Origin of the sequence: Nocardiopsis mangrovi, assembly GCF_042653925.1 — a bacterium.
Classification (GTDB): Bacteria; Actinomycetota; Actinomycetes; order Streptosporangiales; family Streptosporangiaceae; genus Nocardiopsis_B; species Nocardiopsis_B mangrovi.
The window spans coordinates 1-56,208 of record NZ_JBHSFQ010000033.1 but is presented as its reverse complement, the minus strand read 5'-3'; the positions used below and the strand labels follow the sequence as shown (position 1 = coordinate 56,208).

Here is a 56,208-nt window from a genome sequence, read left to right as displayed (position 1 = left end):
GGATGATGGCGCCCGAGCGCGCGACCGGATCCCCGCCGCCGCAACGGGCGCCGCTGACGCGGCGGCTCCTCCTCGGCGGTGCCGCCGCCGGAGCCGGTGCGGCGGCCCTGGTGGGGGCCGACGCGCTCATCAGCGGACGCTTCACCGCGCCGGCGGACCCCGCCGGGGGCGTCCGGCTCAACGGAGAGGAGACCGTCCCCTTCCACGGGGCCCGCCAGGCGGGGATCGAGACGCCCCCTCAGGCCCACGCGAAGTTCGTCGCGGTCGACCTCGACGACGACGCCGACGCGGAGGCGGCCCGCCGACTGCTCGGGCTGCTCAGCGATGACGCCGCGAAACTCACCCAGGGGCGGGCCGCGCTGGCCGACTCCGAACCCGAGCTCGCCGTGGTACCCGCGCGGTTGACGGTCACCTTCGGATTCGGTCCCGGCCTGGTCGAGCGCGCCTCCCCTGCGGCCGTGCCCGCGTGGCTGCGACCGCTGCCGGAGTTCGCCACCGACCGGTTGCGGGAGGAGTGGAGTGGCGGTGACCTCCTGCTCCAGATCTGCGCGGACGACCCGCTGACCGTCGCACACGCGGCGCGGATGCTGGCCAAGGACGTCCGCGCCTTCGGAGCCGTCCGCTGGGTCCAGGACGGGTTCCGCCGCGCCTACGGGTCCGAGGCGGGCGGGACGACCATGCGCAACCTCATGGGGCAGGTCGACGGGACCGTCAACCCCGAGCCCGGCACCGAGGACTTCGACCGGCTGGTGTGGAACGGGAGCGACGCCCCGGACTGGCTGCGCGGGGGCACGGGAGCGGTGGTCCGCAGGATCGCCATGGACCTGGACACATGGGACCGGCTGGACCGGCCCGGACGCGAGGACTCGGTGGGCCGCCGGCTGTCCGACGGCGCGCCCCTGACGGGAGACGACGAGCACGATGAACCCGACTTCGCCGCGCTCACCCCGCTCGGCTTCCCCCGGATCGCCGAGTACGCCCATATCCGCCGCGCCCGTTCCGAGGACCCGGCCGAGCGGATCTTCCGCCGCGCCTACAACTACGACCTCGCGGCCACCGGCGCCGAGGACCAGGACGCCGGGCTGGTCTTCGTGTCCTACCAGGCCGACGTCGACCGGCAGTTCGTACCGATCCAACGGCGCCTCGACGAGCTCGATCTGCTCAACGAGTGGATCAGCCCCATCGGGTCGGCCGTGTTCGCGATCCCGCCCGGCTGCGCCGAGGGCGGGTTCATCGGCGAGACGCTGTTCGACGGCTGACCATTTCCCGACCGGCGAAGGCCGTGACCGCCGAAGCGGTGCCACGGCCGATCGTGCCGACGAGGACACGCCCTGCCCGCGAAGCCCCATCACCGCGCGACGGTCTCCGTGCGCGGTGGGTTGCGGCCGAATACGGGCGGGTATTCAAATTCTGGTCTTTTAGTGCTTTATAGCGATAAATGCACAGGAAGCGGAACGCCCTCATGGACCAATCCCCCGAGACCACCCCCACCCCCCAGCGCACCCCTCAGTCCGCTGCCCGGAACCGCCCCCGACCCCGGACGGACTGGGCGGGGCTGAAAGCCGACCTCCGGTCCGCGGTGCCCGATGCGACCGCGGCGCTCGTCGTCACCGCGGTGATCTACGCCGTGCTCTACGTCCGCGTCGACGCCGGGACGTCGATGACCCTGGACGTGATGCCCTTCCTCGCCGACGCGGACGAGTACTGGATGTACTGGCTGTGCCAGGCATTCGGCTGGTCGGCGATGCTGTGGGCGTGGATCACCACCCTGTTCGGACTGCTCCGCTCCAGTAGCCGGTGGAGCCGGATGCCGGTCGGCCACGCCCGCATCGAACGCTGGCACCGCACGACCAGCCTGACCACGATCGGCCTGATGTTCGCCCACGCGTTCATGTTCTTCGCCGAGCTGGTCCGGCAGAACGAGGAGGGGCTCGGCCGCGCCGACCTGCTGGTCTCGGCGTTCGTCGACGTCTTCGTCCCCGGCGGGTACGCCACCGGGACCGGCCAGGTGGCGATCCTGCTCGGGCTGATCGCGTTCTACCTGGCGATCCCGCTCGGTCTCGCCTACTACTTCCGGGCGCGGACCGGGGCGCGGCTGTGGCGGGTCCTGCACCGGTTCATCCTGGTCGTCTACGTGCTGAGCGTCTGGCACACCCTGCTGTACGGCACCAACGTCTGGTTCGACGGCTGGTTCCGCACCATCGTGTGGGCGCTCCAGGTGCCCGTCGCGGCGCTGTTGCTCGCCCGGCTGCTGGCCCCCGCGCGGCCGAGCGAGCGCCTGCGGCTGCGCGACCCGGCGACCCGTCCCCGGCCGCTGCCCGCCGCGGCCCGGCTGGGCGGCCGGATCGCCGTCGCCATCGGCGTCGTGGTGCTGCTCGGTGTCACTTTCACCGGCCGCGACGGCGGCCGGACTCCGGGGGCGGAGGCCGGCGAGATGGCGGTGGGCGAGGGCATGGTCTGGGCGGGCCTGGTCCTGCTGCTGCTCGTGGTGGCGGCCGCCGTATACGTCGTCCGCCGCGACGTCCGCCCCGCCCGGAGCACCGCGGACGGATGAGGGGCCGAGCACCGGATCCCGGTCGCGCCCGACCGGCCGGCGCGGTCCGGGGGCCGCCGGTCGCGAAGGAAAAGAGGCCGTGTTCCCGGCACTCAATACGCACGTTATACCGACGTGTCCTATTTCACCTCATCCGGTGTTAAGGTCGGGCCGCTTGACGTGTCGGTCGCCACCGGCCCTGGACGATGGCGACCGATTCCGCATGCCCGGGCGCCGGCACAAGGAGCGCCCGCGGCGTGACCGACCGCGAACCGGAAGGGACGGACACCACCACCGCGCCGCGGCGCTCTCAGGGGGCGGCCGCGCGATCACCGAAGGAGCTTCCCCCGAGTGGACGCACTGAACAACGGCCTTATCGCCGTGAACGATTTGTTGTGGGCTTATCTCGTCATTCCACTGCTGGTCATTATCGCCGTCTATTTCACGATCCGCTCGAAAGCGGTCCAGATCAGGCTGTTCCCGGAGATGCTCCGGGTGCTCAAGGGCGAGCCGGAGGTGGCGGCCGACGGAAAGAAGGCGATCTCCTCCCTCCAGGCGTTCGCCATCTCCGCCGCCGCCCGGGTGGGTACCGGCAACATCGTGGGCGTGGCCACCGCCATCGCCCTCGGCGGACCCGGCGCCGTGTTCTGGATGTGGGCCATGGCCCTGGTGACCGGAGCCGCCGCGTTCGTCGAGTCGACGCTGGCCCAGCTCTACAAGGTCCGCACCTCCACCGGCTACCGCGGCGGCCCCGCGTACTACATGCGCTACGGCCTGCGCCGGCCGTGGATGGGCGTCCTCTTCGCCGTCGTCATCACCATGACGTTCGGACTCGCCTTCAACTCCGTGCAGGCCAACAGCATCGCCGACGCCTTCGTGGGCTCGGCGACCGCTTTCGGGGTCGACGGCGGCCAAGGGCTCTACTGGGGGATCGGCATCGGCCTGGTCATCGTGACCGCCCTGGTGATCTTCGGCGGTGTGCGGCGCATCGCGCACGTGTCCGAGGCCCTGGTGCCGATCATGGCCGGCCTCTACATCCTCATCGGCCTGGTCGTCGTGGTGATGAACATCGAACGCCTCCCCGGGGTCATCTCCGACATCTTCGCCAGCGCCTTCGGCCTGCGCGAGATCGTCTCGGGCGGCGTGGGCACCGCGATCCTCCAGGGCATGCGGCGCGGGATGTTCTCCAACGAGGCCGGCCTGGGGTCGGCGCCCAACGCCGGTGCCACCGCGGCGGTGAGCCACCCCGTCAAGCAGGGCCTGGTGCAGACCCTGGGCGTCTACTTCGACACCCTGATCGTCTGCTCCACCACCGCGTTCATCGTGCTGCTGTCGGACCCCACCTACGGTGAGAACCAGGGTCCGTCCATGACCCAGAACGCCCTTGAGGCCAACCTGGGCGGCTGGGCGATCCACGCGCTCACCGTCATCCTGTTCCTGCTGGCCTTCACCTCCGTGCTGGGCAACTACTACTACGGCGAGTCCAACCTGGCGTTCCTGTCGGCCAAGCCCGCCATGATGACCGGCTACCGGGTCGCGGTGCTGGCCATGGTGATGCTCGGTGCCATCGCGCCGCTGACCCTGGTGTGGACGCTGGCCGACGTGCTCATGGGCGTCATGGCGCTGATCAACTTCGCCGCCATCGCCCCGCTCGGGGGTATCGCCTTCCTGCTGTTGAAGGACTACGTGGAGCAGAAGCGGCAGGGCGCCGACCCCGTCTTCACCCGCGACCGGCTGCCCACGGCCGACGGCGTGGAGTGCTGGGAGCCCCGTGCCGAAGCCCCGACGGAGGCCGTCGACCGGGTCTGACCCGGCAAGGGAGACGACGCGGGGGCGGGGCCGTGCGGCTCCGCCCCCGCGTGTTCGGCGGCGGGACTCTGGTGCGGCGCGTCGTCGCAGGTGGGCCTGCGTGTTCAGAGCAGCGTGGACCAGTAGGTCCAGAACGCCTGGGTGATGGCGGCCGCGATCGCCAGCGCCCACACGGTCGGCACGACGGTGTGGTTGCGCGCGAGCGCGTTCAGCAGCGGGTGCACGCCGGCTGCGGCCGGCAGGGCGCGCGTCCGCAGGTTGTGCAAGGTGCCGCACGACAGTACCGGGTTGATGCTGCACGAGGGCACGTGCCCGGGGTCCTGGAGGACGCGGATCTTCTCCACGAGGAGGGCCGCGGCGGCGGCGAGGCCGATGGCGCCGCCGAGGGTCAGGACCCAGGGCAGCGCCCGGCCGATGACGGGGACGCCGGCACCGGGAGCGGTGCCGCCCGCCTGCTCCGCGACGCGGGCTCCGCTCACGGCTCCAGCTCCGCGTCGATCGCCTGCGAGAGCGCCTCATAGGTGGGCATGGACTCGGTCTGGCGCCCGTTGACGTAGATCGTGGGCGTGCCCTGGACGCCCAGCTGCCGGCCGTCGTCGAAGTCGGCGCGCACCCGGTCCAGGGTCGCCGGGTCGGCGACGGTGGCGCGGAATCGGTCCATGTCGAGGCCGAGCTCCTCGGCGAAGCCCTCGAAGACGTCGACCCGGGAGTCCTGGGATTCGCCCCATTCCTCCTGGGTCTCGTACATCTTGATGTACATCTCTTCCAGGGCGTCCTGCTCGGCCGCCGCCTCCACGGCGAGTGCGGCGGGCTCGGAGTTGGTGTGGCCCGGCAGCGGGAAGTAGCGGATCACCAGGTTGATCCGGCCGTCGTACTCCTCGCGGAGCCGCTCCATGATCGGGAATTGGGCGCGGCACGCCTCGCATTCGAAGTCGAGGAACTCCACCACGGTGACCTGGGAGTCGTCGGCGCGGCTGAGGTAGTGGCTGTTCTCCCGGACGAGCAGCTCCTCGGGTGCGGTCGAGGACGAGGCGGTCGGGTCCGCGCCGCCGCCGGCGGCGGGGGCGTTCCGGTTGTCGACGGAGTAGGCGAGGACGGCGATGCCGACAACGGCGGCGATGACGAGGGCCATGGATATGGCGAGGTTCTTGGTCATGTGACATCCAGGTCGTGGGAGGGGCGCGCAACCTGGGCGGGGACGCGGCACGCGTTCGGCGCGGGTGGCGCTGGGGCGTGGTGCGGCGCGGTTGCGGCGGAAAGGGCGGCCGGGGGCAGCCGCGCGTCAGCGCGCGGAACTGCCGGGGGGTCGGCCTAGACCCTCCGGACGCACAGGGAGGTCAGCAGCCGCGTCCCGCCGAGCACAGCGGTGCCGGTGCGCGGACGGTGCCACAGGCGGGGCCGCGGCGGGGCGGCCTGGAAGAGGACGGCGAGCGTTCCCGCCAGGGCGAGGAGCGCGAGGATCTTGCTGTCGGCCGCGCGCTGGTCCACGTGACAGGCGGACGCGCTCTCACAGACCGGCCGCTCGCCGTCGCCGGCAGCGGATGGTCCGTTGTCCGGGGCCGCCGCGTCCACGGGCACCGTCGTGGCGGCCTCCGGTGCGCCGGAGCCGGCTCCGTCGGCGGAGGCGATCGTGGCGTGGCAGACGGAGCAGGCGAGGTAGGCGAGCACCATCAGCGACAGCAGCAGCACCCGCAGGGGGTTGCGCGCATCGCGGACGGTCCTCGCGTGGCTCACGAGGGGAACATTACCCAACACCGTGCGCCCCTCGGGCGCGGGTCGGCGATCGGTGCCGGAGCACCACGGTCGTGTGCCGGGGAAGTCGCTCCACCGTGGACCGCGCCCCGCCCGCTCGCACTTCGTCGAACACTGGCGCGATGAGGCCACGGCGAACCTCTAGGCACCGCCCGGCCGCGGATTCATAGAGGACCCATGGCACCCGCACTCACCCCCACCGCCCGCGGCGGCGGCCCAGCCGTCGGAGGATCCGTACCCGGCGACCCCGAGGACACCGGGCAGTCGGAACCCGCACCCGAGACGGACGACGCCCAAGACGACAAGGACGACAAGGACGACTGACGGCACAAGGTCCGGCACCCTGTCGGTGCCGGACTCCCATCGCCGGTCGTCACGGGCGGGAAATGCTGCACGCCGCCCTTGCGTGGCTCTCGTACACACCCAGCCCGATGAGGATCGACCGGCACCGGTCCCGGTTCGGGTTCTGCCCGGCCAGCATGTTGCAGGCCCTCTGTGACTGCACACCGACGACGTAGCCCTGAGAGACCAGGTAGTCCCGGCACTGCTGGGGCGACGCCTGCGCGGGTGCCGCGGTCGCGAAGAGCAGACCGGCGGTGGTCAGGGCCGTGGCCAAGGCCGCGGTGGCGCGTCGGGGGATCCGGTTCATGGGGGTCGTCCTCTCCGTGGGATGCGCCGAGCCTAAGCACGCGGTGCTGGTCGGCGCCGCCCGCTGGCCGGTTGAGGACTGGCGCGATGAGGTCATCCGGCGCCGTCTCCGCCCATCGCCCCCGTCACCGCCCCACCCGCCGTCGGAGGACCGGCCGTCATATCCGGCCCCACCGCCAGGCGTGCTCCCGTGACCGTCCGCGTGGGTGAGGAGGTGGGCGGCGGCCATGCCGTGGAGCGGGGAAACGGTGACGCCTCCTGCCGGTGACCCGGCTGATGTCCCCTGACGGGACCCTTGCTCGAACACATCAACGTTCGTTAGTTTGTTGGTATGGCTTCCGATGAGTGCGAGTTGTTGTGTCTGGATCTGCCCCACGCGGAGGACGTGCGTCTGCGGGTGGTCGCGGAGGAGCGGGCGCGGACCGCGGCCGAGCGCGCGAAGGCGCTCGCCGACCCCACCCGGCTGCGGATCGCCAGCGCGCTACAGGCCGGCGACGAGCTGTGCGTGTGCGATCTGGCGTGGGTGTGCGGTGCGTCGAAGAACCTGGTGTCCCACCACGTGCGGCAGTTGCGGATCGCCGGGCTCGCCGCCTCGCGGCGCGACGGCAAGCTCGTGATGTACCGGCTCACCGACACCGGGACGACCCTGCTGGCCACCCTGATCGCGCCGACCGCGGTTCAAGGGGAGTAGCGGTGTCGGACATGTGCTGCGGGGACGACCCGCCCAGAAAGGCGATCCCCCTACGGACCCGGCCCGCTCCCGCCACCCCCGCCTGCGAGTGCTGCGCCCCCCCTCCCACGGTCGCGGCCCCTGCTGCGGATCCGGCCGGTCGCGGCGACCCCACCTGGGCGGACTCCGTCCCGACCCCCGAGGCGCCCCAGGCCCCCGGGAGGCCCGGTTGCGACGACCCCACCTGTGCGGACTCCGCTCCCGACGCCGACGCGTCCCAGGCGCCGCGGCCGTTGTGGCGCTCACCGGCGGCGCGCTGGGCAGGCGCGGCCGGGCTGCTGTGGCTGGCCGGACTGCTCGCCTCGGGCCTGGCCGCCGGCCCCGTCGCCGACGTCCTGTTCGCGGGCGCGATCGCGGCGGGCGGGTGGACGTTCGTCCCCGGCACCCTGCGCGCCCTGGCACGCGGCGGACTCGGCGTGGGAACGCTCATGACGGTCGCCATGGCCGGCGCCGTCCTGCTCGGCGAGGTCGGCGAAGCCGCGATGCTCGCCTTCCTGTTCTCCCTGGCCGAAGCGCTGGAGGACTTCGCCGTCGCCCGCACCCGGCACGGGCTGCGCTCCCTGCTGGCCCTGGTCCCCGCCCGCGCGACGGTCGTGCGCGACGGCCGCGAGACCGTCGTCGATCCGGCCGAACTCTCGCCCGGTGACGTGCTGGTGGTCCGGCCCGGCGAACGGATCGCCACCGACGGCGTCGTGCGCTCGGGCCGCTCCGCGGTGGACACCTCAGCGGTCACCGGTGAATCGGTTCCCGTCGAGGCGGCCGTAGGCGACGCGGTGTACGCGGGAACGGTCAACGGCGGCGGTGTCCTGGACGTCGAGGTGACCGCCCGCGTGGCCGACAACTCCCTCGCCCGCGTGGTCCACATCGTGGAAGAGGCGCAGGAGCGCAAGGGCGCTGGGCAGCGCTTGGCCGCTCGCATCGCCCGACCCCTGGTCCCGGGCGTCCTCATCGCCGCCGCGGCGATCGCCCTCCTGGGCAGCGTCTTGGGTGAGCCCGGGGTGTGGATCGAGCGCGCCCTCGTCGTCCTGGTCGCCGCCTCGCCCTGTGCCTTCGCCATCTCCGTCCCCGTCACCGTTGTGGCCGCCATCGGGGCGGCCAGCCGCTCCGGCGTGCTCATCAAGGGCGGCGCGGCGCTGGAGGCGTTCGGCACGATCCGCACCATCGCCCTCGACAAGACGGGCACGCTCACCCGCAACGAGCCCGCCGTGATCGCGGTCGCCCCCGCCGCCGGGTGGACCCGTGACGAGGTCCTGGCCCGCGCCGCCGCGCTGGAGGCCCGGAGCGAACACCCCCTGGCCGCCGCCATCCTCGCCGCCCACCCCCCGGTGCCGGCCGCCACCGGGGTGGAAGCCGTTCCCGGCAGCGGGCTCACCGGCAGCGTGGACGGGACCGTCCTGCGCCTGGGGCGCCCCGGCTACATCGATCCCGGCCCGCTCGCCGCCGCAGTGGCGGACCTCCAGGGCCAGGGCGCGACGACCGTCCTGGTCGAAGCCGGCGGACGGCTCGCCGGTGCGATCGCGATCCGCGACGAACTCCGGCCCGAGGCCGCCGAGACCATCGCGCACCTGCACCGCCAGGGCGTGCGCACGGCCATGCTCACCGGCGACAACGCCCGCACCGCACACGGCCTGGCCCTGACGGCGGGCATCGCCGAGGTGCACGCCGGACTCCGCCCGGAGGACAAGGCCGCCATCGTCACGAAGCTCGGCGCGGGCGGCCCCGTGGCCATGGTCGGCGACGGCATCAACGACGCCCCCGCGCTGGCCACCGCCGACCTCGGCATAGCCATGGGCGCCATGGGGACCGACGTGGCCATCGAGACCGCCGACGTCGCCCTCATGGGCGCTGACCTGCGCAACCTGCCCCGCGCGCTGGCCCACGCCCGCCGAGCGCGGCGGATCATGCTCCAGAGCCTGGCCCTGTCGGCGGGCATCCTGCTCGTGCTCATCCCGCTCGCGGCCCTGGGCGTACTCGGCCTGGCCGCCGTGATCCTCATCCACGAACTCGCCGAAGTCCTGGTCATCGCCAACGGCATCCGCGCCGGGCGCGTCCCCCGAACCGGCGGCCCCGCCCTGCCGGAGCCGGCGCCCGAACCGGTGCCGCAGACCGCCCGCTGACCATCCGGGCACGCCGCCTCCGCCCACGGCCTGGCGCTTCCACTCCCCGGGGCGCGGCGACAATGGCGGACCGTGAGAACGCGGTCGATGAGCGACGACCCCGCGCCCGCCCCCGCCACGACGACCCCGCGTCCAGCCGATCCCGCGCTACGACCTGGGCGACGCCGTGGTGGCCCAAGGAGCCGGACACGTGCCGGACATGGGCGGGATCAGGCGGGTAGCTCCAGCTCGGCTTCGAGGGCCCGGCGGAGCCGGCCGTAGCCGGGCGCGGCCCGGCGCAGGCCCGATGCCAGTGCCTCGTCATCCCCGGTGACCAGGGGGTGCTGGAGGGCGCCCAAGGCACGCGACTGCTCGGCCGCCTCGGCCGCGGAGCGCTCCAGGCCCAGGAGGGACAGGCAGTGGGCCGCGTCGCCGAGCCTGCGGGCGCCGAGGCGGACGCCGAACGCCGCCAGCAGGTCGCGCACCCGCGCGTCGAGTCCGCGCTCGACCTGCGCGGCCAGTGCTTCGAGGGCCGGGGCGCCGCCGAGCGTTGCGCGGGGCGCCGGCCGGTCGTCGCGCCCGGCCAGCCACCGGGCGGCGCCCGGCAGCGATCGGCGCAGCGCGGCGGCCGGGTCCACGGCGCGCGTCCGGGCGAAGGCGGCGCGCATCACGAAGGGCGCGTCGGTGTAATCGACCGAATCCGCCCGCCAGGCGTCGGCGAACGCCCCGGCCGGCAGCGTGGCGTAGGGGTGGCCGTGCGGATCGTGCAGCAGCACGGTCGCGCCGTCGAAGGCGAGGACCACGGCATAGTGGTCCCCTTCGCCGGGGGCCGGGGTGCCGGGCCGGTAGAGCAGCAGCCCCATGTCCACCGGGCCGACCAGGACGGGGCCGCGGGCGCACGCCGCACGCAACCGGGCCAGCGCCGCGTCCGCCGTCCCGCCGGCGCTGTGTTCGCAGGTCCAGCCGAGCAGGTCGATGGCGGTGTCCAGGCCGATCTCGGGATCCCAGCCGTAGGGGTCGAAGAACGGCAGCACGCCCGCGACCAGCTGGGCGCCGAACGGCGAGCCGGTCAGCGTCTCGATGACGGCCGGCGAAGGGGCGTCGGGGCCGATCACCATCCGCAGGGAGTGGGTGTAGCAGTAGGGGCCGGAACCGGTGTAGGCGAGCATGCGCGAACCCTTCGATCGGCCGGCGCACCGGAGCCGGCGCAACGCGCCGGCCGCCTCCGGGACCGCCGGCGGCGGAGATGGCGCCCCCCAGTCCAGGGCCTGCCACGGTGTCAGGGTCAAGCGGCCCGCGGGCACCCGCGCGGCGGCCGTCCGGCGGGGCCGCGGCCGGCCGGGCCTCGGAATCCCGGCGGAACCCGGCCGCACCCTCCCGCGACGGGCGCGATCTCCGCACGTACTCCGGGCCGGCCTGTGCGGCCCGCTGGGGGCGGGCCGACGATGGCGGCCATCGACCCGTTCGGCAACGAATCGCGGTTCCGCGAGCCCACCGGCGACCGCGGGGAACGGGAACGCACCCGGTGCGTTCCGGCGCGCCCGCGCCACCCCGGCGGATGACGCCGGGGGCCGTCAGGCCGGATCGCCCTCCCGGTCCCGCGACACGCAGAAGGGGTGGCCGGCCGGATCGGTGAAGACCCGCCACCCGTCGCCGCCCGGCTGGTGGTCCGGCTTGCCCGCGCCCAGTTCCAGCAGCCGGGCCTCGGCCGCGTCCACGTCCGCCACGGCGAAGTCGAGGTGGGACTGCTGGGGGACCGTCTGGTCCGGCCAGCTGGGAGCACGGTAGCCGTCGACCCGTTGGAAGCCGATGATGAGCCCGTCCCCGCGGACGAGTCCGACGAAGTGGTCGTCCGATTCCGGGTAGAGCTCGAACCCGGTGGCCTGCTGGTAGAACGACGCCAGAGCCGCCGGATCAGGGCAGTCGAGCGTGACCGCGAGCAACCTCAGCTTCAGGGGCATGGCACCTCCGTGCGATCGGCGGCCTTTCGGGGTGCACACCTTAACGGCGAGCGCCCGTCGCGGCCATGGCCCGGGTCCCCGTGTACGGGGACCCGGTGTCCGGACGGCGGGGAGTCCGGCACGCACCAGGGCCGCGGTGCGGATGGCGCGCCCGCCGTCCGCGGTCCGATCGCCCGCCGGCACCGGGCGGAGCGCAGCGCACCCCTTGCGTGACGCTGTGGCCGCGCTTACAGTCGACCCCGAACTGAAAGCGCTTTCCGATTCTCGTGGGCGCGGCCCGTCGTCGTTCCCTCCGACCGACTCCCCAAGCCGACCACGCACAGAGCGGAGCGAGCCGCATGGGCTGGGTGCAGAACTACGAACCGATCGGTGGCCTGTGGGGATCCGCGCTGCTGGCCGCGCTGCCCATCGCGGTACTGCTCGTCGCACTCGGGGTCGCCCGGCGCTCGGCGCACCTGTCGGCCGGGCTCGGGCTGGGCGCCGCGCTGGTGGTGGCGCTGGCCGTCTACCGGATGCCGGTGGACCTGCTGGCGTCCTCGACCGTGCTCGGCCTGGTCTTCGGTCTATGGCCCATCGCCTGGATCGCGTTCAACGCCGTGTACTTCCACAACGTCACGGTGGCGACCGGCCGGTTCGAGAGCATCCGTGCGGCGCTGGCCGGCTTCAGCCCGGACCGCCGGATCCAGGCGCTGCTGATCGCGTTCGGCTTCGGGGCGCTCCTCGAAGGGGTGGCGGGCGGGGGTTCTCCCATCGCCATCACGGCGGCGATGATGGCGGCGCTCGGCTTCCAGCCGGTCAAAGCGGTCGTTCTGGCGCTGCTGGCCAACACCGCGCCGGTGGCGTTCGGCGGGCTCGGCAACCCGCTCATCGTGCTGGGCACCGTGGCCGGGCCGCTCATGGACATGGATCCGGAGACCGCCACCGAGCTGTTCTCCGCGATGACCGGGCGCCAGGTGCCGCTGCTGTCGCTCATCGTCCCCGCGTTCATGGTGGTGGTCCTGGCCGGGTGGCGGCGGGCCTGGGAGGTGTGGCCGGCGGTGCTGGTCACCGGGGCGAGCTTCGCGGCCATGCAGTTCGTGGTCGCCAACTACATCAGCCCCAGCCTGGTCGACGTGGTGGCCGCGCTCACCGCCATGGGTGCGCTGTGGCTGCTGATGCGGGTGTGGCGGCCGCCGTCGGTGTGGCGGTTCGAGGGTGAGGAGAGCGAGCAGAGCGGCACGGCCCCCCAGACGGGCGCCGCCACCGCCACCGCTCCCGCAACGGCCCCCGCGCACACCGGCATCCGCGCCTGGACCCCGTACCTGATCCTCGTCGCCGTCATCCTCGTGTCGCGGATCGGCAGCCTGTTCCCCGCCCTGCCGGCGTGGGCGAACGTGACCGTGTGGCTCCAGAGCGCCACCTTGGAGATCCCGTGGCCCGGGCTGCACGAACGCGTCGTGCGGGTGGCGCCGATCACCTCGCCCGACGCGCCCTACCCGGCGGTGCTCACCATCGACCTGCTGTACTCCGCGGGCTCGGTGGCCCTCCTCGCCGCCGTCATCGCCGGCCTGTGGATGCGCGCGACGCCGGCCGTGCTGGTGCGGGTCTACTGGCAGACCTTCGTCCAGATGCGCTGGGCCCTGGCCACGATCATGATGATCCTGGCGATCGCGCACGTGATGAACTACGCCGGCGCCACCTCGACGCTGGGGCTGGCACTGGCGCAGACGGGGTTCCTGTTCCCCTTCTTCGCCGCGTTCGTCGGCTGGCTGGGCGTCTTCCTCACCGGATCGGACGCCTCCTCCAACAGCCTGTTCGGCCCCATGCAAGTGGTCTCCGCCCAGCAGCTCGGCGTGGACCCGGTGCTGGCCGGCGCCGCGAACACCTCGGGCGGTGTGATGGGCAAGATGATCTCGCCGCAGAACCTGTCGGTCGGCGCGACCGCGATCGGCCAGACCGGCCGGGAGTCGGCACTGCTGCGCGAGACGTTCTGGTGGTCGGTGGCGCTGACCGCGGTCGTCGGCCTTCTCACGCTCGCCCAAGCGCACCTGTTCACGTGGATGATCCCGGGCTGACCGCCGCCGCGCCGAGGCCGACCCGGGGCCGGCACCGCCGCGGAGGAGGCCGGCGGGCCCGGGCCTCCTCCGTCGAACGGTTCCGCCGCCGAGCGGCCCGCAGGAGGCCTCCACACGCGGGCCGGCCGGAAGGGCTCGGCGTCACACGCCCGATGGCCCCCTCGCGGGGCCCGAGCGGACGGCGCTCGGGCCCCGCGCCGTCGCTCAAGCGCGGTGGGGAGTCCCGCACTTCCGGTCCGGGCGGGGGCGGCCGGCCCGGCGCGGGGTCACGCCCGGGCGACGGCGATCGTGGCGCCCAGGCGGCTGCCCGCCTCGTAGATCATGTACCGGGTTCCGAGGTGGGTCCCGTACGAGGGTGCGGCCGAGCGCCCGTTGTCCGGCGCTCCGGCCAGGGGCCGGTGCGCGACGCCGAGGTGGCGCCGCCGCGAGAAGTCGCGCCCGACCTCGGTGACCCGGATGTCGCCCTCGCTCGTGTGGTAGGAGACGTAGGTGGTGCCGCCCTGTTCCACCACGTGCGGTCCCGACACGTCGGTGACCCCGACCGCCTCGTGGTCGATCAGCGGCCGGGGGTCGAAGTCGAAGGTGATCCCGTCGGCCGACCACCCCCAGCCGATCGAACGCCGGTTGCTCCTGTCGTTGCGCATGAACACCATCACGTAACGGGACCCGCGGTCCGACAGCGGGTGCTCGAACACGCGGGCGTAGGAGGTCTCGGTGGTTCCCGAGGGCAGCATCGACGTGTTCAGCACCACGCCCTCGTAGGTGAAGTCGATGCCGTTGCGCGAGCGGGCCAGGCGCGTGGTGGTGTTCTCGCCGTGGAAGTACAGCCACATCTCACGCTCTTGCTCGTTCCACATGACGTGCGGCGAGGAGACGTGGCTGACCGAGTAGTGCGGCGACCACACGCGCCCGACGATCGGGTTGTCGGGGTACTCGGTGTAGGGGCCCTCGGGGGTGTCGGCGTAGGCCAGGCAGATGCCGCCGGGGGCGTCGTGCGGAGCGTAGTAGAGCAGGAAGCGGCCGGGGGCGTTGGACAGCCGCCCGGCCGTCCCGCGCAGGCAGGGGAAGATGAACTCGCCCGTGGGGTTGTAGGCCAGGTTCGCGGTGTTCAGGGCCCTGCGCACGAACTTGTACTCCGGCAGCACGCCGGCCGCGGCGGTCGAGGCGCCCGCGGCGGTCGTGGCGGATGCGGTGGACGCGGCGGCAGGGGAGGCGGCGAGCCCGCCGAGTGCGCCGGCGGCGGTGGCCGCGGCGGCTCCGCGCAGCACGGCGCGGCGGTCCATTCCGTGGGTGTCGTTCGCGGGAGTCGAGGGGCGGGGCTCGGGCGGTGTCTCGGGCATGAGGCTCCCTTCCGGGGTGCGCCGGGGGGCGGCGCGCCCGGGTGTCGGAACGTGAGCTTCGACCCGTTTCGATGCCGTAGTCAAGGACCTAATACGTATTAACGAAACTTCGTCGACTTCGCCGGAAATCAGCCGGAAACTCTTGACGCGCGACTGTGACGCAGATCAAAGTCGTGAGCTAATCCGCATTAGCCCGCGAACAGAGGAGACCGCCGGTGTCCGACACCGTGCCGCGGCCGTCGAAGCCGTCGCGCCCGACCGGCCGGGCCAAGCCCCGCCAGTCCGACATCGCCCGGGCGGCGGGCGTGTCCCAGGCGACGGTCTCCCTGGTGCTCCGGGGGACGGAGAGCGGCGTGGTGCTGGCCGCCGAGACGCGCCGGCGGGTGCTGCGCGCCGCGGAGGAACTGGGCTATGTGCCCGACCCCGTCGCCACCCGGTTGGCCGCGGCGCGCAACGGCATGCTCGGCCTCTACACGTTCAGCACGACCTTCCCCACCGATGTGGCGCACTCCTACTACCCCGTGCTCGTCGGCGTCGAGGAGGAGGCCGCCGCGCAGGGCCAGGACCTGATCCTGTTCACCGGCGCCAGCCGTGCCGCCGACACCACCAGCCACGCCGCCGCGGTGCGCCGCGTCCGCGCGGCCGACGGCTGCCTGTTCTTCGGCCGCCACGTGCCCGACGACCCGATCCGCCGGCTCAGCGACGACGGGTTCCCCTTCGTCTACATCGGCCGCCGGGACGAGCCCGGTATCAGCTACGTCGGCGCCGACTACGTCGCGGCATCTGCCGAGGTGGCCGTGCGCATCGCCGAGCAGGGGCACCGCCGGGTCCGCTACCTGCGCGAGAACGACGACGCCCCCGCCTCCACCGACCGCGAGCGCGGTGTGGTCGAGGGCGCCCGCGGCGCCGGGATCGAGACCGCCGGCCTGGTCGAGCGCACCGATGGGGGCGACGTGGACGCCCGGCTCGCGCGCTGGCGCGACGCAGGGGTCACGGCGGTCATCACCGAGGAGACCGACACCGGCGCGGCGCTGTCCGGGCTCACCGCCGCCATCGCGCGCGCCGGCCTGAGCTGCCCCGGCGACCTCTCGCTCGCCCTGCTGGGCACCCCCGCCGCCCCCGCCGGAGCAGCCCTCGGGACCGCCGGGGAGATCAGCGGCTTCAGCGTGCCCATGCGCGAGATGGGGCGCGCCGCCGTGCGCCTGCTGCTCGACCTCATCGAGGGCACCCCCACCCCGCGGCGGCACCTCCTGCTGGCCTGCGCACCCGTGCCCGGTACGACCATCGGCCCGCCGCCCCCGGCGCGCTGACCCGCCGCCTCGCATCGTCGTCCCCCACCCCCGTCCTCCGCAACCCACCACGGAAAGGCGCGCAATGACGGAGAGCAGTACCGAGATCCTGGTCGTCGGAGGCGGACTCGGCGGTGTCGCCGCCGCCCTGGCCGCCGCGAGGTCCGGGCGCAGGGTCGTCCTCTCGGAGGAGACCGACTGGATCGGGGGCCAGCTCACCTCGCAGGCGGTCCCGCCCGACGAGAACCCCTGGATCGAGCGGTTCGGCTGCACGGCCTCCTACCGGCAGGTGCGCGAGGGCATCCGCGCCTACTACCGCCGCGCCTACCCCCTGCGCGCCCAAGCCGCCGCGTCGCCCCTCCTCAACCCGGGCGCCGGACGGGTCAGCAAGCTCTGCCACGAACCCCGGGTGGCCCTGGCCGTGCTGGAGGAGCTGCTGGCTCCGCACCGCGCCGCCGGCCGCATCACGCTGCTCACCGGCCACCGGCCCGTCGCCGCCCACACCGACGGCGACGAGGTGCGCGCGGTCGAGCTCGAAGACGCCCAGGGCCGGCGGCACACGGTCCAGGCGGCGTACGTGCTGGACGCCACGGAGAACGGCGACCTGCTGCCGCTGACCGGGGCCGAGTACGTGACCGGGGCCGAGTCCCACGCCGAATACGGCGAGCCGCACGCCCCCGAGACGGCCGACCCCGCCAACCTCCAGGGCATCACCTACTGCTTCGCCGTCTCCCACCACGAGGGCGAGGACCACACGATCGAGCGCCCGGCCCTCTACGACTTCTGGCGCTCCTACCGGCCGGACTTCTGGCCCGGGCCGCTGGTGGGCTTCACCGCACCCGACCCGCGCACCCTCGAACCGGTCACCCGCACGTTCGTCCCCAACCCCGATACCGACCCGCTGGACGTGGCCGCCGACCAGAGCGCCGACGCCGGCGACAAGGAGCTGTGGGGATTCCGCCGCATCCTCGCGCGCAGGCTGCACCTGGCCGGGGCGTTCGACTCCGACATCACGCTGGCCAACTGGCCGCTGAACGACTACTGGCTCAAGCCCGCCCTGGAGATCGACGGCCACGCCGACGCCGGCACCGTGCGCCAGGCCCACGAGGAGGCGCGCCAGCTGTCCCTGTCGGTGCTGTACTGGCTCCAGACCGAGGCCCCCCGCATCGACGGCGGCACCGGGTTCCCCGGCCTGCGGCCCCGCCCCGATGTCACCGGCGCCGAGCACGGCCTGGCCAAGGCCGCCTACGTGCGCGAGTCCCGCCGCATCAAGGCCGTCACGACCGTCACCGAGCACGACGTGGCGATGGACCTCGTCGGCCCCTACGGCATCACGCGCCGCCACGACTCGGTGGGGATCGGCAGCTACCGCATCGACCTGCACCCCTCCACCGGCGGCGACACCTACATCGACATCCCCAGCGTGCCCTTCGAGATCCCACTGGGCGCACTGCTCCCGGTGCGCATGCGCAACCTGCTGCCCGCCGGCAAGAACGCCGGCACCACCCACATCACCAACGGCTGCTTCCGGCTGCACCCCGTCGAGTGGAACATCGGCGAGAGCGCCGGGCTCCTCGCCGCCTTCTCCCTGGACAACGGCACCCGCCCGCACGCGGTGCGCGAGAAGGAGGACCTGCTGGAGCGGTTCGGCTCCCTCCTCGACCGCACCGGCGTCGAACGCCACTGGCCCGACGTGCACGGCTACTGACAGCCCTCCGGGGGAGGAGCCCGCGGCCTCCCCCGCCACCCTCCCACCCCCGCCCTATGAAAGGCGCGGATATGACGACCGAACCCCATCCCCCTTCCGGACCGGCCGAAGCCGCCGGACCGGAAGGCGCGGCCGTACGCATCGGCATCGACGTCGGCGGCACCTTCACCGACGCCGTCGCCGTCAGCGCGAACACCTTCGAGCTGCTCGGCCAGGCGAAGGTGCCGACCAGCCACGACCACGCCGACGGCGTCGCCCACGGCATCATGGCCGCTCTGGAGCGCCTGCTCGCCGACATCGGCGTCGGCGCCGGCGACGTCACCTTCCTCGCCCACGGCACCACCCAGGCCACCAACGCGCTGCTCGAAGGCGACGTCGCCACGGTCGGGATCGTCGGCATCGGCACCGGCTACGACGCCTTCGCCACGGGCCGGCTGCGGTCGCTGGCCCGGCTCAAGCTCGACTCCGGCCGCCCCCTGCCCATCCGCTACGCCGGCCTCAAGCACCCCGAACGGCCGGGCGAGGCGCGCGCCGCCGTCGACCGGCTGCGCGGCGAAGGCGCCGATGTCCTGGTGGCGGTCGAGCCGTTCAGCGTCGACTCCCCCGAAGGGGAGGACGCGGTGGTGGCGGCGGCCGGGCAGGCGGGCATGCCCGTCACCGCCACCCACGAGATCACCCGGCTCTACGGGCTCGGCAAGCGCGCCCGCACCGCGGTCCTCAACGCCGGGGTGATGCCGCGCATGCTGGAGACGGCCGACCTGGTCGAGAGCAGCATCACCAAGGCCGGTGTCAGCGCGCCCCTCATGGTGATGCGCTGCGACGGCGGGGTCATGTCGCTGGCCGAGATGCGCTCCCGGCCGCTGCTGACCGTGCTCTCCGGCCCGGCCGCCGGGGTGGCCGGCGCGCTGATGGGCGAGAAGGTCAGCGAGGGCGTGTTCCTGGAGACCGGCGGCACCTCCACCGACATCAGCGTCATCCGCCGCGGCCGGGTGCAGATCCGGCACGCGCGCCTCGGCGGCAAGGAGACTTACCTGTCGGCGCTGGACGTGCGCACCGTCGGCGTCGGCGGCGGGTCGCTGGTGCGGCTGGGCACGGCGCGCGGGGGCGGGGCCAAGGTCGACGACGTGGGCCCGCGCAGCGCGCACATCGCCGGACTGTCCTACGCCTGCTTCGCCGCGGCCGACGACCTGCGCGACGCGCGCCTCGTCCGCATCAGCCCGCGGGAGGGCGATCCCGCCGACTACGCCGTCATCGAGGCCGCCGGAGGGCGCTTCGCGCTCACCCTCACCTGCGCGGCCAACGCCGCCGCCCTCGTCGCCGAAGACGACTACGCCCGAGCCGATCCCGCCACCGCCCGCGCCGCGCTGGAGCCGCTGGCACGCGAACTGGGCACGGACGTCGAGAGCGCCGCCCAGGCCGTGCTGCGGCGGGCGACCGACCGGATCGAGTCCACGGTCGCCGGACTCATCGCCGACCACGGGCTCGACCGGGACGTGTGCACCCTGGTGGGCGGGGGCGGCGGCGCGGCCACCGTCACCCCCTACCTGGGCGCGCGCATGCGGCTGGAGGCGCGCATCGCCGCGCACAGCGAGGTCATCAGCCCGCTGGGGGTGGCCCTGGCGCTGGTGCGCGAATCGGTGGAGCGCATCATCCCCGGCGCCGGCCACTCCGACGTCCTGGCGGTGCGCACCGAGGCCGAGCAGGCCGTCCTGCGCCAGGGGGCCGACCCCGCCACGGTCGAGGTGGACGTCACGGTCGACCCGCAGCGCAACCTCGTCTCCGCGGTGGCCACCGGCGCCACCGAGCTGCGCACCAAGGACCGCGCGCGTGCCATCGGCACCGAGGAGGCCCGCCGGAGGGCGGCCGAGAGCCTCGGAGTGGCGCCCGGGGACGTGCGGGAACTGGCCGCGACCGCCCAGTACCGCGTACTCGGCCACACCCACCGCCCCACCGGGCTGGCGCGCCGCTTCGCCCGCGAGCGCACCCGCGTCCGCGTGGTCGACACCGAGGGCGTGGTGCGGCTGCACAGCGCCGACGCCCGCGTCGACACCATGACCGCGGGCACGGCCGACGCGCGGCTCAAGGAGCTGGTGGAGGAACGCACCTCCTACGGCGACGGCGGCTCCCGCGCCCCGGCCGTGTGGCTGCTGGTGGGCCCCAAGCTCGTGGACCTGTCCGGGGTGCTCGACGCCGGCCACCTGATCGCGCTGGCCGCGACCGAGACGAACGGGCGCATGCCCGGCGAGGAACTGGTCGCGATCATGGAGGAGCGACGGTGAGCGCGCCGACCCCCGCACCCGCCGGACGCGCCGCGCCGCGCCGCTACGCCCCGGCGGAGCGCTACGCCGAGCTCGCCGCGCTGGACGACGTCGAACTCGCGGCCCGGCTGCTCGCCGCCACGCCCACCCACGAAGGCAGGAGCCCCGAGCGGCTGCGCGAGTGGGCGCGCACCGCCCTCGCGGTCGGCGCGGAGATGGCCGACGACACCGACGCGGCCGACGGCGGCACCGACCTCCAGGTCACCGAGTCCGCCGGCGGGCTCCGCCGCGACGAGGTGCTGCTCGCGGAGTACCGCCACCGGGCGCGCGGCGGCACGGTCGTCCTCTACACCGACGCCCTCGACTACGCGCACGGGGTCGCCGAGGCCGCGGGCTGGGCGGCGGACTTCCCGCGGGAGGCCGTCCGCGCCGCGGCCCTGCACCACGAGCGCGCGCACCGGCTGCTGCACGGCGCCCGCGGCCGCGAGCTGCGGCGCCGGCTCGACCACACCGCGGCCGCGGTGGGGCGGCTGCGCATCCGCGGGCACGTGGTCGGCGCCGACGAGATCGCCGCGCACGCCTACGCCCGCCGGCGCGGCCGGATGCGGCGAAGCCCGCTGCTGCTCACCGCCGCCCTCACCACGACCCTCGCCCATGCCGGTCCCCCTGCCTCGGCGGCGCCGGCGTCCGTCCCCTTCCCCGGAGGCCCAGCATGACCGCGTTCGCGATCCTCGCGGTGATGGCGGTGGGCGTGGGGCTGATGCTCACACGCCGCCTGCCGACCGCCTTCGCCCTGATCCTGATGTCCGTCGCCATCGCGCTGATCGCGGGCGCGCCGCTGACGGGCGAGGAGGGCAGCGTCACCGGCACCGTCCTCCAGGAGGGCGCCGCGAGGCTGGCGCCCACCATGGTCGCCATCCTGCTCGGCTGCTGGCTGGGCACGCTGATGTCGGAGGCCGGCATCGCCTCCACGCTCGTCCGCAAGATCGTGGAGTTCGGCGGAGAGCGGCCGTCGGTGGTCGCCGTCGGCGTGTTCGCCGTCGCGATCCTGTGCGGCAGCATCACCGGTTCGGCCCCCGCGGCGATGCTCGCCGGGGTGGTGGGCATCCCCGCGATGATCGCGGTCGGGGTGCCGCCGGTGGTGGCCGCGGGAACCGTGCTGGTCGGCATCGCGGCGGGGCTGCCGCTGGAGCTGATCAACTGGCAGTTCCTCTCCGACGCCATCGGCGTGCCCGTCTCGACCGTGCAGCACTTCCAGCTGCGGATGTTCCCGATCGCGGTGGCCGGCGGCCTGGCCTACATCCTGATCGAGATGCGCCGCCGCGGCGCCCGCCACACCTGGGCGGTGCGCGTCCCGGCGGGCGCCTCGGGGGCGGACGGCGGCGGCAGCGGGCCGGAGACCGGCCCGGACGGGCCCGGCGCCCGGGGCCGCGCGGCCCGCCGCCGCGAGCGCCGCGGCGACGCCCCCTGGTACGCGCTGCTCACGCCCGTCGTGCCGATCGCGCTCGCCCTGGGCCTGGAGATCCCCATCATCCCGGCGCTGCTGACCGGCCTGGTGTTCGCGCTGGTCACGGCGGTGCGCTGGCGCGAAATGGCGTCGACGGCGCTGCGCACCCTCTACCGCTCCTTCGACGTCGCGGCGCCGCCGATCGTGCTGTTCATCGCGATCGGCATGCTGCTGGCGGCCGTCAACCTGCCCGGCGCTATCGACGCCCTCAACCCGATCGTCACCGCGATCAGCCCGAGCAGCCCGTGGCTGTTCGTCGCCGTCTTCGCGGTCCTGGTGCCGCTGTGCCTCTACCGCGGCCCGATGAACATCTTCGGCCTGGGCGCCGGGGTGGCGGGGGTCCTGATCTCCGGCGGCATCTACCCGCCGTCCGCGGTCCTGGGCATGATGGCCTCCTACGGCCAGGTGCTCGGGGTCTCCGACCCCACCAGCACCCAGACCGTCTGGAGCGCCCAGTACGCGGGGGTCCGCCCGGAGCACTCCATGCTCTCGACGATCCCCTACACCTGGGTGGTCGCCATCGCCGGCCTGGCGCTCACCGCGTGGCTGTACCTGCTCTAGCCGACCGGCCCGGCTCCCGAGCAGGGGGCCGGGCCGGCGGCGGCCACTCGCCGGCGGCGCCGGGGCCGCGGCCGGTGCCACGGACGGGCGGGCTCGGACATCCGGTCAGGAGCCTTCGGCGGCCAATTCGTCCCAGAGCCGTCGCCACGGTCCGGCGGGGAAGTGGGCGTCGATCCGCTTCCGGTTCCGCCGCATCCCCTCGGTGAACCACTGTTCGCCGTCCGCCCGGGCGCGCATGAGTCCGAGCATCTCCTCGGCCGTCTCCCGCGGATCGCCGTCCCCGGGCAGGCGTGCGCACAGGAACGCGTCGCCGTAGATGTCGCCGAAGGCGTTGAAGTCGCCGACCGCACTGGGAATGCCCGCGATGGTGGCGAGCGCCGGCCCCAGGCCCACGGTCTCCACGTCCGGGCGGTTCGGCGTGAAGAGCACCCCTCCGCCGGTGGCGGCGCCCACGCGCAGGAGGTCGACCTCGTCGAGGTGCCAGAGGCGGTCCGCCGCCCGGTGGCTCTGGAGGGGTACCCCGTCCAGGAACCGCACATGGTCCAGGACCTCCTCGTGCCGGGCCGCGTCGAGGACCTCCTTCGTGTAGTCGGGGTCCTCACCGAGGTCTCCGAAGACCAGCAGGAGGGGTTCCGGCCGTCCGTGCTCCCTGCTCAGCTGCCTTATGCGGGAGAAGAGCCGGATCGAGATCTCCACCCCTTTGACCCTGAAGACGCGGACGGGGACCAGGAGCAGGGGCTGTCCCGGTGCGGCGCCGATCTGTTCCAGGAACTCCGCGTGGCGGTCCTCCAGCGCCTCGGGGGGAGATTCGGGGAGCACGTTGGGGACGGTGACGGGTTCCAGCGGGGTGGGGTATCCGCACGCCTCGTCGCGCAGCGCCTCCGACACCACCGCCCAGCGGTGTGCGGGGTGGCGGCCCGGCAACGGCGTGAACTCGTTGGGGGAGGGGGGATAGAGCCGTTCGCCGTCCTCGTGCACGGCGCAGCTGCCGAACAGGTCGTGGTCCCAGAAGAGGACCCCGCCGGGCCGTCCGCCGCCCCAGCGCCGCGCCGCGGCCCGGTGGAGGGCCAGCGTCACCGGAACGGCGTCGGACAGGGTCATGTTGACGGCCACCACCCAGTCCGTGCCGTGCTCGTCGAGCCATTCGCGAAAGTACGACTCGTAAGGGGCGGCCAGAGCCTCGATGCGCCGGTGCAGGTGTGCCTTCTCCGCGGGGTCGAGACCGTCCGCCCGGGCGACGCGGGACCGTATGTCGAGGAGCTCGGCGGCGAGTTCCGGCTCCGCGCAGGGGAGGGCCCGGCTCACGTCGAGCCAGGGAGGGTAGGCGCCCGGTCCGGCACCGCCGGGAAAGAAGGCCGGCTTGTCGGGGCGCCATGAGTAGCCGAGGTCGGCGGGGATGGGCTCTTCGGGGACCGGTTTCCCGTGAAAACGGGTCACGACATTGCGGAAGACGGTGAGGAGACCGCTGACGGGGAGTCCGTCTCCGCAGACGAGTGCGAGTTTGACCAACGTCCCACCTTTCCCGCCACCGGGGTGGCGGCCTTGCGACCGGTCACGAACGCGCTGAGGCGATCGGCATTCCCCCATTCATCGGACGCACCCGACGCTTCCGTGCAGCGTACCCGCATAATCCGAGAAAAGAAATGCAATTCATCGAATTCGATCGGATGAAGGGCGTGCCAAACCGGTATGAGCCGGACGACTCCCAATATCCGACCGTGTCGCCCGTCAAATGCGGTGGAAATGGTTTCAGGAAATTGGGGACTTCGCATGCGGCACCGGCCCGCGGGCGGCATGACCCTCGCCGGAACGGGCGGCTTCGGCGGGGCCGCCGGGGAACCGTGCGGCCCCCGTCCGGCCGTGATCGGACCTTCCGGGGGCCGCCGGTCGGGGAGCCGCCGCGGGAGACCTTCCGGCCGTCCGGTCCGCGGCGGATCCGGCCGGTGATGCTCGCGTCCTCGATGGCGCCGTCCCCCGGCCGGCATCAGGGCCTTGGACAGGATCAGCGCCAGGCGGCCGCCGTCCTGCTCCAAGGGCCAAGGTGACCGGGTGCCCGCCCAGCAGGTCGGTCCGGGTCCCGTCCCGGCTCAGGCCGAAGTCGGGGACGGTGCGTTCCAGCGGTTCCTCCCCTGTGATGCCCAGCCGGTCGGCGACCGAGCCGAGGGCCTTGTCGCCGCGCTGCGTGTCCCCGCCCCTGCCGGGCGGCACATCCGCCGCCCGGTGGGCGCGCGCTCAGGGGAGCGGCCGGAGTCCGCCGAATGCGCCCTGGTGGTAGAGGAGGGGGCGGGCGGCGCTGTGCACGTCGGCGGTGCGGACCCGGCCGACGACGAGCCAGTGGTCGCCGACCTCCTCAATCCGGTGCAGGCGGCAGGACAGGTGGGCCGCCGCCCCGCCGAGCAGCGGGGTTCCGTCGGGCCCCCGGGTCCACTCGGTGGGCGGGGCGAACCGGTCGCCGCGGCGGGCGAAGCGCGCGGCCACCTCGCGCTGGTCCTCGGTGAGCAGGTTGACGGCGAAGTGCCCGGCGCCCCGCAGTCGCGGCCAGGTGGACGACGACGCCGCGACGTAGAACGCCACCAGCGGCGGGGCGAGGCTGACGCTGGTGAACGAGGTCGCGGTCAGCCCCACGGGGTGTCCGCCGTCGTCGGCGGTGACCACCACCACTCCGGCCGGGTGGGCGCCAAGGGCGCGGCGGAACTCGTCCGCGCCGACGTCGGGGCGGTCGCCCGGGGGAGTCCCGGGTGGGGAGCCGGGCCGGCGCGGGGCGGCGGGGGCCGATGGTTCGCGTGTCCGTGCGGGCCTGGTCATGGCGCCTCGCTTTCTCGTACGCCCCGGCGGGGGCTCGGTTCGGTCACCGGGCGGCGCCCTCCGCGCTCCGTGCCGGTGCCGCGGCGGGGTCCGCTGCCGGGCGCCAGACGTCGCCGTTGGCGGTGGGTGTGCGCAGCGCGCCTCGGGGCGGGCGGCCCCCGGCGAGCAGGTCGACCTCGGGGCCGGTGAGCGTGCCGTGGGCCGCCAGCAGCTCCTCGGCGGACGGAAGGGGGCGGGCCTCCTCGGTGATACCGGGCCACAGGTCCGACAGCGCCGCCTCGTACTCCTCGACGGAGCGGTACCCGGGCAGCACCACGGTGCGCCCGGCGGAGGAGAACAGCAGTGTCGGAAAGGCGTACCGGTGCTCCGCTCCGTCGGCCACCGGCGGGCCCGGATAAGGGGTGGAGCCGGCCCGGGCGGCCTGTCCGGTGGCCGGGTGCACGCGCCGCGCCTCGGCGGCCTCCGCGCGCAGCACCGAGTGTGCGCGGTCGGTGTCGAGGCCGGCCAGGAGCCCGCCGATGTCGAGCCCGGGGACGCCGGCGAGCGCGCCGCGCAGCCGTCCGGGGCTGTCCGCGGGCCGTCCGTCCAGGTAGAGGGCTTCCCGCAGGCGGCGCAGGACACGGTCCGCGACCACCGGGCCCTGGCGCCGCGCGCTGATCACGGCCCGGCTCGCCGGGCCGGTGGAGCGGTGCGTCCAGTGCAGGTGCCCGGTGATGGGGGCGCCGGTGGCGCGGGCGACCTCCGTCCAGCGCTCCAGGTGGGCCTGAGCCGACCTCTCGGGGTGGAAACCGGGGTCGGTCGCGAGGGCGTCGGCGATCTGCAGGCCGAAGACCCGGCGCCAGTCCACCAGGTGCCCGTAGCGCAGCCGCAGCAGCCGGAGCCGCGGTTCGCTCGCCCAGGCGACGACGCACCCGGGGTCGGTGTACTCGGTGACGGACACCGGGGCGTGGGCGCTCATCTGGCCTCCTGTTCCGTGCCGCGGTCGCCGCCGTCCGCCGCGCCGGCCGGGATCCCCTCGGTCGACCACAGGCTGGGCAGGTTGACCACGATCCCTTCCTGGGTGCTGCGGCCGATGACCACGACGGCCTCCTCGTCGGGGGAGGGGTTCTCCTCGCGGTGGGGGACATAGGGCGGGACGAAGATGTAGTCGCCCGGCCCGGTGTCGATGCGGACCTCGTCGTCGCCGTCGGCGAAGACGAACGAGGGGTGGCCGGAGACCACGTAGATCGCCGTTTCGGCCTCGCCGTGGTGGTGGTCGCCGGAGTTGGTCGTGGGGCCGACGTGGGTCTGCCCCATCCAGATCTTGCGCGAGCCCACGGTCGTGCCCGAGATCGCCTCGAAACGGCGCATCCCGGAGGTCTGGCCGGTGTCGCCGCTGACCGCGCTCGCCGGGATGTGCTCCAGGCGTCCGTGCCAGACGCCGTTGCCGTGCGCGTGGTCAGGGGAGAGGGGGGTGCCGCCGCACGTCTCACTCGTCACCGCGGGCTCCGATCCGTTTAGTCTACTATCTTGACCTAGTTACTAGGAATTACTACATTATGGATGCTTCTTCGCGCAATATGGGATGGTGAGTATGGTCGAGTTCATCGGCATGATCCGGACGTCCGACCAGTCCGAGATCCGCAAGCGGCGCGGTCCCCTCCTCGACCGCGGCTACACGCGGCGCTTCGCGCAGGCGCACGAGGAGGCCGGCTTCGACCGGGTCCTCATCGGCTACCACTCCTGGGACGCCGACGGGTTCGCGGTCGCGGCCTACGCCGCCGCCCACACCGAGCGGCTCGGATTCCTCATCGCCCACCGGCCCGGCTTCATCGCGCCGACGGTGTGGGCGCGCAAGATCGCCACCCTCGACCAGTTCACCGAGGGCCGGGTGGCCGTGCACATCATCAGCGGGGCCAGCGACACCGAGCAGCGGCGCGACGGCGACCACACCGACAAGGAGACCCGCTACCGCCGCACCGACGAATACCTCGACGTCGTCAAGCGCACCTGGGCGGCGACCGATCCGTTCGACTTCTCGGGCGAGTTCTACACGGTGAACGGGGCGCTATCGCAGGTGCCCACGTTCTCCCGGCCGCGGGTGCCCATCTACTTCGGCGGCTCCTCCGCCGACGCCTACCGCGTGGGCGGCCGGCACGCCGACGTCTACGCGCTGTGGGGCGAGCCGCTGAAGGAGACCGCCGAGCAGATCGCCGCGGTGCGCGCCTCCGCAGGGAAGGCCGGCCGCGACCCCGGGGAGGTCGGGTTCTCGGTGTCCTTCCGTCCCATCCTGGGCCGCACCGACGAGGAGGCGTGGGAACGGGCCCGTTCGATCCTGGGCGCGATCGAGGGCGGCGCGGTTCCGCCCTCGGGCAACGGCAGCGCCCCCTACATCCTCGGGCGGGAGTCCGGAGAGGGATCGCGGCGCCTCCTCGCCGCCGCCGACCGGGGAGAGGTCCACGACCGGGCGCTGTGGACGGCCACGGCCAGGGCCACCGGCGCCGCGGGGAACTCCACCGCTCTGGTGGGCAGCCCCGAGACCGTGGCACGGGCCCTGCTCGACTACGTCGACATCGGTGTGACGACCGTCCTCATCCGCGGCTACGACCCGCTGGAGGACGCCGTGGCCTACGGGCGCGACCTGCTCCCGCTGGTCCGCGCCGAGCTGGCGCACCGGCGGGCGGCGCCGGCCTGACGCGCCGTCCTCCCGGGGGCCGGTTCCGGGCGGTCGCCGGGGCCCGCGGCGGCCGCGCCGGGTCAGTCCGCCCCGAGCAGGGCGGAGAGCCGGGCGGCCGCCTCCGTCACCGCGACCGCCAGCTCCGCCAGGCGGTCGTCGCCGAACCGGACGCTGGGCACCTGGAGGGCGACGGCCGCGAAGACCCCGCCCGAGGCGTCGCGCACCGGTGCGGCGATGGCCCGGACGCCCGCGACGCGCTCCTGGTCGGCGAGCGCGTAGCCGCGCTCGCGCACCCGGGCCAGTTCCGCGTCGAGTCCGGCGCGGGTGGTGATGGTGGCATCGGTGTAGCGCGGGTAGGGCTCGGGCCGGGAGAGGGAGGGGTCCCCGAACGCCAGGAGCGCCTTGCCCATGGAGCAGACGTGGGCGGGGTTGCGGGCGCCGGGGTGCTGGTCGTAGCGCAGCGGCTGCGGCGAGGGGGACTGCATCAGGATCGCGACCTCGTCCCCCGAGCGCACGCCCAGGGTGACCGACTCCCCCGTGGCGTCGCGCAGCGCCTCCAGCGCCGGCCGCATCGCGGTGGCACCCAGGCGCTCCAGCGCGACCCGGCCGAGGACGGCCGTGGTGACGCCGAGGTGGTAGCTCTCCGTCGCCGGGTCGCGGCCCAGCAGGCCGGTCTCGCTGAGGGCGCGCATCAGCCGGTGTGCGGTGCTCACGGTCAGGTCGAGTCGGTGGGCGGCCTGGGTCGGGGTGAGCGTGGGGGCCTGTTCGAAGCAGCGCAGGATCGCGATCGCGCGGTCCACCGACTGCGTCCCGGTGCGGGACCGGGCGGCCGTCGGTTCGGAGGTGTCGGTGGTCATGGTCTCCAGTCTCGCTCTCAGAAGGACCCGGCGCAGCGCGCGGGCCGCACGCCGATTCAACCCACAATCTTGACTGATTTAGTAGGTATTCCTGTATCGTGCGATCAGTCAACCTCATTGTGGGATCTACTGGCGGCGGGATGACCCCGCCCCGATGCTCAGGAGCCGTCCGATGACCTTGCACCAGCGGGCGGCGGCCGCCGCGGCCGCCGCGTCCCTCCTCCTCGCGGCCACCGCCTGCGGCGGGGCCGAGGCCGGACCCGCCGACGACATCTCCCAGGTCACCCTGCGCGTCGGCGACCAGACCGGGGCCACCCGAGCGCTTCTGGAGGAGGCGGGGCTCCTCGACGACGTGCCCTACGAGATCGAATGGTCGGAGTACGCGGCAGCGGTCAACCTGCACGAAGCCCTCAAGGCCGACGCCATCGACGTCGGCGGCGCCGCCGACGCGCCCACGGTCAGCGCGATCGCCGGCGGCTCCGACATCCAGGTCTACGCCGCCTGGTCCAACGACGGCAAGGGCACCGCGCTGGTCGTCCCAGAAGACAGCGACGCGCGGTCCCTGGCCGACCTGGAGGGCGCCGAGGTCTCCCCGACGACGCGCGGCAGCATCGCCCACTTCCTGCTCCTGCGCGCCCTCCAGGAGGAGGGGATGGACGCCGACCAGGTCCGGCCGGCGTTCCTGGCACCCGTGGACGCCAGCACGGCGTTCTCCTCGGGCGGTATCGACGCCTGGGCGACCTGGGGGGTCTACCTGGAGCGCGCCCGCGGAGAGCTCGGCGCCCGGGTCCTGGTCGACGGAGAGGGCCTGCTCCCCGGATACAACGTGCTCAGCGCCACCGGGGACGCTCTGGCCGACCCCGCGACGGCCGAGGCCCTGGCCGACTACGCCGAGCGCGTCGACGCCGGCTATGCGTGGGGGCGCGAGCACCCCGACGACTACGCCGAGTTCTACGCGGGCTTCGCCGGCCAGACGGTGGCGATCGCCGAGCAGGTGACCGAGTCCAACACCTCCTACCAGCGGATCCCGGTCGACGCCGCGCTGGGCGATCGGCTCCAGGAGACCTACGGGACCTGGGTCGGCGCCGGTGTGCTGGCCGACCGGGACCTGGACCTCGGCGACCACATCGCCGCCGGCGCGCCCCCGGCCGGCGAATGACCGCCCGCGGGCAGCGCGCCACCGATGAGAAGGGCGGGCGGGGACCGGCCGCGGGCGACCCCGCCCCCCGCCGCGACGCCGCGGCCCCTCCGGCGGCGGACACGGCCGCACCCCGCGGCGTCCCGGAACCCCGCCGCCAGAACGGGCCGATCGCGACCGAGACCGTGCGCAGCGCCGCCGAGCGGCGCCGCCGGATACCGCGCTGGGCGGTGAAGACCCTCAGCCCGATCACCCTGGTCGCGCTGTGGCAGGCGGCGAGCGCCACCGGCGCGCTCCCCGCCGAGACCCTGGCCGCTCCGTCGGTCGTGCTGGCCACCGCCGCCGACCTCGCCGCAACGGGCGAACTCCAAGAGGCCGTGCTGACCTCGCTCGGCCGGGTCCTGGCCGGCCTGGCGATCGGGATCACCACCGCCGTCGTCCTCGCCACGCTGTCCGGGCTCTTCCGGCTCGGCGAGGACATCATCGACGCGCCGGTGCAGATGCTGCGCACGGTGCCGACCATCGGCCTCATCCCGCTGCTAATCATCTGGTTCGGCATCGGGGAGGAGCCGAAGATCGCGCTCATCGCGCTCACCGTCACCTTCCCGCTGTACATGAACATCTACGGCGGCATCCGCAACGTCGACTCCGCCCTCATCGAAGCGGCCCGCACCCTGGGAGTGGGCTGGTTCGGCGCCATCAGGCACATCGTGCTCCCGGGCGCCATGCCCGGCGCGCTCGTGGGGCTGCGCTTCGCATTGGGCTCGGCCTGGCTGGCGCTGGTCTTCGGCGAGACCATCAACGCCACCTCCGGCATCGGCTACCTGATGAACAACGCCCGCGAGTTCTTCCAGACCGACGTCATCGTCGTCTGCCTCGCGCTCTACGCCCTCCTGGGGCTCATCGCCGATTTCATCGTCCGACTCCTGGAAAGGGTGCTCCTGGCATGGCGACCGGCCTTCAGCGGAACCTGACCTCCTCCACCTCGGCCGTATCGGCGTCCGGTCCCGCCGCGGGCCCTGGCGCGGGGGACGACGCGCGGGCCGTCGTGCGCGTACGCGGCCTGACCCGCGCCTTCGACGGACGGCGGGTCATCGACGCGCTCGACGTGGACGTGGCGCCCGGCGAGTTCGTGGCGCTACTCGGCGCCAGCGGATGCGGCAAGTCGACCCTGCTGCGGATCCTGGCCGACCTCGACCGGGCCATCGACGGCGAGGTGACCGTCGCCCGCAGGCGCGCCGTCGGCTTCCAGTCGCCGCGCCTGGTGCCGTGGAAACGGGTGTGGCGCAACGTCGTCCTCGGCCTGCCGGGGCGCCCCGACCGCGGCCTCGCCGTCCGGGCACTGGAGGAGGTGGGGCTGGGCCACCGCACCGATGTGTGGCCCAAGGTCCTCTCCGGCGGCGAGGCCCAGCGCGCGGCCCTGGCCCGCGCCCTCGTGCGCGAGCCGGATCTGCTGCTGCTCGACGAGCCGTTCTCGGCCCTGGACGCCCTGACCCGGATCAAGGCCCAGGACCTCGTCGCCGAGCTCTGGCAGCGCCACGGCTGCGCCGTGGTGCTGGTGACCCACGACGTGGAGGAGGCCGTCCTGCTCGCCGACCGCGTCCTGGTGATGGACAGCGGGGTCATCGCCCACGAACTCCTGGTCGGCCTGGAGCGCCCCCGCGACCGGTCGGCCCCCGGTTTCGTCGCGCTGCGGACCGAACTGCTGTCGCTGCTGGGCGTCCACCCCCACTGACCCGGACGGCGCCGCACCCGGTGCCGGCGGCCGCCGCCCCTCGGCGCGATCGGCCGCCCGGCATGCCCGGTTCCCGGGACGCACCGCTGAACCCCGAGAAGCACGACTCGGGGTTGTCGGGTCGCGAGATCGTCCGGATGACGGACCCCGGCGGCGAACGCGGTCCCGGGCCGCGCGCCTCCTCGCCCCCCGATCCGAGGATCACGGGGCGGCCCCTCCGCTGGAAAGGGGGGACCGACGATCCGTGGTCGCCGCGGTGGCCGGGCGGTAGAAAGGAAGCCGTACCGCGGGAGGAGACGCATGGTGATCGATCGAGCCGGGTTGGCGGCCTTCCTCCGGCGCCGCCGGGAGTCGCTGCAGCCCGAGGACGCCGGCCTCCCGCGCGGGCAGCGCCGCAGGACCAGCGGGCTGCGCCGCGAGGAGGTCGCCGCGCTCTGCCACATGTCGACCGACTACTACACCCGCCTGGAGCGGGAGCGCGGCCCGCGGCCGTCCGTGCAGATGATCGCCTCGATCGCGCAGGGCCTGCACCTCTCCCTCGACGAGCGCGACCACCTGTTCCGCCTCGCCGGGCACAACCCGCCCGCCCGCGGCGTGGTCAGCGAGCACATCAGCCCCGGCATGCTGCGCATCCTCGACCGCCTGGACGACACCCCCGCCGAGATCGTCACCGAACTCGGGGAGACGCTGCGCCAGAGCCCGCTCGGCGTCGCACTCACCGGCGAAACGACCCACTACACCGGCCCGGCGCGCAGCAAGGGCTACCGCTGGTTCACCGACCCTGGCACCCGGGAGCTGTACGCACCCCAAGACCACTCGCTGCTCTCCCGGATGTACGCCTCCGGCCTGCGCCAGATCGCCACGCTGCGGGGCCCCGGCTCCCGGGCGGCGCACTACGCCGATCTCCTCCTGGAACAGAGCGAGGAGTTCCGCGGCCTCTGGGACGAGCACGAGATCGGCGTCCACCCCAGCGAGGTCAAACGCTTCATCCACCCCAAGGTCGGCGCCTTGGAACTGAACTGCCAGACGCTGCTCGACCCCCACCAGTCGCACCGCCTGTTCGTCTACACCGCCGTCCCGGGCACCGAGAGCCACGAAAAGCTGCGGCTCCTCTCCGTCGTCGGCGTGCAGGCCCTCCACGGATGACCCCGGCCCCCCGGCCGGACGCCCACTGCCCGCACGGACGACGGTGACCCCGCCGGCAGGGGGTGGGACCCCTTCCGGGGTCCCACCCGACGATGGCGGAGCCGCTGGGGCCGGGCCCCGGATGTCGCGACCGCGTCACCGTCGGTGACGGTCCGGTTCGCGCTGTCGGGGACCGGAGGATCAGCGGGCGACCGCCATCGTCGTGTCGTGAGCGGATCAGCGGAACGTGAAGGTGGCGTCAACGGACGCCGGGTCGGGGCACAGGAAGCTGCCGTCGTACAGCGGGATGTCGGCGGTGGTGCTGTACGTGCGGGTGTCGCCCTCGCGCTCCACCGGCAGGTCGACCGCCTGGTAGCGGCAGGTGATGCCGATGATCGTCACGGAGATGTCCAGCAGGTCCGCGGTGAGGGTGCCCGCGGAGTCGTCGAAGGACACGTTCGGATCGTTGTTGAGGGCCGCGGTGGTGCTGCCCTCGCAGGTGAGGTTGCCGCCGGACGGGTTGATGCTGGTGCGGTCGACGGTGAGGCCGTTGGGAGCCTGGTCGCTGGTGATCCCGTCGGTCCAGCTGCACGACTGGCCTTCGGCCGAGATCGTGCCGTCCACGCGGCCTTCGGCCGCGGCGGCGGGGCTTGCGGCGAGGGCGGTCAGGGCCAGAGCGCCGAGGAGGACGCCGACGGGTCTGGGGGAGAGGGGGGAGAAGGTGCGGGTCACTGCGCTTACCTCCGTGTGGGGGAGTGGAGGTTACCGCCCGGTGTTTCCGGCCGGTAATTTACCCGACAGTAATTAAACGTTGACGGCGCGTCAATCCCCCGAAGGGCGGGCGAATCCGGCCCCGGCGAGCGGCCGGGGCCGGCGCGGGCCGGCGGTCAGGTCCCGGCCATGATCCCCTGGCCGAGGCCGCCGTCCACGGGGAACTCGATCCCCGTCGTGAACGTCGCCTCGAACGCCAGGAACAGCACCGCCGCCGCGAACTCCTCGACCGTCCCGTGCCGCCGCATCGGAGTGGTGGCGTCCCCCTCCTTCTTGAAGGCGGCCCGTTCGGCGTCGGTCCACGACGCGACGGCCATGGTCGGGGTGTCGATGTAGCCGCCGCTGACCGCGTACACCCGGATGTTCCGGGGCAGCAGCTCCGCGGCGAAGGAGCGGGCGAACGAGGCGACGGCCGCCTTCGCCCCCGAGTAGGCCGACATCCCGGGGTAGCCCATCGAGTTCGCCACCGAGGTGCTGAAGACGATCGCTCCGCCGTCGGCGACCAGTGGGGCCAGGCGCTGCACGGTGAAGAAGGCGCCCTTGGTGTTGACGTCGAACGTGCGGTCGTAGCTGGCCTCGGTCACCTCCTCCAGCGTCTCGATGCTGGCCACGCCGGCGTTGACGAGCAGGAGGTCGACGGTGCCGAACTCCGCCTCGACCAGGTCGCCCAGCGCGTCGATGTCGGCCGGGCTCGCGATGTCGGAGCGGACGGCGTGCACCGCGGCGCCGAGCGTCCCGCGGACCGATTCGATGTTGCGCTCGTCGTACCCGGTCAGCAGCGTCCGCGCGCCGCCGTTCAGGAGCGCGTCGACCACGCCCCGCCCCATGCCGTGCGTCCCGCCGATGACCACGGCGTTCTTTCCCGCATATCCGCCCGGCCCGCTCACCGTGCCTCCGCCCGGATCGACTCGATCGCGCGGGAGAGGCTGGCGCCGCCGTGGCCCTCGGCCACCTGCCGGTCGATCAGGGCCTTGAGCGGTGTGAGGCTGTCGAACCCGACCCCCTGCGCCTTCCCGGCCGCGAGAATGGCGTCGATCCCCCACTGGTTGATGTTCAGGGTCGACGTCTCGGTGTCGTATTCGCGGACGTCCATCTCCTGGGCGAACTGCGGCAGGACCGCGGCGGCCCCCGCCAGCCACCCCACCAGGACGCCGGTGATCTCGGCCGCCGTGATCCCCGAGGACTCGGCGAGGGCGACGCTCTGGAAGAAGCCGCCGAACATCCCGTACATCCCGGCGAGCACCGCCACGTCGTACACCGACGCGGTCTCCGGGGCGGCGCCGACGTGCCGGCCGGTGCCCAGCAGGTCCAGGCGTTCGCGGTGGGCCGCATAGGCGCCGGGGTCGCCGCTGAACAGGATCGTCGCCTCGGGGGTGCCGATCGTCTCGGGCACGGCCAGGGCCGCGGCGTCGAGGTAGGTGCCGCCCTGCCCGGCGATCCGCGCGGCCGCCTTGCGCGCGACGTCCGGTGTGCCGGAGGTGAGGTTGACCAGGACACGGCCGGCGAACGCGCCGTCGGCGGCGTCGAGGATCGCGTCCAGCGCCGGGTGGTCGATCACGACCGCGATGACCAGGTCGCCGGCCGCGACCGCTCCGGCGGCCGTGGCGGCGACGGCCGCGCCTTCGGCCGCAAGGGCATCGGCCCTGTCCGGCGACCGGTTCCACACCGTGGTGGGGTGGCCGTTGCGGAGGAAGGCGCCGGCCACCGCCCGCCCGAGGTTCCCGAGGCCGAGGACGGTGACGGCCGGTTTCGCCGATGTGTCCATGGTGGTGGTCCTTCCGTGTTCTCGCCGACCGGCCCGATGCCGGTCGCTCACGACACGGCCGACTCTGCCGGGCGGCGCTGCCGATCGGCTGCCGGTCCACTGCCGGTGCCGGTGCCGGCGACGGCCCGCCCGCACCGGCGGCACGGCGCGGATATGCTCACGGCATGCGATTCGGCGTGCTCGGCCCGCTCGAAGTGCGGACGGCCGCCGGCGCCCCCGTCCCGGTCCCCCAGTTGAAGGTGCGGGCGTTGCTGGCCGCCCTGCTGGCGGCCCCGGGGCGTCCCGTCCCGGCCGGCCGGCTGATCGACGACCTGTGGGGCGACGACCCGCCGCGCCACCCCGGGAACGCGCTCCAAGGCAAGGTCGCGCGGCTGCGTCGGGCACTGGCCGACGCCGAGCCCGACGGCGGCCGGTCCGTCGTGGCGCAGGCGGGGGGCTATCTGCTGCGGACCGGGCCTGATGACGTCGACGCGTCCAGGTTCGCCGTCCTGACCGAACGGGCCCGCGCAACGGGCGACGTCCGGTCGCGTGCGGCCCTGCTCACCGAGGCGCTGGAGCTGTGGCGCGGCCCGGCCTTCTCAGACTTCGCCGAGGAGCCGTTCGTCCTGTCCGCCGCGGCCCGCCTGGAGCAGGGCCGGCTGCTCGCGCTGGAGGATCTCGCCGAAGCGCGGCTGGAGCTGGGCGAGCACGGGCAGCTGGCCGCGGAACTCGGCGCCCTGGTGGTCGGCCACCCGCACCGGGAACGGCTCCGCGCCGTACACATGCGCGCCCTCTACCGCGCCGGGCGGCAGGAGGAGGCGCTGGCCGGCTACGCCGACCTGCGCCGCCATCTCGCCGAGGAACTGGGCGCCGACCCCGGCGCCGACCTCGCCGCCCTGCACGAGGCGATCCTGCGGCAGGACCCGGACCTGGCCGCCGCCCCCGCACGCCACCGGACGAACCTGCCCGCACCGGTCGCCGACCTGATCGGACGGGACGCCGATATCGCCGGCACCCGGGACCTGCTGGAGTCGGGCCGCCTGGTCACCCTCACCGGCCCGGGCGGGGTCGGCAAGACCCGCTTGGCGGTGGAGACCGCGGCGCGGCTGGCCGGCGCCTACCCCGACGGGGTGTGGCTCGTCGAACTCGCCGGGATCGCCCCTGCTGACGAGGGGCAGGTGCTGTGCACCGTGGCGGAGGCGGTCCTGGCGATCCTCGGCATCCGTGAGACCGGGCCGAGCCCCTCGCACGAGGGCGGGCCGCGCGCTATGGCCGACCGGCTGGCGCACGCGCTGCGGGACCGGCGGCTGCTCCTCGTCCTGGACAACTGCGAACACGTCGTCGCCCCCGTCGCACGGCTGGCCGAGCGGCTGCTGCGCGGTGCTCCCGGCCTGCGGATCCTGGCGACCGGAAGGGAACCGCTCAGGCTCGGCGGGGAGCTGGTGCGCGCCGTCCCGCCCCTGGAGACCCCGCCCCCCGACGCCGATGCCGATCCGGCGGCCCTGCGCGGATTCGCCGCCGTCCGCCTCTTCCTGGCTCGGGCCGCGGACGCGCCCGGCTTCACGCTCGACAGCGGCAACGCGGCGGTCGTCGCCGCGCTGTGCCGGCGGTTGGACGGGATCCCGCTGGCCGTGGAGCTGGCCGCGTCGCGGGTCCGCACGCTGGGCGTCCACGGGCTGGTGGCCCGACTGGACGACCGGTTCGGGCTCCTGGTGGACGGCTACCGCGACGCCCCGGAGCGGCAGCGCACACTGAGGGCGGTCATCGACTGGAGCTGGGACCTGCTCACGGCGGCCGAGCGAACCGTGCTGCGCAGGCTCGCGGTGCACGCCGACGGCTGCGCCCTGGATGCGGCCGAGGCGGTGTGCGCGGGTGGCGGGGTGCGGCCCGGCGACGTGCTCGACCTGCTGGGACGGTTGGTGGACCGGTCGCTGGTCACCCTGGCCGACCGCGCGTCCGGCCCCCGGTACCGCCTGCTGGAGTCGGTCCAGGAGTACTGCGCCGAGCGGCTGCGCGACGCCGGCGAGCTACCCGCGGTCCAGGAGGGCCATCGGGACCACTACATCGGGCTGGCCGAACGCGCCGGGCCGCTGCTGCGCGGCCCCGGCCAGCGCGCGTGGCTGGAGCGTCTGGACGACGAGAGCGCCAACCTGCGCCGCGCGCTGGAGCACGCCGTCCACGAGGGCGCGGCGGAGCCCGCGCTGCGGCTGGTGAACGCGCTGGCCTGGTACTGGGTGCTGCGCGGTCGGCTCATCGAGGCGCGCCGATCGGTGGAGTCGGCCCTGGCCCTGGACGGCGGGGCGCCGGCGGCACGCGCGGCGGCGCTCGCTTGGCGGGCCGGCTTCACCCTCTTAGAGGGCAACGGCACCGCCGGCTCCCGGCACGCCCGCGAGGTCGTCGCGCTCTACGGGCGGACCGGCTCGCCGGCCGACCGCGCCGCGGCCCTGTGGTTCCTCGGCTTCGCGCAGATGGGCCTCGACCTGGAAGGCAGCGAACGCCTCGTGGACCGGGCCCTGGCGGACTACCGCGCGCTGGACGATCCCTGGGGCACCGCCGCGGCGCTGAGCCTGCGCGCCCGCCACGCGCTGGCCCGGAGCGACCTGGAGTCGGCACGTCGCGACGGGCGGGAGAGCGCGCGGCTGTTCGGCGCGCTCGGCGACGGCTGGGGGCAGGTGCAGACGGTGTTCCCGTTGGCGACACTGGCCGTGATCACCGGCGACCACGCAGAGGCGGCCCGCCGGTACCGCGAAGGGCTGCGCCTGTCCGAGGAGCTGGGGCTGTGGACGGACGCGGTCAAGCAGCTGTGCGGGCTGGGCCGGGTCGCCCTGCTGACCGGCGACGCCGCGCGGGCGCGGGCGTTCCATGAGCGGGCCCGCGACCTGGCCCGCGAGCAGAATTTCCGGTCCGGTGAGGTGAACGCCGAGATCGGCCTCGGCCTCGGGGACCGCAGGGAAGGCCGCCTCGACGCGGCCGAGTCCCGGATGCGCGGCCTGCTCGACTGGTACCGCGCGGTGGCCTTCGGGCCGGGCGGCGCCTTGGTACTGGCGGAGCTCGGGTTCATCGCCGAGCAGCGCGGCGACGCCGCTGCGGCGCGGACGCTGCACCTGGAGGGGCTGGCCGCGGCGCGCGGTCTCGGCGACCCGCGGGCGGAGGCGCTGGCACTGGAAGGACTGGCCGGTGCACGGGCCCTGGCCGGGCACCCCCGCCACGCCGCCGTACTGCTGGGCGCGGCGGCCGCGGCCCGGGCCTCCGCCGGCGCCCCGCTGCCGCCCGCCGAACGCGGCGACGTCGACCGCATCACCACGACCGCCCGGGCCGCCCTGGGCGACCCCGCTTTCACCGCGGCGTTCACGACCGGAACCGGGCTCGCCCCCGAGGCCGCCGTCGCCCACGACGCCCCGCGGAGCACCGGGCCGGGGTCCTCGGGACTCCCCCGGAGCCCGAGCGGGAGCCCGGCGGGGCCATGACGGTCGATCCCTGTGATCCGGTCAGGCGCCGATGTGAGCGCTTGTACTGCGAGAAGTGCCGTGGGCGTCGTCGCCCACCGCGATGTCGCTGAGCACCTCGGACGCGGCCGGCTCGTCCCCGCAGGTGGCAGATCGCATGTGAGTGCTCCTGTGGCGGTGCGGTGGCCATTCCGGCGGCATTCCGGTGGCCGCTCCGGGGGTGCCGTCAGCGGACAGGCGGCCCCCGGGGGGCCGGGAGCGCCAGGGCGTCAGGTGGCGGCGGGGATCGGGGTCTTGGTGAGCTGTTCGGAGATCCGCCAGATGCGGGCGGCGTCGTCGCTGCTGCGCAGGGGGGAGTACAGCCGTTGTTCGGCGGGCGGGCCGCCGAGGTTGCCGGGGCCGCTGGGCCCGTAGAGGGCGCCGGGCTTGGCGTCGGGAGCGGTGGCGGCCATCAGGGCGGGCAGTTTCGCGGTCTCGGCGGTGCCGAGCAGGATTCCGCGGGCGGAGAGCGCGCGGATCAGGCGGATCTGGGGGGTGTCTCCGCTGCGGCCCAGCTCGGGGCGGGCGGCCAGCAGGCTGGTTGGGGCCACTCCGGGGTGGGAGATGTTGCTGGTGATGCCCCAGCCGTGGGCCTTGCTTCGGCGGTCCAGTTCCAGGCCGAACAGCCCGAACGCGACCTTGGAGTGGCCGTAGGCGCGGAAGCCGTGGTACGAGAGTTCCCAGTTCAGGTCGTCCCAGTTGATGGCGCCCCGTCTCGCGGCGACGCTGATCTGGGAGGTCACATGGGCGCGGCCCGCGCGCAGCAGCGGGAGGAGGTGGGCGACCAGGGCGAAGTGGCCCAGGTGGTTGGTGCCGAACTGCAGCTCGAACCCGTCGGCGGTGGTCTGCCGGTTCGGCGGGGTCATCACGCCGGCGTTGTTGATGAGGAGGTGGATGGGCCCGCCCTCGTCGAGCAGGGTCGTGCCGAGGGCCGCGACCGACTCCAGCGAGGACAGGTCGAGGTCGCGCAGCGAGACCTTCGCGTCGGGGACCTGCGCCCGGATCTGCGCGATCGCGTTCGCGCCCTTGCGGGGGTTGCGGACGGGCATGACCACCTCCGCGCCGGCCGCCGCCAGCCGTGTGGCCATTCCCAGGCCCATGCCGTCGCTGGCGCCGGTGATGAGCGCGCGCTTTCCGGAGAGGTCGGGGACGGAGATGTCGATCGGTCGACGTGGCATGGTCGTGCTCCTCGCGGTGTCGTTCGGATACCGACCATGGCCCAAGCCGCCGGGGGCATCCAGGGACTGCTGATCCGTGGTTGCGCGGTCCGCCGGTACCGCGGGTCCGACACGGACCCGGCAGCGGTCACGGGATCGTGCCGCCCGCGACCGGCGGGGACCCTCCGCCGACCTGCCCCGCCGGATCGCGGACGAGGTACTCGGCGTCGGCGGCATCCGCGGAGGGCCGCCGGACGGCCACCGCGGCGGTGCGGTCCGTGCCGTCAACGCCGTCTGAATCCGGTCCCACATTCGGTCCCACGGTTCAGCCCCTATGGGAGACCCGAGAGGGCGACCGGCCGAGCCGGGGGATCGGGAGGTCTTGGATGCGTTTCCACGCTCGCCGAGGATCGACGCCATGGCCCGAGCGCGCAACGGGCGGGAAGGCGGCTGATCCGTCGGGGAAGGCGGCCGCCGTGCCGGGGCCGGCCCGCGGAATCGGCGCCTTCACGTGCGCACGCTCGCTCGCGCGAAGCGAAAGCCCTGTCCTCGGAACACGGCCACGCCGGGAGGAAGTGCGCCCAGTACCGAGGTGTTACGGTGCCACTCGCCACCGCACACCCCCACGTCGACGACGGAGGGAATCGGGACCGGACAACTCACCGGTCGATGGACGACGTGCACGCGGTAAGCGCGGGAGGGAGACGACGTGGCATGGAGCACACGTGAGCTCGCCGAACTGGCGGGCACCACGGTGAACACCATCCGGCATTATCACCGGCTCGGACTGCTCGACCAGCCCGAGCGCAGATACAACGGATACAAGCAGTACGGCGTGCCGGACCTCGTGCACCTCCTGCGCATCCGGCGGCTCGCCGCGCTGGGGATTCCGCTCGCGCGGATCGGAGAGGTGGCGGCGGGCGGCGACCGCACCCATGACGTGCTGCGGGCACTCGACGCGGAGCTCGCGGCGAGCATCGAGCGCCGGCAGCGGGCCCGCGCCGATATCGCGGCCATCCTGCCCGACAGCGCGCCGGCCGATGTGCCCGCGGGATTCGAGTCCGTCGCGTCGCGCCTGTCGCAGGCCGACCGCTCGATCGTCCACATCTACACGCGGTTCTACGACGAGGACGCGCTGTCGGACCTGCGGCGGATGATCGAGGCCGACACCGACACCGTCGGGGACGACATCAACGCCATGCCGGCCGACGCGGACGAGGCGACCCGGCAGCGCCTCGCAGAGCGGCTCGCGCCGATTCTCGCCCGGAACCTCGTCGACTACCCCTGGCTGAGCGATCCGGCGGCGCGCTTCACGAAGAGCGAGCATGCCACCCGGCAGACGATCATCGAAGCGCTGATCGAGCTGTACAATCCCGCCCAGATCGACGTGCTCCGCCGTGCCGGCGTTCTCGCGCACGAGCGGCTGCGCGCCGCGAGCGAGGCGAGCGAGGCGGTCGACGACACCGATCGGCGGTCGCCGCCCGCAGGACTTGACCGTGTTCCGAGAACACGGTCTGTACTGGTGCCGAGTCGAGACGGATCGCGACATCCGCGCCATCCAGCGTGAGGAGTCTCGCCGCGGATCCGATCGAGACCCTCGTCCCGAACCGTGGCGGGATTCCCTCGCGACGCCGGCGTGTTCCCGATCGACGACCGACCGATCGACGACCGAAAGGAACGACCGATGACCGAGCACTCCGACGAGCCGTCCGCCGACGCCGAGACCGGGACGCCCGGCGGGGCGGAACGGCTCGGGGCCCCGACGCTGGCGGAGGATCTCCTGCTCCTCCTGTTCCAGCCGCGTACCGGGACCATCGCCGGTGAGAACACGCTCTTCTACACCCTCGCGGGAGCGGTGCTCGCCGACCTCGCGCTCGGCGATCACGTGCGGACCGAGTCCGGCCGGGGCGGGACGACCCGGCTGGAGCCGGTCGAGGAGCACCCGCCGTCGGACGGCGTCCTCCGCTCCGCGTGGGACTACGTCTCCGAGAAGCCCCGGGGCGTCCAGACGGTCCTCGCCGCGATCGGGCCGACGTTGCGCGGCCCGCTCCTGGACAGGCTCGTCGAACGCGGCGACATCCGCCGCGAGAGCCGCAAGGCGCTCGGCCTGTTCACCACGACGGTGCTCCACGGCGACGGGAGCGGGCGGCGGGCCCGCCTTCTCGAGGACGTCCGCGACGTGCTCGTCGAAGGCGCGGAACCGCAGGCCCGGGTCGCGGCACTCGCGGCGCTGCTCTCGGCAAGCGGGACGCTCCCGCAGTTCCACCGGGAGATTCCCTGGACCTCGCCCGTGATCACCCGCGCCAAGGAACTCGAACAGGGCAACTGGGGAGCCGGTGCCGCCGCCGAAGCGGTCACCCGCACCGTCACCGCGACCGTCGTCAACAATGTCGTCATCGCGGCGGCCGTGCTGCCCAACACCTAGGGAACGGGCCGCGTCTTCGACGTGCGTGCCGACCGGTCTCGTCCGTGGTGCTCCTTGAGGTGACGCAGCAGCGTGTCATGCCGGAACCGGTAGTGCGCCCCGAGTTGGCGCAGCACCTCCCAGCGATGCGCATCGGCGAGGAAGGTCCCCAGCCGTGCCGGCCCGGGGGCGGCCGCCGTGGACAGCCCGGTCCGCGGCTCGGCGAGCGGCTCCTCCATGGCGGCCCGCAGGTCGCCGTGCTCGGTGAGGAATCCGCGCAGCCGCGTCTCCCAGGTCGCCTCCTGCCGGATCGCCTCCCGCTCCAGCCCCGGCTCCGACGCGGCTTCGAGGGCGGTGGCGGACCGTTCGAGCTCGGTGCCGACCGCCTGTTCCGCGGCGGAACAGCGCCGGCACCTTCTTCACCGGCTCGGTGACGCCCGTCACCATGGTCTGCACGATCGCCTTGGCCAACTCGGTTTCGAGGGTGCCCGTGGGGTCGGACACGCTTCCTCCTTCGGGACGGGGGATCGCGGGACCGGAAGGCGGGTCTTTGCGGGTGGGCGCTGTTCTTCGCGGGTGGGCACAGTGTGACGGGCGCGGGTCCATCAGCGCGACGGGGCGGCGGGCCGGTCCGTTCCTCCCCTTCCGCCACGGTCGCCTGTCTGCTGAGACAGGCGAAGACCCCTGTGCGGTCGCCTGCGGACCGCTCCGCCGGGCGGACTCACCACCCGGGCACGACCGGCGCCGGCCGGCAGGGCACGAAGGCACCGCCCCGCCGGCCGGAGAGCGGCGTCGACGCCCCCCGGCGGCCGGCCCCGCCACGTCAGCCTGCCCTGTCCTCGCGGATGTACTGCTGGTAGATGCCCTCTTGCAGGGCCTTGGCGACCGCGAGGGTCCGCGTCGCGCAGTCCAGTTTCGCGAGGATGTTGGCGACCAGCCGCTTGGCCCCGTGCACCGAGATGCCCAGCCGCCGGGCGATCTGCTTGTTGCTCAGCCCGTCGACGAGCAGCACCATGACCTGCCGCTCCCGTGGTGTGAGCCGTATGGCCGGAGCCGGGCCCACGGCCCGGCCCGGTGTCTCGCGTGCCCTGGCCATCAGGCCGCGGGCCAGGCGCGGCGACATCGGCACCTCCCCGACCCGCACGCGGGTGATCGCGTCGCGGAGCGAGTGCGTGTTGAGGTCGCCGATCGCCAGGAACCCGCTGCCCGCGATGTCGGCGAGGCGGCCGAGGTCGCCGAGATCGTCGTCGTCCACCAGCACCAGGATCGTCGCTCCGCGCTCGGCCGCCCCGTGCAGGGCCGTCGCCGCCGCTTCACCGATCTCCCGCAGGGCCACGATGAGGTCGGTGCGCGGGCCGACGTCGGAGGCCGCCTCCGTCGGGTCGCTGCACACACGGAGCTCGCCGATCTCCCGCAAGGACTGCAGCATCCGCTCGATGCCATAGCGCTGAAGTTCGTTTCCGACAGCTAAGACGACGCTCCGCAATGCCGTCGCGGTGACACATGGAAAGCCCATCGCAAGCCATCTCCCCTACCGTCGCGCCGCCTGGTGCCCCCCGTATGAGCGACCAACGGCCGGTGCGTGAATGCGCGGTCCGGCCTTCGGCGGCCGGACGCGGGCCAGATAAGCACCGAGGCATTGGTAAAGGGTTGAGTATGCGTTGAGACGCGGCGGGCACCGGCCGGCCGGAGGCGTGTCCTCGACCGGCCGCGGTGCATTCGGGCCGGTCACGCGCCTGCGCGTGCCCCGTCGAGGAGGGGGCCGGTGGCCGGAACCGGAAAGCGGTCTGGAACCAGGGTCGTGCGGTACGGGGACGTTGTCAATCCGCGCTGTGCGGGAGGCGCTACCGAGCGCGGGCGAGGACGCCGCCGGCGGGGCGGCGCGATCCGCGGATCGCCCCGCCCCGCCGACGGCCTATGCGCGGCGCGCCGGCCCGGGGTCAGCCCGCCGCCGCGTCGACGCCTTCGCGGGTGTGCCGCGACAGCGCGGCGCCGACCGAGGCGCGTGCGGCCATGGCCTCCTGCTTGGCGCAGATTCTCTCATCGATCACCCGGTACTCCGCCTCGATCTCCGCCGCAACGGCGTTGTTCTGCCGCACGGTGACCAGGCACCGGAACACCTGCTCCATCGCGTTGTCCGTGCGCTGGAGCAGCGCGTACTCGACGGTCGCGGGCAAGGGAAAGACGTATCGGTGAAAAGTGGAGGAGAACGAACTGAGGACGAAGCGGACCTTCGGCGACGCCTCACCGAGGAAGAAGCGTTCGGTGACCGCGGTCCACGTCTGCCGCGCCGCCTCCGTCAGCGCGATCCCCGGTATGTGCAGGCCGGTGAGGTGGTCCTCCAGCGTGTCGGCGTGCTCGTCGACCAGGAGTGCCGCCACGAACCGGTTCTCGCCGGCCCGCTCCGGCGCCGTGATCATCTCGTTCTTCGGCACGTGCTTGTGGGTGAGCCGCCGCCCCGCGGACCTCGCGCCGCCTCCGGTGATCCGGACGTCCGGACCATCCGGACCGGCGAGCCGCTCCAGTTCGTGACGCTGCGCGGCGGACATGCCCTGCCCCGCTACGACGACGGACCCGGGCGGCACGTCCCCCGACCGCAGGCGCTCGGACAGCGCCGAGACCGAGACCGTGCCGCGGGTGCCGAGGAACTCCTCGAAGCGGTCGCCGACGACGACCAGCGTGTCGTGAGCCATGGGTGTCCTCCGGTCAGCCGGCCTGGGCGGTCGCGGCGAGCGCGTTCTCGTACACCGAGACCAGGTCGTCGACGGTCGCGACGTCGGACAGGAGCACGTCGCCATCGGCGAACGGGTCCACCTCGAAGACGCCCTCGTTCTCGATGAGCAGCCGCGCCAGCATGAGCGAGCTCAAGCCCAGTTCGTGAAGGGCCAGCCCGCCGGGGACGTCGCGAACCGGACCGCCGGCCTCGGCGAGGATGTCGCGGATCCGGGCCGTGATCGCGGCCCGGACATCGATGGTCTTCTCTAGCATGTGATTCCTCCGTCTACCACGATTGACTGTCCGGTGATGAACGACGACGCCGGCGAGGCCAGGTAGAGCACGGTGTCGGCGACCTCGTCGGCGCTGCCCAGCCGCCCGAGCGGCGTCCGGCGGCGGATCCGCTCGCGGTTGGCGTCGGTGACCCGCGTCGTCATCTCGCTGTCGAAGAACCCCGGGACGACCGAGTTGACCCGGATGTTCACCGCGCCCAGCTCGCGCGCCAGGCTCCGGGTGAGCGCGTCGACGCCGGCCTTCGCGGCCGAGTAGACCGCCACCCCGCGGTGGCCGCGGATGGCGTTGATCGAGGAGACGTTCACCACCGCCCCGCCGCCGGTACGCGTCATCGCCCGCGCGCAGGCCTGGGCCAGGACGATCGGCGACGTCAGGTTGGTCGTGACCAGCGTGTCGATCGTCTTCATCGGGATGGTCAGGAACAGGTCCTGGTGCAGCACGCCGGCGTTGTTGACCAGCAGGTCGATCCGGCCGAACCGGCGCACGACGGCCCCGACCGCCTCCGGCAGGGTCTGCGGCTCGTTGAGGTCGACCGCCTGCCAGAGGAAGGCGTCCCCCGCGGCCGCGGCGGTCTCCTCGATGAACGCGCCGCGCGACCGGCTGAACGTGGCCACCCGCCATCCCTGGCCGAGGAGCCGCTCGACGATGATCCGGCCCAGCCCGCGGCTGCCGCCGGTGACGACGGCGACCTTCGCCGCGCCGTCCGCGGGCGCGGTCACGCCGGGTTCCTGATCTTCTTGAAGCGGTCGGAGTGCTGCGGCCGGGCCGATACCTCGACGACGGCGGGGACCTTGAACGGCTCCAGGCGCCGCAGGCAGTGCTCCCGCACCCGGCGGGCGACGGCCCGGGCGTCCTCGTCGAGGTGCAGCCGCACGACCGCCTTGACCACCATGCCGGTGACCGGGCTGGGCCGGCCCGCCACCGTGGCCTCGGCGATGTTGTCGACCTCCAGCACGACGCTCTCGACCTCACTGGGGTAGACCTTCTCGCCGCCCACGTTGATGATCTCGGAGGTGCGGCCGAGGATGCGGACGTAGTCGCCGTCGACCTCCACCTGGTCCTGGGTGTTGAAGAAGCCGTCCTCGTCGAAGGGCGCCGGGGCGTTCAGGTATCCGAGCATCGCCATCTCCGAGCGGATCCACAGGACCCCGTCGATGATCTTGTGCTCGAAGCCCGCGGTGCCGAGCTTGACCCACAGCGAGTCGTTGCTCTTGGACCGGGTGGGCAGGATGCCGAGTTCGGACAGCCCGTAGGTCTGCTTCAGCCGGACCTGCGGGAGGGCCGCCGCCAGGCGCTGGAGGGTCTGTTCCGGCATCGGCTCGGTGCCGTAGGTGATCAGCTCCAGGGAGCCGGTGGGATACCGCTCGTGGACCCGCGAGATGAGCACCATGTTCAGGAACGTGGGTGTGGTCGGCAGGACCTGGACCCGGTGCTCGGCGATCGCGGCGAACACGGTGTCGGGGGAGCGCTCCGGCACCGTGACCACGGTTCCGCCCGTGCTGAGCGTGTGCAGGAGCGTGTTGATCCCGCCGATGTGGTCGAGGTTGAGGAAGGACAGGATCCGCTGGGCCTTGCCGGAGTCGCGGTAGCGCGCGAGCATCGCGTCGAAGTCGAGCACGGACGCCTTGCTCCGGCCCGAAGTGCCCGAGCTGAACAGCACGAGCCCCGGTCCGCCGGACGCGCGCAGCCGCTCGTACAGCTCGTGCGCCGCGGTGCGTCCGGTGCGCTCGCAGCGCCGGACCCCGCGGTCGTCGACGCGGATGACGACCTCGACCGATGCGACGTCGAGGAACTCCTCCCGCTTGGCCTCCGGCAGCGGAGTGAGGGGGACGACGATCGCGCCCCGCGCCGCCAGGGCGATCAGGCCCGCGCAGGCGAGCGGCGACGACACACCCTCGATCGTCGCCACCTCACCGCGGCGCACCTCGTGCTCGTCCAGGAACGCGTCCCAGTCGGCGACCAGGCGCAGCAGTTCGCCGTATTCGTGGACCGCGCCGTTGAAAACGATCGCTTCAGCGCCGGCGAAGGCGCTCATCTTCTCGATGAGAGTAAGGCTCACATTCCCCTCCATGAGGAATCGGCCGGGAATTGTCGGACGACGGTTCTCGGTCGTGTACCGACCCTAGATCGCGCGCGGAATTTCGAAAGTCCCCAGGCAAGCACCCCAAGAAAGCACGCCGGGGAAGCACCCACCCGTGCTAGGCCGGATGGCCCGGCCGGACGGGCATCCCGGTCGGGGATCGCGGCCTAGCCATATGGCCACCTCTCCTCACCCTTGCCGGGCGGGCGGTGCTTGGCCACAGTTATACGGGGCGGGTGCCGCCCGCAACGGACACCGCACGGCCACCGTGGACCAGGGGAGGGTGAGGTGGAGAAATGAAACCCCGGCTTCGGGCTGCGTTCTTCGACGTCGACGAGACCGTCATCACCGCGAAGAGCATGTTCGATTTCCTTCGCTACTGGATGGAGCGGAACGGCGGCGGCGACACCGAATACGAAAAGACCGCGGGGCGGCTGCGCGATCTGGCGCACAATGGCGGGCTCCCGCGGACCGAGGTGAACCGGGCGTACTACCGGCTCTTCGCCGGGGTGCCGATGGCGGAGCTGACCGACGCGGGGCGCGCCTGGTACGCGGAGTACCGCGAGCGGCCGGCGGCCTTCGTGGCGGCGAGCCTCGACGCGCTCGCCGCCCACCGCCGGGCGGACGACCTGGTCGTGCTGGTCTCCGGGTCGTTCCGGGGGTGCCTCGAACCGATCGCCGCGGATCTCGGGGCGCACCTCGTGCTGTGCACCGAGCCGCTCGCCGGCGACGACGGGATCCTCACCGGAGAGGTGCGGCAGCCCATGATCGGAGCGGCCAAGGCCGACGCGGTACAGCGGACGATGACCGAACTCGGCCTCGACCCCGCCGGCTGCTCCGCCTACGGCGACCACGCGACGGACCTGGACATGCTGACCCGTGTCGGCCGGCCCTCGGTCGTCGGCGAGGATCCGGTGCTGCGCGACCACGCGCTGGGCAACGGGTGGCCGGTCCTGCCGGCCGTCCAGGCGGGGAGCGCGACGTGACCGGCCGCGCCGGCGCGCTGCGGCGCTCCGGCCGGCGCTCCGGCGGAACGACGGGGGGCGGGCGGACATGACGGACGGTCCGGGAACGGGTCGGGGCGAATCGGCGTCCGCGGACGTCCGGCCGGCGCCGCCGTCGACCCCGCCACCACCGCAGCCCGCCGGCCGGGCGCTCGTCGCCATGATGGCGTTCGCCACGGGTGCGGTCATCGCCAACCTCTACTACGCGCAGCCGCTGGTGGACCGGCTGGCCGAGGTGTTCGAGTCCGGGTCCGGTGCGGTCGGCCTGGTGATCACGGTGACCCAGATCGGCTACGCGATCGGACTGGCCACCCTCGTACCGCTCGGCGACCTGGTCGAGCGGCGGCGCCTGCTCGCGGTGCTCCTCGGCGCGGCGACGCTCGGCATGGCCGCCATGGCGGCCGCCCCGTCACTGGCGATCCTCGGGGCCGCCGCGGCGATCGTCGGGCTGACCTCGGTGGCCGTGCAGGTCATCGTGCCGTTCGCGCATGTCCTCGCCGCGGACGGCCGCCAGGGCCAGGTGGTCGCCACCGTGATGAGCGGGCTGCTGCTGGGCATCCTGCTGTCGCGCACCGTCGCCGGAGTGGTGGCGGAGCTCTTCGGCTGGCGCGCGGTGTTCGTCCTCGGCGCCCTGCTCTCCGCCGCCATCGCGGTCGTGCTGTGGCGGACGCTGCCGACGGTCGTGCCGACGACGCGCCTGGGCTACCCGGCGCTGCTGATGTCGGTGGTCCGGCTCGTGCGGGAAGAACCGGTGCTGCGGCTGCGCATCGTCTACGGCGCCCTGACCTTCTCCACGTTCAGCGTCTTCTGGACGAGCGCGGGGTTCCTGCTCGCGGAGCGCCCCTACGACTGGAACAACGCCGAGATCGGCGCGTTCGCGCTGTTCGGGGTCATGGGCGCGCTGGCCGCCAAATTCGCCGGCCGGCTGGCCGACCGCGGCTGGGCGACGTGGACCACCGGCTTCTTCGTGCTGATCACCGCGCTGTCCTACGTGCTGATCGGTGCGGGCGCGACCTCCCTGGCGGCGCTGGTCATCGGCGTGGTGCTGATGGACATGGGCGTCCAGGGCACGCACATCAACAACCAGAACCTCATCTTCGCCCTCCGCCCGGAGGCGCGCAGCAGGCTCAACACCGCCTACATGGTCGCGTACTTCCTGTCCGCGTCGGTCGGCAGCGCCCTGTCCGCCTACGTCTATGCCGCCCACGGGTGGATCGGCGTGTCGGTCCTGGGAGCGGCCTTCCCGGCGGTCGCCTGCGCGGTATGGCTCGCGGAGATCTCCCTCGGCCGCCGCCGCGCGGCCTGAGCCGGTACGCGCCGGGGACGGGGCCGGGAGGCCGAGGCGGCGGCCTTCCGCGCAGAGGGGGCCGCCGCCCGTTCCCGGACGCCCGGGGGTCAGTCCCGGACGAGCGGAACCGGCGCGTTCGCCGACGCGGAGAACGGGTGGATCCGCACTTCCGCCCACACGCCTTCGGTGATGAAGGGGTCGTCGGCGAGGTAGCTCTGCACCCGGTGCCGGTCCTCGGCGGCGACCACGAGGAGGCTGCCGACCGCGGCGGTGCCGTCGTCGCTCATCAGCCGCCCGTAGACGAGGGGGACCACGTCGCCGGGGGCGCGCAGCCGGGCGGAGTGCGCGGCCCGCGCACTCTCACGTGACCCCGACGATCCGGGGGCGTCCAGGCAGTGCACGGCCCACAGCATCGCTTCTCCTCCCGCCACGCCGCACCGGGAGGTCCGGGCGGCGGCGATTCCGCGGGCCGAGCCTAGATCGGCGGGGGCCGGCCGTTCAATTGCCCGGTCGGCGGTGTCCACGGGACACCCCCGTGAGGCGCCCGAACGGGTACCCCAACCGGCCATTCCCGGCACAGGCGTTCTCCGTCAGGCTCGCATCAGGTCAGCAGCGGTCGAGCCCCAGAGAGGACACCGTCACATGGCGCGCAGACTCCCGCCCGGCGTCTCCGGGACGCGTTTCGCGACAGCGGTCGAGGCGTTCCGGCGAGCGCTCGGCGACTCGTGGGTGCTGACCGACGGACCGGAGCTCGCCGGCTACAACGACCCGTTCCCGGTCCTGGACGCCGACCACTTCTCCCCGTCGGCGGTCGTCCTGCCGGCCACGGTCGAGGAGGTCCGGGCCGCTGTCGGGATCGCCAACCGGTTCTCGATCCCCCTGGCCCCGATCTCCCGCGGCAAGAACCTCGGCTTCGGCGGGCCGGCGCCGCGCCTGCCTGGTGCGGCCGTGCTCGACCTCAAGCGGATGAACCGCATCCTCCAGGTCGACGACCGGCTCGGCTTCGCCGTGGTCGAGCCCGGGGTGACCTTCATCGACCTCGCCGCCCATCTGCACGAGCACGACATCGGCTTCCGGCTGGACGTGCCGGACCTGGGCTGGGGCAGCGTCCTCGGCAACACCCTGGAACGGGGGATGGGCTACACGCCCTACAGCGACCACTTCGCGATCCAGTGCGGGATGGAGGTCGTGCTGCCCGACGGCGAGGTCGTGCGCACGGGTATGGGGGCGCTGCCCGGCAGCAGGACCGCGCAGGTGTACCCCTACGGCTACGGCCCCTCCTACGACGGGATGTTCACCCAGTCCAACTTCGGCGTCGTGACGAAGATCGGCCTGTGGCTGCTGCCGGAGCCGGCGGGGTACCGGGCGTACATGATCACGCTGCCCCGCGAGGAGGACCTTGGCCCGTTCGTCGAGATCCTGCGGCCGCTGCGCCTCGACCGCACGATCTCCCACGTGCCCTCCATGCGCAGCGTGCTGCTCGACGCCGCGGCGCAGGGGCCGAGATCGGCGTACTTCTCCGGCGACGGCCCCATCCCGGACAGCGTGGTGCGGCGGATCATGGCCGACCAGCGCATCGGCATGTGGAACTTCTACGGGGCCCTGTACGGAACCGATGAGTCGATGGACGCCCAGTGGTCCGTCGTCCGCGACGCCTTCTCCGCGATCCCGGGGGCGCGGTTCCACTTCGCCGGCGAGCACGACAGCCCCGTTCTCGCCGCCCGCGCCGAGATCATGGCCGGCCGGCCCAACCTGGAGACCGCCGGCATCTTCCAGTGGCTGGACAACGCCGGCCACATCGACTTCGCGCCCATGGCCCCCGCCACCGGCGAGGACGCGCTCGGGCTCTATGAGCTGGCCCGCGATCTCTACCGCGAGTTCGGCAAGGACTACATGGGCAACTTCATCTTCGGTGAGCGCGAGATGCACCAGATCCACCTCATGATGTTCGACACCGAGGCGGCCGGCGACCGCAGGCGCACCCTTGAACTGTGCGAGGCGCTGATCGGCCGCGCCGCCGAGCGCGGCTACGGCGCCTATCGCGCGCACCCCTCGATCATGGACCGGGTGGCGGCCACCTTCGGCTTCAACGACCACGCCCTGCTGCGGCTGAGCGAGCGGATCAAGGACGCGCTCGACCCCAACGGAATCCTGGCCCCGGGAAAGCAGGGGATCTGGCCGCGACGGCTCCGCGGCACGGGCCACTGACCGCCGGCCTCCGGACCCCGGCCCCGCCCCGGCCGAAACGGCCACCGTGCGCCCCCGGTCACCGGGGGGCCGGCGCCGTGCATCGTTCTCTCCTCCCCCTCTCCTCCCTCCTCTCCGGCTCCCTCGCCGGGGAGCCGCGACATGAAAGGACGTCCATGCAGAACAACGCGAACCGCGGCCGATCCGCGGGGCCGGCCGACGCCATCGTCGACGACCCGGACACCACGGTGGCGGGGGTCGCGACCACGGCGCCCGACCGCGACGGCGAAGCCGGGACCGCGGTGGCGGTCCCGGCCCTGGCCGGCAGCGGCTTCCTCCGGCGCGGCACGGGCTACCGGATCCGGATCCGGGCCGCCAACCGCGCCTACCAGAGCCTGTTCCCCCGGCACCGCGACAACGGTGAGCACGAGGAGCCCTACCTGGCGTCCTACTCCAAGGGGCTGCCGCACGACGAGCACGGCGAGGTGGACCTGGACGCCTACGCCCTCTGGGACAGGGCGATGACCGACCCGAGCGTCGCGGCCTTCGAGCGGGTTCCGCGCGGCCTCCGCGACGGCCGGCCGCAGCTCAATCCGCTGAGCGCGTTCGGCCTGGACATCGAGGGCCCTGATTCACACGGGCTGGTGTGCCCCCCGGCTCCGCGTATGGACAGCCCTGAGTTCGCCGCCGAACTCGGCGAGGTCTACTGGATGGCGCTGCTGCGCGACGTCCCCTTCGTCGAATTCGACGACGCCCCCGCTCTGGTGCGGGCGGCCGCGGACGAGATGTCGTCGTTCTCCGGCTACGCAGGCCCGAAGCAGGGGGGCCGGGTCACGCCCCGCTCCCTGTTCCGCGGCACCTCGCGCGGCGACCTGGTCGGTCCCTTCCTCTCCCAGTTCCTGCTGCGCGACGTCCGCTTCGGCACGCACACGATCGTGCAGCGCCAGGACACGATCGAGCCCGTCGACTACGCCACCGATTTCGGGGAGTGGCTGGCGGTCCAGCGCGGTGCGGCGCGGGGGGTGGAACGGGACTACTCCACCACCCGCTACATCCAGACGCCGCGGGACCTCGCCCACTACGTGCACTTCGACCAGGCTTACCAGGCCTACCTCAACGCCGCCCTGATCCTGTTGAGCAGCGGGATCCCGAACTCCGAACTGCTGGACGCCGGCAACCCGTACCGGACGACCAGGGGCCAGACGGGGTTCGCGACCTTCGGGGGCCCGCACGTCCTCACCCTGCTGGCGGAGGTCGACACGCGGGCGCTGAAGGCGAACCTGTACCAGCAGTTCGTCGTCCACCGGCGGGCCCGGCCCGAGGCGTTCGGCGGCCGCATCGAGGTCCAGCTCAGCCGCGACCCGGGGCGCTACGACGGACTGATCCACCGCGAGCTGCTGGAGTCCGGCGCCCTTGACCGCACCCGCGCGAAGCACGGGTCCTACCTCCTCCCGCAGGCGCTGGGCATGGGGTCGCCGATGAGCCCGGAGTACCCGGCCGGCCACCTGGTCGTCGCGGGAGCGTGCGTGACCGTCCTCAAGGCGTTCTTCAACGAGAGCTGCCCGCTGCCGAACCCCGTCGTCCCCGACCGTGCGGGTACGGCGCTGGTGCCGTACACGGGGTCCGACGCCGACCGGCTCACGATCGGCGGCGAACTCAACAAGCTAGCCGCCAACATCGCCGCCGGCCGGTGCATGAGCGGCGTCCATGCGCGGCCGGGCACCTACCAGGAGGGCATCCGGGTGGGGGAGCAGGTCGCCATCGGGATCCTGCGCGACCAGCAGCCCACGACCCACGAGAAGGGCACGTTCAGCCTGACCACGTTCGACGGTGACCGGATCACCATCTGACCGGGGTCGACGGGGCCCGGCGCGGGCGCGTCCATCGCGCCGCGCCGGGCCGCTGCTCCACCGATGCCGCGAAGCAGGCATCGGGCCGGATGGGGCCGACCGGCCCCGCCGACGACACCCCGGCGCTGTGCGGTGCGCGCCAGCGGCCTCGTTGCCGCGGCGGCGCTCGGAAGGGGATCCGCGCGGCCGTCGGCGGGCGTCCTCCGGTGCCGGCGCTGCTCAGTGGCTCGTGAGTTTCGCGTGCAGCCGCTGGATCTCCGGCGCCGGAGCGATACCGAGATCCCGGTGGAGATTCGACTGGAGCCGCTGGTACGCCTGCAACGCCTCGGCCCGGCGGCCCGACCGGCAGAGGGATTCGATGAGCTCGGCGTGGAACACCTCGTTGTAGGGGTGGGACACGGCGAGCGACCGGAGTTCCGGGATGAGCTCCTGATCCCGGCCCAGGGCCTTCTCCGCCGTGATGCGCAGGTGGATGGCCTGGATCCGCATCTCCTCCAGGTGGATGGCGTGCGCGCCGAGCACGCCGCCGAAGCGGTCGTTCGCGATGGCGGGCCCGCGCCAGAGCGCCACCGCCGCGCGGAGATCCCGCGCCCCCGCCTCCGGTTCCCCGCCCTCCAGCCGCGCCCGTCCGCTCTCGACGAGCTGTTCGAACACCTTCGCGTCCACGCGGTCGTCGTCCACGAGGAGCACGTACCCGGCCTGCCGTGTCGCCAGAAGGTCGCGCCCGGCCGATGCCGGATCTTCGGCCAGGAGCCGGCGGATGTTGTGGATGTAGGTGCGCAGCGTTGTCAGAGCGCTGCGCGGCGGTTCGTCACCCCAGAGCTCCTCGATCAGCGTGTCGACGCCCACGACCGCGTTGTTCCTGATCAACAGGAGCACGAGCAGCTGCCTGGTCTTGGGCGCGTTCAACTGGAGGGGTCTATTGTCGGAGGTGAATATTTCAAGGGACCCGAGGATATTGAATCTCATGACCGTGTTCCCCGTGATTTTGGATCATGCCGCACCATCCCGGTTCGCCGAGTGGAAGTCGCGCGGTCGGCTGGTCTTCAACCCTGGAGCATGGACGGTATGCCGGTCGAACGGGTTGCAATTATCGATGAAGTGTACCCGGTCGGCGTCACTTTCTCACTGGGGTTGATACGGTGATCTTAAAACCATGTGATTGGACGCGGAAACGGACGTTTTCGTGATCGTGTGGCGCGTATTGCATGAAGGATCACGCTGTGTCGGCGACGTGCGCATGGCCGATAAGGAATCGATAAAGGCCCTGATGAAGCGAGCTTCCGGCGGCCGGGCGGACGGGCGCCCCTGATTCGCGCGATCATCGCGGCGCTCCTGCCGGGTGGGCGGCCGGAGTCGGCCAACAGCGCCTTCCGGTGGACGGGCCGTGGCCGGATCCGGCGCGTCGGCATCCGGCCCGACGTCGGAGGTCGCGGTGATCTTCGCCGAGGTGGCCGTGGCGGTGCCGGGTTCCGCCGCGGCGGTTCGGCCCGCCGGATCGTGTGCGGCACCGGCTGCCGGCCCGACGCGGTCCACCCAGGGTTCCGCCGGTGGAGGCCGGGCGTCCGTGTCCCCGACGGGGATCGGGGCGGCGGAACATCCGTCCGGCGTGACTCATTTTTCGCTGCGGCGCCGTCGGCGGATCGCGCTGGATGGAATGCGGCGGAGTCGCCGTTTCTGTATTGCGGATCGACGGAAATCCCATCCGGTACCGTTGTCCCGGTCGCATGAAAGGTCGCGTCTCTGCCATCGAATAAATTCATAGACGATGGTGAAACCGGATAAGCCAGTGGATTCTCCTGGATTTCACCGGCCCCGGATCAACCACCGGTCCCGTCGATTTCCACTGACCTCCGCCGGTTTCCGCTGGCTTCCGTTGATTTCCGGCGGTGGATCCGGCGGTGCGGGCCCGGAGTCCGCGGGTGGCCGCCCGGGGACCGGCGCGGAGTCGAGATTCCCCTCTTCCCGGCCGTGTGCGCAGGTCGGAGGGTGGTGTCCCGGCCGGGCAGCGGGCGGCGGACCAGCACACCGAGGAGCTCCAGGGCCGCGGTGCCGCCGCCAGGGCCGCCACATCGGCGGCGCTCCCACAGTGGACCGCCGCCCGCTGGGGAAAATTTCCCGTCCCCGGCGTCAAGGGGACGGGACCGCAATGGGCGCGCATGCCACCGTGGCGATCGTTCGCCGGCCGGCGGGTCGCTTCTCCCGCCCCCGGCGCGGATCGCGGCGTTGATACACGGATGCGATTTATCGTTCCCCGCCTGCGCCGACCGATACGCGTCCCCCCGGCGTCTCGGCCGCCCGCTGACCGCAACCGAAAATTCGCCGAAAAATGGACAGCCCCGTTGCATTTCCCGGCGCCCGCCGAGGGCGCCACAGGGCCCGCCCCTCACGCAGCCGAACCCGTCGGGCGAGACGGGGCGGGCCGAGGTGGCGAAAACAGGCCGGATGGCCGGCCGCGACCCGGTCCGTCGGCTCTGGGGTCCAGCGTCTCCACCAGCGTCCTCACCAGCGGCGATGTCGTGGATCGGATGGCCTGCGGGCCGGTCCGCCGCCGCGTTCGGAAAAAAGTTCGGCCGTGATGTCGATCGGGTCGTGTGCCGTTCGACGTCTGATCGAGAGGCGCCGAACACGGCGCCGTTGCACGGAGGAGAGCGACCCATGCCGAAG

Annotated in this window: 49 protein-coding genes (1 of these 49 only partly in view); 25 read left to right on the top strand and 24 right to left on the bottom strand. The window is 73.3% G+C overall.

Annotated features, from left to right (window positions below; all coding sequences use genetic code 11):
- From ACFO4E_RS25320 to ACFO4E_RS25305, 4 genes are all read left to right on the top strand, one after another.
- Window positions 1–6, top strand: partial view of a copper chaperone PCu(A)C gene (locus ACFO4E_RS25320; RefSeq protein WP_378578935.1) — the final stretch only. Its footprint begins 558 nt before the window's first position; only the last 6 of its 564 coding nucleotides appear in the window; its start codon lies beyond the left edge, outside the window; it ends in the stop codon at window positions 4–6.
- Entirely contained in the window at window positions 3–1,259 is a 1,257-nt protein-coding gene (locus ACFO4E_RS25315) for a Dyp-type peroxidase (protein ID WP_378578934.1), read from the top strand. Before ACFO4E_RS25320 ends, ACFO4E_RS25315 begins: the two co-directional genes overlap by 4 nt.
- A gap of 203 nt (window positions 1,260–1,462) precedes the next feature.
- Window positions 1,463–2,554, top strand: coding sequence for a ferric reductase-like transmembrane domain-containing protein (locus ACFO4E_RS25310; RefSeq protein ID WP_378578932.1), 1,092 nt, complete (start codon window positions 1,463–1,465; stop codon window positions 2,552–2,554).
- 330 nt (window positions 2,555–2,884) lie between these two features.
- Window positions 2,885–4,342: an alanine/glycine:cation symporter family protein gene (locus tag ACFO4E_RS25305; protein ID WP_378578929.1), complete on the top strand. Its 1,458-nt coding sequence runs from the start codon at window positions 2,885–2,887 to the stop codon at window positions 4,340–4,342.
- A 104-nt stretch (window positions 4,343–4,446) separates the two neighbouring features.
- Here the strand turns inward: ACFO4E_RS25305 and ACFO4E_RS25300 are convergent, their stop codons facing one another.
- From ACFO4E_RS25300 to ACFO4E_RS25290, 3 genes are all read right to left on the bottom strand, one after another.
- Window positions 4,447–4,821: a vitamin K epoxide reductase family protein gene (locus tag ACFO4E_RS25300; RefSeq protein ID WP_378578927.1), complete on the bottom strand. Its 375-nt coding sequence runs from the start codon at window positions 4,819–4,821 to the stop codon at window positions 4,447–4,449.
- Window positions 4,818–5,498 carry a DsbA family protein gene (locus ACFO4E_RS25295; protein WP_378578926.1) on the bottom strand — a complete coding sequence of 227 codons (681 nt, stop codon included), beginning with the start codon at window positions 5,496–5,498 and terminating at the stop codon, window positions 4,818–4,820. The genes ACFO4E_RS25300 and ACFO4E_RS25295 overlap by 4 nt, the downstream gene beginning before the upstream one ends.
- Before the next feature lie 155 nt (window positions 5,499–5,653).
- Window positions 5,654–6,076 carry a hypothetical protein gene (locus ACFO4E_RS25290; protein ID WP_378578924.1) on the bottom strand — a complete coding sequence of 141 codons (423 nt, stop codon included), beginning with the start codon at window positions 6,074–6,076 and terminating at the stop codon, window positions 5,654–5,656.
- 195 nt (window positions 6,077–6,271) lie between these two features.
- On the opposite strand from ACFO4E_RS25290, the gene ACFO4E_RS25285 reads away from it, so the two are divergent.
- Window positions 6,272–6,418, top strand: coding sequence for a hypothetical protein (locus tag ACFO4E_RS25285; RefSeq protein ID WP_378578923.1), 147 nt, complete (start codon window positions 6,272–6,274; stop codon window positions 6,416–6,418).
- Between the two features lie 49 nt (window positions 6,419–6,467).
- Here ACFO4E_RS25285 and ACFO4E_RS25280 read toward each other — a convergent pair whose 3' ends face one another.
- Window positions 6,468–6,743: a hypothetical protein gene (locus ACFO4E_RS25280; RefSeq protein WP_378578922.1), complete on the bottom strand. Its 276-nt coding sequence runs from the start codon at window positions 6,741–6,743 to the stop codon at window positions 6,468–6,470.
- A 330-nt stretch (window positions 6,744–7,073) separates the two neighbouring features.
- Here ACFO4E_RS25280 and ACFO4E_RS25275 point away from each other — a divergent pair, with 330 nt between their 5' ends.
- Window positions 7,074–7,433, top strand: a complete 360-nt coding sequence (locus tag ACFO4E_RS25275; protein WP_378578920.1) for an ArsR/SmtB family transcription factor — start codon at window positions 7,074–7,076, stop codon at window positions 7,431–7,433.
- Between the two features lie 2 nt (window positions 7,434–7,435).
- On the top strand, window positions 7,436–9,589 hold the full coding sequence (locus tag ACFO4E_RS25270) for a heavy metal translocating P-type ATPase (protein WP_378578919.1): 2,154 nt from the start codon (window positions 7,436–7,438) through the stop codon (window positions 9,587–9,589).
- A 209-nt stretch (window positions 9,590–9,798) separates the two neighbouring features.
- Here ACFO4E_RS25270 and ACFO4E_RS25265 read toward each other — a convergent pair whose 3' ends face one another.
- Complete coding sequence (locus ACFO4E_RS25265) at window positions 9,799–10,737, bottom strand: hypothetical protein (protein ID WP_378578918.1); 939 nt, start codon at window positions 10,735–10,737, stop codon at window positions 9,799–9,801.
- Window positions 10,738–11,142: 405 nt separating this feature from the next.
- Window positions 11,143–11,529 (bottom strand): VOC family protein, encoded by a 387-nt coding sequence (locus tag ACFO4E_RS25260; protein WP_378578916.1) that lies wholly within the window; start codon window positions 11,527–11,529, stop codon window positions 11,143–11,145.
- 338 nt (window positions 11,530–11,867) lie between these two features.
- Here ACFO4E_RS25260 and ACFO4E_RS25255 point away from each other — a divergent pair, with 338 nt between their 5' ends.
- Window positions 11,868–13,583: an L-lactate permease gene (locus ACFO4E_RS25255; protein WP_378578915.1), complete on the top strand. Its 1,716-nt coding sequence runs from the start codon at window positions 11,868–11,870 to the stop codon at window positions 13,581–13,583.
- Between the two features lie 266 nt (window positions 13,584–13,849).
- Here ACFO4E_RS25255 and ACFO4E_RS25250 read toward each other — a convergent pair whose 3' ends face one another.
- Window positions 13,850–14,923 (bottom strand): glycoside hydrolase family protein, encoded by a 1,074-nt coding sequence (locus tag ACFO4E_RS25250; protein WP_378578914.1) that lies wholly within the window; start codon window positions 14,921–14,923, stop codon window positions 13,850–13,852.
- 215 nt (window positions 14,924–15,138) lie between these two features.
- Here ACFO4E_RS25250 and ACFO4E_RS25245 point away from each other — a divergent pair, with 215 nt between their 5' ends.
- The 5 genes from ACFO4E_RS25245 (at window position 15,139) to ACFO4E_RS25225 (ending at window position 22,246) form a co-directional block, all read left to right on the top strand.
- On the top strand, window positions 15,139–16,233 hold the full coding sequence (locus ACFO4E_RS25245; RefSeq protein ID WP_378578912.1) for a LacI family DNA-binding transcriptional regulator: 1,095 nt from the start codon (window positions 15,139–15,141) through the stop codon (window positions 16,231–16,233).
- Between the two features lie 64 nt (window positions 16,234–16,297).
- Window positions 16,298–17,920, top strand: coding sequence for an FAD-dependent oxidoreductase (locus tag ACFO4E_RS25240; RefSeq protein ID WP_378578911.1), 1,623 nt, complete (start codon window positions 16,298–16,300; stop codon window positions 17,918–17,920).
- A 71-nt stretch (window positions 17,921–17,991) separates the two neighbouring features.
- Window positions 17,992–20,199: a hydantoinase/oxoprolinase family protein gene (locus ACFO4E_RS25235; protein WP_378578909.1), complete on the top strand. Its 2,208-nt coding sequence runs from the start codon at window positions 17,992–17,994 to the stop codon at window positions 20,197–20,199.
- A complete protein-coding gene (locus ACFO4E_RS25230; RefSeq protein ID WP_378578908.1) occupies window positions 20,196–20,894 on the top strand; it encodes a hypothetical protein in 699 nt (232 codons plus the stop codon). The genes ACFO4E_RS25235 and ACFO4E_RS25230 overlap by 4 nt, the downstream gene beginning before the upstream one ends.
- On the top strand, window positions 20,891–22,246 hold the full coding sequence (locus ACFO4E_RS25225) for a transporter (RefSeq protein ID WP_378578907.1): 1,356 nt from the start codon (window positions 20,891–20,893) through the stop codon (window positions 22,244–22,246). The genes ACFO4E_RS25230 and ACFO4E_RS25225 overlap by 4 nt, the downstream gene beginning before the upstream one ends.
- A gap of 105 nt (window positions 22,247–22,351) precedes the next feature.
- Here the strand turns inward: ACFO4E_RS25225 and ACFO4E_RS25220 are convergent, their stop codons facing one another.
- The 4 genes from ACFO4E_RS25220 to ACFO4E_RS25205 all read right to left on the bottom strand — a co-directional run bounded on the left by ACFO4E_RS25220 (window position 22,352) and on the right by ACFO4E_RS25205 (window position 26,530).
- On the bottom strand, window positions 22,352–23,755 hold the full coding sequence (locus tag ACFO4E_RS25220; RefSeq protein WP_378578905.1) for a glycosyltransferase family protein: 1,404 nt from the start codon (window positions 23,753–23,755) through the stop codon (window positions 22,352–22,354).
- A 723-nt stretch (window positions 23,756–24,478) separates the two neighbouring features.
- Entirely contained in the window at window positions 24,479–25,051 is a 573-nt protein-coding gene (locus ACFO4E_RS25215) for a flavin reductase family protein (protein ID WP_378578904.1), read from the bottom strand.
- A 43-nt stretch (window positions 25,052–25,094) separates the two neighbouring features.
- Window positions 25,095–26,009, bottom strand: a complete 915-nt coding sequence (locus ACFO4E_RS25210; RefSeq protein WP_378578903.1) for a DsbA family oxidoreductase — start codon at window positions 26,007–26,009, stop codon at window positions 25,095–25,097.
- Window positions 26,006–26,530, bottom strand: coding sequence for a cupin domain-containing protein (locus ACFO4E_RS25205; RefSeq protein ID WP_378578901.1), 525 nt, complete (start codon window positions 26,528–26,530; stop codon window positions 26,006–26,008). Before ACFO4E_RS25205 ends, ACFO4E_RS25210 begins: the two co-directional genes overlap by 4 nt.
- 94 nt (window positions 26,531–26,624) lie before the next feature.
- Here ACFO4E_RS25205 and ACFO4E_RS25200 point away from each other — a divergent pair, with 94 nt between their 5' ends.
- Window positions 26,625–27,725: an LLM class flavin-dependent oxidoreductase gene (locus tag ACFO4E_RS25200; RefSeq protein ID WP_378578899.1), complete on the top strand. Its 1,101-nt coding sequence runs from the start codon at window positions 26,625–26,627 to the stop codon at window positions 27,723–27,725.
- A 62-nt stretch (window positions 27,726–27,787) separates the two neighbouring features.
- On the opposite strand, the gene ACFO4E_RS25195 is transcribed toward ACFO4E_RS25200, so the two are convergent.
- Entirely contained in the window at window positions 27,788–28,564 is a 777-nt protein-coding gene (locus ACFO4E_RS25195) for an IclR family transcriptional regulator (RefSeq protein WP_378578897.1), read from the bottom strand.
- Window positions 28,565–28,736: 172 nt separating this feature from the next.
- Here ACFO4E_RS25195 and ACFO4E_RS25190 point away from each other — a divergent pair, with 172 nt between their 5' ends.
- The 4 genes from ACFO4E_RS25190 (at window position 28,737) to ACFO4E_RS25175 (ending at window position 32,583) form a co-directional block, all read left to right on the top strand.
- Entirely contained in the window at window positions 28,737–29,723 is a 987-nt protein-coding gene (locus ACFO4E_RS25190) for an ABC transporter substrate-binding protein (protein WP_378578895.1), read from the top strand.
- Window positions 29,720–30,676, top strand: a complete 957-nt coding sequence (locus ACFO4E_RS25185; protein ID WP_378578893.1) for an ABC transporter permease — start codon at window positions 29,720–29,722, stop codon at window positions 30,674–30,676. The genes ACFO4E_RS25190 and ACFO4E_RS25185 overlap by 4 nt, the downstream gene beginning before the upstream one ends.
- On the top strand, window positions 30,649–31,437 hold the full coding sequence (locus ACFO4E_RS25180; RefSeq protein WP_378578891.1) for an ABC transporter ATP-binding protein: 789 nt from the start codon (window positions 30,649–30,651) through the stop codon (window positions 31,435–31,437). The genes ACFO4E_RS25185 and ACFO4E_RS25180 overlap by 28 nt, the downstream gene beginning before the upstream one ends.
- A gap of 300 nt (window positions 31,438–31,737) precedes the next feature.
- Window positions 31,738–32,583 (top strand): helix-turn-helix transcriptional regulator, encoded by an 846-nt coding sequence (locus tag ACFO4E_RS25175; protein ID WP_465263143.1) that lies wholly within the window; start codon window positions 31,738–31,740, stop codon window positions 32,581–32,583.
- 216 nt (window positions 32,584–32,799) lie between these two features.
- Here the strand turns inward: ACFO4E_RS25175 and ACFO4E_RS25170 are convergent, their stop codons facing one another.
- The 3 genes from ACFO4E_RS25170 to ACFO4E_RS25160 all read right to left on the bottom strand — a co-directional run bounded on the left by ACFO4E_RS25170 (window position 32,800) and on the right by ACFO4E_RS25160 (window position 35,098).
- Window positions 32,800–33,294, bottom strand: coding sequence for a hypothetical protein (locus ACFO4E_RS25170; RefSeq protein ID WP_378578888.1), 495 nt, complete (start codon window positions 33,292–33,294; stop codon window positions 32,800–32,802).
- A gap of 155 nt (window positions 33,295–33,449) precedes the next feature.
- Window positions 33,450–34,220 carry an SDR family oxidoreductase gene (locus ACFO4E_RS25165; RefSeq protein WP_378578886.1) on the bottom strand — a complete coding sequence of 257 codons (771 nt, stop codon included), beginning with the start codon at window positions 34,218–34,220 and terminating at the stop codon, window positions 33,450–33,452.
- Window positions 34,217–35,098 (bottom strand): NAD(P)-dependent oxidoreductase, encoded by an 882-nt coding sequence (locus tag ACFO4E_RS25160; protein WP_378578883.1) that lies wholly within the window; start codon window positions 35,096–35,098, stop codon window positions 34,217–34,219. Before ACFO4E_RS25160 ends, ACFO4E_RS25165 begins: the two co-directional genes overlap by 4 nt.
- 164 nt (window positions 35,099–35,262) lie before the next feature.
- Here ACFO4E_RS25160 and ACFO4E_RS25155 point away from each other — a divergent pair, with 164 nt between their 5' ends.
- Complete coding sequence (locus ACFO4E_RS25155; protein WP_378578881.1) at window positions 35,263–38,544, top strand: BTAD domain-containing putative transcriptional regulator; 3,282 nt, start codon at window positions 35,263–35,265, stop codon at window positions 38,542–38,544.
- 248 nt (window positions 38,545–38,792) lie between these two features.
- Here the strand turns inward: ACFO4E_RS25155 and ACFO4E_RS25150 are convergent, their stop codons facing one another.
- Window positions 38,793–39,740 carry an SDR family oxidoreductase gene (locus ACFO4E_RS25150; protein WP_378578879.1) on the bottom strand — a complete coding sequence of 316 codons (948 nt, stop codon included), beginning with the start codon at window positions 39,738–39,740 and terminating at the stop codon, window positions 38,793–38,795.
- Window positions 39,741–40,428: 688 nt separating this feature from the next.
- Between ACFO4E_RS25150 and ACFO4E_RS25145 the strand changes: the two genes are divergently transcribed.
- Complete coding sequence (locus tag ACFO4E_RS25145; protein WP_378578877.1) at window positions 40,429–41,286, top strand: MerR family transcriptional regulator; 858 nt, start codon at window positions 40,429–40,431, stop codon at window positions 41,284–41,286.
- 117 nt (window positions 41,287–41,403) lie between these two features.
- Window positions 41,404–42,144: a GOLPH3/VPS74 family protein gene (locus tag ACFO4E_RS25140; protein WP_378578875.1), complete on the top strand. Its 741-nt coding sequence runs from the start codon at window positions 41,404–41,406 to the stop codon at window positions 42,142–42,144.
- Here ACFO4E_RS25140 and ACFO4E_RS25135 read toward each other — a convergent pair.
- The 6 genes from ACFO4E_RS25135 to ACFO4E_RS25110 form a co-directional block, all read right to left on the bottom strand.
- Window positions 42,141–42,362 carry a hypothetical protein gene (locus tag ACFO4E_RS25135; RefSeq protein ID WP_378578873.1) on the bottom strand — a complete coding sequence of 74 codons (222 nt, stop codon included), beginning with the start codon at window positions 42,360–42,362 and terminating at the stop codon, window positions 42,141–42,143. The genes ACFO4E_RS25140 and ACFO4E_RS25135 overlap by 4 nt on opposite strands.
- Before the next feature lie 584 nt (window positions 42,363–42,946).
- The gene (locus tag ACFO4E_RS25130; protein ID WP_378578871.1) at window positions 42,947–43,552 is read right to left on the bottom strand and encodes a helix-turn-helix transcriptional regulator; all 606 of its coding nucleotides are present in this window, start codon (window positions 43,550–43,552) and stop codon (window positions 42,947–42,949) included.
- 511 nt (window positions 43,553–44,063) lie between these two features.
- On the bottom strand, window positions 44,064–44,816 hold the full coding sequence (locus ACFO4E_RS25125) for an AfsA-related hotdog domain-containing protein (RefSeq protein ID WP_378578869.1): 753 nt from the start codon (window positions 44,814–44,816) through the stop codon (window positions 44,064–44,066).
- A gap of 13 nt (window positions 44,817–44,829) precedes the next feature.
- Window positions 44,830–45,111 carry a hypothetical protein gene (locus ACFO4E_RS25120; protein ID WP_378578868.1) on the bottom strand — a complete coding sequence of 94 codons (282 nt, stop codon included), beginning with the start codon at window positions 45,109–45,111 and terminating at the stop codon, window positions 44,830–44,832.
- On the bottom strand, window positions 45,105–45,851 hold the full coding sequence (locus tag ACFO4E_RS25115) for an SDR family NAD(P)-dependent oxidoreductase (RefSeq protein ID WP_378578866.1): 747 nt from the start codon (window positions 45,849–45,851) through the stop codon (window positions 45,105–45,107). The genes ACFO4E_RS25120 and ACFO4E_RS25115 overlap by 7 nt, the downstream gene beginning before the upstream one ends.
- Entirely contained in the window at window positions 45,848–47,191 is a 1,344-nt protein-coding gene (locus ACFO4E_RS25110; protein WP_378578864.1) for a class I adenylate-forming enzyme family protein, read from the bottom strand. Before ACFO4E_RS25110 ends, ACFO4E_RS25115 begins: the two co-directional genes overlap by 4 nt.
- A gap of 317 nt (window positions 47,192–47,508) precedes the next feature.
- Here ACFO4E_RS25110 and ACFO4E_RS25105 point away from each other — a divergent pair, with 317 nt between their 5' ends.
- Both ACFO4E_RS25105 and ACFO4E_RS25100 read left to right on the top strand, forming a co-directional pair.
- Window positions 47,509–48,198: an HAD family hydrolase gene (locus tag ACFO4E_RS25105; RefSeq protein WP_378578862.1), complete on the top strand. Its 690-nt coding sequence runs from the start codon at window positions 47,509–47,511 to the stop codon at window positions 48,196–48,198.
- A 67-nt stretch (window positions 48,199–48,265) separates the two neighbouring features.
- Complete coding sequence (locus tag ACFO4E_RS25100) at window positions 48,266–49,522, top strand: MFS transporter (RefSeq protein WP_378578860.1); 1,257 nt, start codon at window positions 48,266–48,268, stop codon at window positions 49,520–49,522.
- Between the two features lie 89 nt (window positions 49,523–49,611).
- Here the strand turns inward: ACFO4E_RS25100 and ACFO4E_RS25095 are convergent, their stop codons facing one another.
- Window positions 49,612–49,917: a YciI family protein gene (locus ACFO4E_RS25095; RefSeq protein WP_378578858.1), complete on the bottom strand. Its 306-nt coding sequence runs from the start codon at window positions 49,915–49,917 to the stop codon at window positions 49,612–49,614.
- Between the two features lie 229 nt (window positions 49,918–50,146).
- Between ACFO4E_RS25095 and ACFO4E_RS25090 the strand changes: the two genes are divergently transcribed.
- Together ACFO4E_RS25090 and ACFO4E_RS25085 are read left to right on the top strand one after the other, a co-directional pair.
- Window positions 50,147–51,712, top strand: a complete 1,566-nt coding sequence (locus ACFO4E_RS25090; protein ID WP_378578856.1) for an FAD-binding oxidoreductase — start codon at window positions 50,147–50,149, stop codon at window positions 51,710–51,712.
- Window positions 51,713–51,867: 155 nt separating this feature from the next.
- The gene (locus ACFO4E_RS25085; protein WP_378578854.1) at window positions 51,868–53,541 is read left to right on the top strand and encodes a vanadium-dependent haloperoxidase; all 1,674 of its coding nucleotides are present in this window, start codon (window positions 51,868–51,870) and stop codon (window positions 53,539–53,541) included.
- Window positions 53,542–53,760: 219 nt separating this feature from the next.
- On the opposite strand, the gene ACFO4E_RS25080 is transcribed toward ACFO4E_RS25085, so the two are convergent.
- Window positions 53,761–54,510, bottom strand: coding sequence for an AfsR/SARP family transcriptional regulator (locus tag ACFO4E_RS25080; RefSeq protein ID WP_378578852.1), 750 nt, complete (start codon window positions 54,508–54,510; stop codon window positions 53,761–53,763).
- Between the last annotated feature and the right edge of the window lie 1,698 nt (window positions 54,511–56,208).

What these genes read in the sequence shown, in the direction of transcription:
- ACFO4E_RS25315 (WP_378578934.1), top strand. Translation starts at nt 3, where the DNA reads ATGATGGCGCCCGAGCGCGCGACCGGATCCCCGCCGCCGCAACGGGCG.
- ACFO4E_RS25310 (WP_378578932.1), top strand. Translation starts at nt 1,463, where the DNA reads ATGGACCAATCCCCCGAGACCACCCCCACCCCCCAGCGCACCCCTCAG.
- ACFO4E_RS25295 (WP_378578926.1), bottom strand. Translation starts at nt 5,498, where the DNA reads ATGACCAAGAACCTCGCCATATCCATGGCCCTCGTCATCGCCGCCGTT.
- ACFO4E_RS25285 (WP_378578923.1), top strand. Translation starts at nt 6,272, where the DNA reads ATGGCACCCGCACTCACCCCCACCGCCCGCGGCGGCGGCCCAGCCGTC.
- ACFO4E_RS25280 (WP_378578922.1), bottom strand. Translation starts at nt 6,743, where the DNA reads ATGAACCGGATCCCCCGACGCGCCACCGCGGCCTTGGCCACGGCCCTG.
- ACFO4E_RS25275 (WP_378578920.1), top strand. Translation starts at nt 7,074, where the DNA reads ATGGCTTCCGATGAGTGCGAGTTGTTGTGTCTGGATCTGCCCCACGCG.
- ACFO4E_RS25265 (WP_378578918.1), bottom strand. Translation starts at nt 10,737, where the DNA reads ATGCTCGCCTACACCGGTTCCGGCCCCTACTGCTACACCCACTCCCTG.
- ACFO4E_RS25260 (WP_378578916.1), bottom strand. Translation starts at nt 11,529, where the DNA reads ATGCCCCTGAAGCTGAGGTTGCTCGCGGTCACGCTCGACTGCCCTGAT.
- ACFO4E_RS25255 (WP_378578915.1), top strand. Translation starts at nt 11,868, where the DNA reads ATGGGCTGGGTGCAGAACTACGAACCGATCGGTGGCCTGTGGGGATCC.
- ACFO4E_RS25250 (WP_378578914.1), bottom strand. Translation starts at nt 14,923, where the DNA reads ATGCCCGAGACACCGCCCGAGCCCCGCCCCTCGACTCCCGCGAACGAC.
- ACFO4E_RS25240 (WP_378578911.1), top strand. Translation starts at nt 16,298, where the DNA reads ATGACGGAGAGCAGTACCGAGATCCTGGTCGTCGGAGGCGGACTCGGC.
- ACFO4E_RS25235 (WP_378578909.1), top strand. Translation starts at nt 17,992, where the DNA reads ATGACGACCGAACCCCATCCCCCTTCCGGACCGGCCGAAGCCGCCGGA.
- ACFO4E_RS25225 (WP_378578907.1), top strand. Translation starts at nt 20,891, where the DNA reads ATGACCGCGTTCGCGATCCTCGCGGTGATGGCGGTGGGCGTGGGGCTG.
- ACFO4E_RS25215 (WP_378578904.1), bottom strand. Translation starts at nt 25,051, where the DNA reads ATGACCAGGCCCGCACGGACACGCGAACCATCGGCCCCCGCCGCCCCG.
- ACFO4E_RS25210 (WP_378578903.1), bottom strand. Translation starts at nt 26,009, where the DNA reads ATGAGCGCCCACGCCCCGGTGTCCGTCACCGAGTACACCGACCCCGGG.
- ACFO4E_RS25200 (WP_378578899.1), top strand. Translation starts at nt 26,625, where the DNA reads ATGGTCGAGTTCATCGGCATGATCCGGACGTCCGACCAGTCCGAGATC.
- ACFO4E_RS25195 (WP_378578897.1), bottom strand. Translation starts at nt 28,564, where the DNA reads ATGACCACCGACACCTCCGAACCGACGGCCGCCCGGTCCCGCACCGGG.
- ACFO4E_RS25190 (WP_378578895.1), top strand. Translation starts at nt 28,737, where the DNA reads ATGACCTTGCACCAGCGGGCGGCGGCCGCCGCGGCCGCCGCGTCCCTC.
- ACFO4E_RS25185 (WP_378578893.1), top strand. Translation starts at nt 29,720, where the DNA reads ATGACCGCCCGCGGGCAGCGCGCCACCGATGAGAAGGGCGGGCGGGGA.
- ACFO4E_RS25180 (WP_378578891.1), top strand. Translation starts at nt 30,649, where the DNA reads ATGGCGACCGGCCTTCAGCGGAACCTGACCTCCTCCACCTCGGCCGTA.
- ACFO4E_RS25175 (WP_465263143.1), top strand. Translation starts at nt 31,738, where the DNA reads ATGGTGATCGATCGAGCCGGGTTGGCGGCCTTCCTCCGGCGCCGCCGG.
- ACFO4E_RS25160 (WP_378578883.1), bottom strand. Translation starts at nt 35,098, where the DNA reads ATGGACACATCGGCGAAACCGGCCGTCACCGTCCTCGGCCTCGGGAAC.
- ACFO4E_RS25155 (WP_378578881.1), top strand. Translation starts at nt 35,263, where the DNA reads ATGCGATTCGGCGTGCTCGGCCCGCTCGAAGTGCGGACGGCCGCCGGC.
- ACFO4E_RS25150 (WP_378578879.1), bottom strand. Translation starts at nt 39,740, where the DNA reads ATGCCACGTCGACCGATCGACATCTCCGTCCCCGACCTCTCCGGAAAG.
- ACFO4E_RS25140 (WP_378578875.1), top strand. Translation starts at nt 41,404, where the DNA reads ATGACCGAGCACTCCGACGAGCCGTCCGCCGACGCCGAGACCGGGACG.
- ACFO4E_RS25135 (WP_378578873.1), bottom strand. Translation starts at nt 42,362, where the DNA reads ATGGAGGAGCCGCTCGCCGAGCCGCGGACCGGGCTGTCCACGGCGGCC.
- ACFO4E_RS25130 (WP_378578871.1), bottom strand. Translation starts at nt 43,552, where the DNA reads ATGCTGCAGTCCTTGCGGGAGATCGGCGAGCTCCGTGTGTGCAGCGAC.
- ACFO4E_RS25125 (WP_378578869.1), bottom strand. Translation starts at nt 44,816, where the DNA reads ATGGCTCACGACACGCTGGTCGTCGTCGGCGACCGCTTCGAGGAGTTC.
- ACFO4E_RS25120 (WP_378578868.1), bottom strand. Translation starts at nt 45,111, where the DNA reads ATGCTAGAGAAGACCATCGATGTCCGGGCCGCGATCACGGCCCGGATC.
- ACFO4E_RS25105 (WP_378578862.1), top strand. Translation starts at nt 47,509, where the DNA reads ATGAAACCCCGGCTTCGGGCTGCGTTCTTCGACGTCGACGAGACCGTC.
- ACFO4E_RS25100 (WP_378578860.1), top strand. Translation starts at nt 48,266, where the DNA reads ATGACGGACGGTCCGGGAACGGGTCGGGGCGAATCGGCGTCCGCGGAC.
- ACFO4E_RS25095 (WP_378578858.1), bottom strand. Translation starts at nt 49,917, where the DNA reads ATGCTGTGGGCCGTGCACTGCCTGGACGCCCCCGGATCGTCGGGGTCA.
- ACFO4E_RS25090 (WP_378578856.1), top strand. Translation starts at nt 50,147, where the DNA reads ATGGCGCGCAGACTCCCGCCCGGCGTCTCCGGGACGCGTTTCGCGACA.
- ACFO4E_RS25085 (WP_378578854.1), top strand. Translation starts at nt 51,868, where the DNA reads ATGCAGAACAACGCGAACCGCGGCCGATCCGCGGGGCCGGCCGACGCC.
- ACFO4E_RS25080 (WP_378578852.1), bottom strand. Translation starts at nt 54,510, where the DNA reads ATGAGATTCAATATCCTCGGGTCCCTTGAAATATTCACCTCCGACAAT.